General features: G+C 28.5%; 67 protein-coding genes, 2 tRNA genes and 2 rRNA genes (1 of these 71 running past the window's edge). 49 read left to right on the forward strand and 22 right to left on the reverse strand.

Going from position 1 to position 57,671, the window contains the following annotated elements:
- The 15 genes from K0040_RS10505 to dnaA form a co-directional block, all read right to left on the reverse strand.
- Positions 1-130, reverse strand: a 16S ribosomal RNA gene (locus tag K0040_RS10505); the annotation flags it as partial.
- Positions 131-253: 123 nt separating this feature from the next.
- Positions 254-330, reverse strand: a tRNA-Ile gene (locus tag K0040_RS10510).
- 8 nt (positions 331-338) lie between these two features.
- Positions 339-428 (reverse strand) — tRNA-Leu (locus tag K0040_RS10515).
- 9 nt (positions 429-437) lie between these two features.
- A 5S ribosomal RNA gene (rrf, locus tag K0040_RS10520) occupies positions 438-554 on the reverse strand.
- A 192-nt stretch (positions 555-746) separates the two neighbouring features.
- Positions 747-1,517, reverse strand: coding sequence for a SigB/SigF/SigG family RNA polymerase sigma factor (locus K0040_RS10525; RefSeq protein ID WP_228108774.1), 771 nt, complete (start codon positions 1,515-1,517; stop codon positions 747-749).
- Complete coding sequence (locus K0040_RS10530; protein ID WP_228108775.1) at positions 1,517-1,924, reverse strand: ATP-binding protein; 408 nt, start codon at positions 1,922-1,924, stop codon at positions 1,517-1,519. The genes K0040_RS10525 and K0040_RS10530 overlap by 1 nt, the downstream gene beginning before the upstream one ends.
- 2 nt (positions 1,925-1,926) lie before the next feature.
- Entirely contained in the window at positions 1,927-2,244 is a 318-nt protein-coding gene (locus tag K0040_RS10535; protein ID WP_228108776.1) for an STAS domain-containing protein, read from the reverse strand.
- A gap of 23 nt (positions 2,245-2,267) precedes the next feature.
- Positions 2,268-2,525 (reverse strand): DUF948 domain-containing protein, encoded by a 258-nt coding sequence (locus K0040_RS10540; protein ID WP_018590067.1) that lies wholly within the window; start codon positions 2,523-2,525, stop codon positions 2,268-2,270.
- The gene (locus K0040_RS10545) at positions 2,525-2,803 is read right to left on the reverse strand and encodes a YtxH domain-containing protein (RefSeq protein ID WP_228108777.1); all 279 of its coding nucleotides are present in this window, start codon (positions 2,801-2,803) and stop codon (positions 2,525-2,527) included. Before K0040_RS10545 ends, K0040_RS10540 begins: the two co-directional genes overlap by 1 nt.
- A gap of 71 nt (positions 2,804-2,874) precedes the next feature.
- Entirely contained in the window at positions 2,875-5,304 is a 2,430-nt protein-coding gene (gene gyrA, locus K0040_RS10550) for a DNA gyrase subunit A (protein WP_228108778.1), read from the reverse strand.
- An 18-nt stretch (positions 5,305-5,322) separates the two neighbouring features.
- The gene (gene gyrB, locus K0040_RS10555; RefSeq protein WP_228108779.1) at positions 5,323-7,227 is read right to left on the reverse strand and encodes a DNA topoisomerase (ATP-hydrolyzing) subunit B; all 1,905 of its coding nucleotides are present in this window, start codon (positions 7,225-7,227) and stop codon (positions 5,323-5,325) included.
- On the reverse strand, positions 7,228-8,343 hold the full coding sequence (gene recF / locus K0040_RS10560) for a DNA replication/repair protein RecF (RefSeq protein WP_228108780.1): 1,116 nt from the start codon (positions 8,341-8,343) through the stop codon (positions 7,228-7,230). It lies immediately after the preceding gene.
- Between the two features lie 15 nt (positions 8,344-8,358).
- Complete coding sequence (gene yaaA / locus K0040_RS10565) at positions 8,359-8,565, reverse strand: S4 domain-containing protein YaaA (RefSeq protein ID WP_018590072.1); 207 nt, start codon at positions 8,563-8,565, stop codon at positions 8,359-8,361.
- 88 nt (positions 8,566-8,653) lie between these two features.
- Positions 8,654-9,760: a DNA polymerase III subunit beta gene (dnaN, locus tag K0040_RS10570; protein WP_074920216.1), complete on the reverse strand. Its 1,107-nt coding sequence runs from the start codon at positions 9,758-9,760 to the stop codon at positions 8,654-8,656.
- Positions 9,761-10,001: 241 nt separating this feature from the next.
- Positions 10,002-11,321: a chromosomal replication initiator protein DnaA gene (dnaA, locus tag K0040_RS10575; RefSeq protein ID WP_228108781.1), complete on the reverse strand. Its 1,320-nt coding sequence runs from the start codon at positions 11,319-11,321 to the stop codon at positions 10,002-10,004.
- Positions 11,322-11,954: 633 nt separating this feature from the next.
- On the opposite strand from dnaA, the gene rpmH reads away from it, so the two are divergent.
- From rpmH to K0040_RS10695, 24 genes are all read left to right on the forward strand, one after another.
- On the forward strand, positions 11,955-12,089 hold the full coding sequence (gene rpmH / locus K0040_RS10580) for a 50S ribosomal protein L34 (protein WP_007285206.1): 135 nt from the start codon (positions 11,955-11,957) through the stop codon (positions 12,087-12,089).
- Positions 12,090-12,164: 75 nt separating this feature from the next.
- Positions 12,165-12,506 carry a ribonuclease P protein component gene (gene rnpA, locus K0040_RS10585; RefSeq protein ID WP_074920218.1) on the forward strand — a complete coding sequence of 114 codons (342 nt, stop codon included), beginning with the start codon at positions 12,165-12,167 and terminating at the stop codon, positions 12,504-12,506.
- 45 nt (positions 12,507-12,551) lie between these two features.
- A complete protein-coding gene (gene yidD, locus K0040_RS10590) occupies positions 12,552-12,803 on the forward strand; it encodes a membrane protein insertion efficiency factor YidD (protein WP_074920219.1) in 252 nt (83 codons plus the stop codon).
- Positions 12,804-12,826: 23 nt separating this feature from the next.
- Positions 12,827-13,576: a YidC/Oxa1 family membrane protein insertase gene (locus K0040_RS10595; protein WP_228108782.1), complete on the forward strand. Its 750-nt coding sequence runs from the start codon at positions 12,827-12,829 to the stop codon at positions 13,574-13,576.
- Positions 13,512-14,177, forward strand: a complete 666-nt coding sequence (gene jag / locus K0040_RS10600; protein ID WP_330490298.1) for an RNA-binding cell elongation regulator Jag/EloR — start codon at positions 13,512-13,514, stop codon at positions 14,175-14,177. Before K0040_RS10595 ends, jag begins: the two co-directional genes overlap by 65 nt.
- 127 nt (positions 14,178-14,304) lie before the next feature.
- On the forward strand, positions 14,305-15,684 hold the full coding sequence (mnmE, locus tag K0040_RS10605) for a tRNA uridine-5-carboxymethylaminomethyl(34) synthesis GTPase MnmE (protein WP_228108783.1): 1,380 nt from the start codon (positions 14,305-14,307) through the stop codon (positions 15,682-15,684).
- A 93-nt stretch (positions 15,685-15,777) separates the two neighbouring features.
- A complete protein-coding gene (gene mnmG / locus K0040_RS10610; protein ID WP_228108784.1) occupies positions 15,778-17,673 on the forward strand; it encodes a tRNA uridine-5-carboxymethylaminomethyl(34) synthesis enzyme MnmG in 1,896 nt (631 codons plus the stop codon).
- Positions 17,666-18,385 (forward strand): 16S rRNA (guanine(527)-N(7))-methyltransferase RsmG, encoded by a 720-nt coding sequence (gene rsmG, locus K0040_RS10615; RefSeq protein WP_228108785.1) that lies wholly within the window; start codon positions 17,666-17,668, stop codon positions 18,383-18,385. The genes mnmG and rsmG overlap by 8 nt, the downstream gene beginning before the upstream one ends.
- A 148-nt stretch (positions 18,386-18,533) precedes the next feature.
- Positions 18,534-19,319: a nucleoid occlusion protein gene (gene noc / locus K0040_RS10620; protein ID WP_228108786.1), complete on the forward strand. Its 786-nt coding sequence runs from the start codon at positions 18,534-18,536 to the stop codon at positions 19,317-19,319.
- Between the two features lie 57 nt (positions 19,320-19,376).
- Positions 19,377-20,150, forward strand: coding sequence for a ParA family protein (locus tag K0040_RS10625; RefSeq protein ID WP_074920225.1), 774 nt, complete (start codon positions 19,377-19,379; stop codon positions 20,148-20,150).
- 1 nt (position 20,151) lies between these two features.
- Positions 20,152-21,021, forward strand: a complete 870-nt coding sequence (locus K0040_RS10630) for a ParB/RepB/Spo0J family partition protein (protein ID WP_228108787.1) — start codon at positions 20,152-20,154, stop codon at positions 21,019-21,021.
- Between the two features lie 221 nt (positions 21,022-21,242).
- Positions 21,243-22,535, forward strand: a complete 1,293-nt coding sequence (locus K0040_RS10635; RefSeq protein ID WP_074920227.1) for a tetratricopeptide repeat protein — start codon at positions 21,243-21,245, stop codon at positions 22,533-22,535.
- A 455-nt stretch (positions 22,536-22,990) separates the two neighbouring features.
- On the forward strand, positions 22,991-23,176 hold the full coding sequence (locus tag K0040_RS10640) for a DUF951 domain-containing protein (protein WP_074920228.1): 186 nt from the start codon (positions 22,991-22,993) through the stop codon (positions 23,174-23,176).
- Positions 23,177-23,255: 79 nt separating this feature from the next.
- Entirely contained in the window at positions 23,256-24,476 is a 1,221-nt protein-coding gene (locus K0040_RS10645) for an aminotransferase-like domain-containing protein (protein WP_228108788.1), read from the forward strand.
- A 382-nt stretch (positions 24,477-24,858) separates the two neighbouring features.
- Positions 24,859-25,137 (forward strand): 30S ribosomal protein S6, encoded by a 279-nt coding sequence (gene rpsF / locus K0040_RS10650; RefSeq protein WP_074920230.1) that lies wholly within the window; start codon positions 24,859-24,861, stop codon positions 25,135-25,137.
- Between the two features lie 42 nt (positions 25,138-25,179).
- Entirely contained in the window at positions 25,180-25,632 is a 453-nt protein-coding gene (gene ssb, locus K0040_RS10655) for a single-stranded DNA-binding protein (protein WP_018590089.1), read from the forward strand.
- A gap of 18 nt (positions 25,633-25,650) precedes the next feature.
- Complete coding sequence (rpsR, locus tag K0040_RS10660) at positions 25,651-25,878, forward strand: 30S ribosomal protein S18 (protein ID WP_018590090.1); 228 nt, start codon at positions 25,651-25,653, stop codon at positions 25,876-25,878.
- A gap of 244 nt (positions 25,879-26,122) precedes the next feature.
- Positions 26,123-26,443 carry a MazG-like family protein gene (locus tag K0040_RS10665; RefSeq protein WP_228108789.1) on the forward strand — a complete coding sequence of 107 codons (321 nt, stop codon included), beginning with the start codon at positions 26,123-26,125 and terminating at the stop codon, positions 26,441-26,443.
- Between the two features lie 6 nt (positions 26,444-26,449).
- Positions 26,450-27,400: a DUF2232 domain-containing protein gene (locus K0040_RS10670; protein WP_228108790.1), complete on the forward strand. Its 951-nt coding sequence runs from the start codon at positions 26,450-26,452 to the stop codon at positions 27,398-27,400.
- A gap of 10 nt (positions 27,401-27,410) precedes the next feature.
- Positions 27,411-29,405 (forward strand): DHH family phosphoesterase, encoded by a 1,995-nt coding sequence (locus tag K0040_RS10675; RefSeq protein WP_228108791.1) that lies wholly within the window; start codon positions 27,411-27,413, stop codon positions 29,403-29,405.
- A complete protein-coding gene (rplI, locus tag K0040_RS10680) occupies positions 29,406-29,855 on the forward strand; it encodes a 50S ribosomal protein L9 (RefSeq protein WP_228108792.1) in 450 nt (149 codons plus the stop codon).
- 22 nt (positions 29,856-29,877) lie between these two features.
- Positions 29,878-31,206: a replicative DNA helicase gene (gene dnaB / locus K0040_RS10685; RefSeq protein WP_074920235.1), complete on the forward strand. Its 1,329-nt coding sequence runs from the start codon at positions 29,878-29,880 to the stop codon at positions 31,204-31,206.
- A 244-nt stretch (positions 31,207-31,450) separates the two neighbouring features.
- Complete coding sequence (locus K0040_RS10690) at positions 31,451-31,756, forward strand: hypothetical protein (RefSeq protein ID WP_228108793.1); 306 nt, start codon at positions 31,451-31,453, stop codon at positions 31,754-31,756.
- A gap of 123 nt (positions 31,757-31,879) precedes the next feature.
- Entirely contained in the window at positions 31,880-33,169 is a 1,290-nt protein-coding gene (locus K0040_RS10695; RefSeq protein ID WP_074920237.1) for an adenylosuccinate synthase, read from the forward strand.
- A gap of 48 nt (positions 33,170-33,217) precedes the next feature.
- Here K0040_RS10695 and K0040_RS10700 read toward each other — a convergent pair whose 3' ends face one another.
- On the reverse strand, positions 33,218-34,222 hold the full coding sequence (locus K0040_RS10700) for an ATP-binding protein (protein ID WP_228108794.1): 1,005 nt from the start codon (positions 34,220-34,222) through the stop codon (positions 33,218-33,220).
- A gap of 15 nt (positions 34,223-34,237) precedes the next feature.
- Positions 34,238-35,296: a DnaD domain protein gene (locus K0040_RS10705; RefSeq protein WP_228108795.1), complete on the reverse strand. Its 1,059-nt coding sequence runs from the start codon at positions 35,294-35,296 to the stop codon at positions 34,238-34,240.
- A gap of 93 nt (positions 35,297-35,389) precedes the next feature.
- On the opposite strand from K0040_RS10705, the gene K0040_RS10710 reads away from it, so the two are divergent.
- The 5 genes from K0040_RS10710 (at position 35,390) to K0040_RS10730 (ending at position 39,723) form a co-directional block, all read left to right on the forward strand.
- Positions 35,390-36,859, forward strand: a complete 1,470-nt coding sequence (locus K0040_RS10710) for a M1 family metallopeptidase (RefSeq protein ID WP_228108796.1) — start codon at positions 35,390-35,392, stop codon at positions 36,857-36,859.
- 87 nt (positions 36,860-36,946) lie between these two features.
- On the forward strand, positions 36,947-37,738 hold the full coding sequence (locus tag K0040_RS10715; protein WP_228108797.1) for an MBL fold metallo-hydrolase: 792 nt from the start codon (positions 36,947-36,949) through the stop codon (positions 37,736-37,738).
- 118 nt (positions 37,739-37,856) lie between these two features.
- The gene (rlmH, locus tag K0040_RS10720; protein ID WP_228108798.1) at positions 37,857-38,336 is read left to right on the forward strand and encodes a 23S rRNA (pseudouridine(1915)-N(3))-methyltransferase RlmH; all 480 of its coding nucleotides are present in this window, start codon (positions 37,857-37,859) and stop codon (positions 38,334-38,336) included.
- Between the two features lie 246 nt (positions 38,337-38,582).
- Positions 38,583-39,404, forward strand: coding sequence for a hypothetical protein (locus tag K0040_RS10725; RefSeq protein ID WP_228108799.1), 822 nt, complete (start codon positions 38,583-38,585; stop codon positions 39,402-39,404).
- A gap of 136 nt (positions 39,405-39,540) precedes the next feature.
- Positions 39,541-39,723 (forward strand): hypothetical protein, encoded by a 183-nt coding sequence (locus K0040_RS10730; protein ID WP_228108800.1) that lies wholly within the window; start codon positions 39,541-39,543, stop codon positions 39,721-39,723.
- 111 nt (positions 39,724-39,834) lie between these two features.
- Here the strand turns inward: K0040_RS10730 and K0040_RS10735 are convergent, their stop codons facing one another.
- Positions 39,835-40,446 carry an acetate uptake transporter gene (locus K0040_RS10735; protein WP_228108801.1) on the reverse strand — a complete coding sequence of 204 codons (612 nt, stop codon included), beginning with the start codon at positions 40,444-40,446 and terminating at the stop codon, positions 39,835-39,837.
- 338 nt (positions 40,447-40,784) lie between these two features.
- Between K0040_RS10735 and K0040_RS10740 the strand changes: the two genes are divergently transcribed.
- The gene (locus tag K0040_RS10740) at positions 40,785-40,970 is read left to right on the forward strand and encodes a hypothetical protein (RefSeq protein WP_265588864.1); all 186 of its coding nucleotides are present in this window, start codon (positions 40,785-40,787) and stop codon (positions 40,968-40,970) included.
- 129 nt (positions 40,971-41,099) lie between these two features.
- Here K0040_RS10740 and K0040_RS10745 read toward each other — a convergent pair whose 3' ends face one another.
- Positions 41,100-41,819 carry a tRNA 2-thiocytidine biosynthesis TtcA family protein gene (locus tag K0040_RS10745; RefSeq protein WP_228108802.1) on the reverse strand — a complete coding sequence of 240 codons (720 nt, stop codon included), beginning with the start codon at positions 41,817-41,819 and terminating at the stop codon, positions 41,100-41,102.
- A gap of 103 nt (positions 41,820-41,922) precedes the next feature.
- Between K0040_RS10745 and K0040_RS10750 the strand changes: the two genes are divergently transcribed.
- The 3 genes from K0040_RS10750 (at position 41,923) to K0040_RS10760 (ending at position 43,406) form a co-directional block, all read left to right on the forward strand.
- On the forward strand, positions 41,923-42,114 hold the full coding sequence (locus K0040_RS10750; protein WP_228108803.1) for a PadR family transcriptional regulator: 192 nt from the start codon (positions 41,923-41,925) through the stop codon (positions 42,112-42,114).
- 115 nt (positions 42,115-42,229) lie between these two features.
- Positions 42,230-42,406, forward strand: coding sequence for an ATP-binding cassette domain-containing protein (locus tag K0040_RS10755; protein WP_228108804.1), 177 nt, complete (start codon positions 42,230-42,232; stop codon positions 42,404-42,406).
- A 256-nt stretch (positions 42,407-42,662) separates the two neighbouring features.
- The gene (locus tag K0040_RS10760; protein WP_228108805.1) at positions 42,663-43,406 is read left to right on the forward strand and encodes a hypothetical protein; all 744 of its coding nucleotides are present in this window, start codon (positions 42,663-42,665) and stop codon (positions 43,404-43,406) included.
- Here K0040_RS10760 and K0040_RS10765 read toward each other — a convergent pair.
- Together K0040_RS10765 and K0040_RS10770 are read right to left on the reverse strand one after the other, a co-directional pair.
- The gene (locus tag K0040_RS10765; protein WP_228108806.1) at positions 43,403-43,855 is read right to left on the reverse strand and encodes a DMT family transporter; all 453 of its coding nucleotides are present in this window, start codon (positions 43,853-43,855) and stop codon (positions 43,403-43,405) included. The two genes, K0040_RS10760 and K0040_RS10765, sit on opposite strands and share 4 nt — an antisense overlap.
- Before the next feature lie 11 nt (positions 43,856-43,866).
- Complete coding sequence (locus tag K0040_RS10770) at positions 43,867-44,289, reverse strand: DMT family transporter (protein ID WP_074920250.1); 423 nt, start codon at positions 44,287-44,289, stop codon at positions 43,867-43,869.
- A gap of 120 nt (positions 44,290-44,409) precedes the next feature.
- Here K0040_RS10770 and yeiL point away from each other — a divergent pair, with 120 nt between their 5' ends.
- From yeiL to K0040_RS10815, 9 genes are all read left to right on the forward strand, one after another.
- Complete coding sequence (gene yeiL, locus K0040_RS10775) at positions 44,410-45,111, forward strand: transcriptional regulator YeiL (RefSeq protein WP_228108807.1); 702 nt, start codon at positions 44,410-44,412, stop codon at positions 45,109-45,111.
- Between the two features lie 215 nt (positions 45,112-45,326).
- Positions 45,327-47,240, forward strand: a complete 1,914-nt coding sequence (locus tag K0040_RS10780) for a BglG family transcription antiterminator (protein ID WP_228108808.1) — start codon at positions 45,327-45,329, stop codon at positions 47,238-47,240.
- Positions 47,241-47,257: 17 nt separating this feature from the next.
- Positions 47,258-47,659, forward strand: coding sequence for a PTS sugar transporter subunit IIA (locus K0040_RS10785; RefSeq protein WP_228108809.1), 402 nt, complete (start codon positions 47,258-47,260; stop codon positions 47,657-47,659).
- 1 nt (position 47,660) lies between these two features.
- Positions 47,661-47,936, forward strand: coding sequence for a PTS sugar transporter subunit IIB (locus K0040_RS10790; RefSeq protein WP_074920254.1), 276 nt, complete (start codon positions 47,661-47,663; stop codon positions 47,934-47,936).
- Positions 47,937-48,022: 86 nt separating this feature from the next.
- On the forward strand, positions 48,023-49,393 hold the full coding sequence (gene ulaA / locus K0040_RS10795) for a PTS ascorbate transporter subunit IIC (protein WP_228108810.1): 1,371 nt from the start codon (positions 48,023-48,025) through the stop codon (positions 49,391-49,393).
- 77 nt (positions 49,394-49,470) lie between these two features.
- Positions 49,471-50,283: a transketolase gene (locus K0040_RS10800; protein WP_228108811.1), complete on the forward strand. Its 813-nt coding sequence runs from the start codon at positions 49,471-49,473 to the stop codon at positions 50,281-50,283.
- A gap of 11 nt (positions 50,284-50,294) precedes the next feature.
- Positions 50,295-51,221, forward strand: coding sequence for a transketolase family protein (locus K0040_RS10805; protein ID WP_228108812.1), 927 nt, complete (start codon positions 50,295-50,297; stop codon positions 51,219-51,221).
- A 15-nt stretch (positions 51,222-51,236) separates the two neighbouring features.
- Positions 51,237-51,884, forward strand: a complete 648-nt coding sequence (fsa, locus tag K0040_RS10810; protein ID WP_228108813.1) for a fructose-6-phosphate aldolase — start codon at positions 51,237-51,239, stop codon at positions 51,882-51,884.
- 209 nt (positions 51,885-52,093) lie between these two features.
- Positions 52,094-52,435, forward strand: coding sequence for a zinc ribbon domain-containing protein YjdM (locus tag K0040_RS10815; protein WP_228108814.1), 342 nt, complete (start codon positions 52,094-52,096; stop codon positions 52,433-52,435).
- 50 nt (positions 52,436-52,485) lie between these two features.
- On the opposite strand, the gene K0040_RS10820 is transcribed toward K0040_RS10815, so the two are convergent.
- On the reverse strand, positions 52,486-52,854 hold the full coding sequence (locus K0040_RS10820) for a zinc ribbon domain-containing protein (RefSeq protein ID WP_228108815.1): 369 nt from the start codon (positions 52,852-52,854) through the stop codon (positions 52,486-52,488).
- Between the two features lie 49 nt (positions 52,855-52,903).
- Here K0040_RS10820 and K0040_RS10825 point away from each other — a divergent pair, with 49 nt between their 5' ends.
- The 7 genes from K0040_RS10825 to K0040_RS10855 all read left to right on the forward strand — a co-directional run.
- On the forward strand, positions 52,904-53,044 hold the full coding sequence (locus tag K0040_RS10825) for a hypothetical protein (RefSeq protein WP_228108816.1): 141 nt from the start codon (positions 52,904-52,906) through the stop codon (positions 53,042-53,044).
- 144 nt (positions 53,045-53,188) lie between these two features.
- Complete coding sequence (locus K0040_RS20700) at positions 53,189-53,365, forward strand: FAD-dependent oxidoreductase (RefSeq protein WP_265588865.1); 177 nt, start codon at positions 53,189-53,191, stop codon at positions 53,363-53,365.
- A 32-nt stretch (positions 53,366-53,397) separates the two neighbouring features.
- Positions 53,398-54,615 (forward strand): NAD(P)/FAD-dependent oxidoreductase, encoded by a 1,218-nt coding sequence (locus tag K0040_RS10830; protein WP_334302504.1) that lies wholly within the window; start codon positions 53,398-53,400, stop codon positions 54,613-54,615.
- Positions 54,616-54,618: 3 nt separating this feature from the next.
- On the forward strand, positions 54,619-55,512 hold the full coding sequence (locus tag K0040_RS10840; protein WP_228108817.1) for an FAD-dependent oxidoreductase: 894 nt from the start codon (positions 54,619-54,621) through the stop codon (positions 55,510-55,512).
- 215 nt (positions 55,513-55,727) lie between these two features.
- Entirely contained in the window at positions 55,728-56,588 is an 861-nt protein-coding gene (locus K0040_RS10845; protein ID WP_228108818.1) for an NAD-dependent epimerase/dehydratase family protein, read from the forward strand.
- 157 nt (positions 56,589-56,745) lie between these two features.
- A complete protein-coding gene (locus K0040_RS10850; RefSeq protein WP_228108819.1) occupies positions 56,746-57,201 on the forward strand; it encodes an S-ribosylhomocysteine lyase in 456 nt (151 codons plus the stop codon).
- Positions 57,191-57,671: the 5' portion of a vitamin B12 dependent-methionine synthase activation domain-containing protein gene (locus K0040_RS10855; RefSeq protein WP_228108820.1), read on the forward strand. 239 nt of this gene lie beyond the right edge of the window; only the first 481 of its 720 coding nucleotides appear in the window; its start codon is at positions 57,191-57,193; its stop codon lies beyond the right edge, outside the window. Before K0040_RS10850 ends, K0040_RS10855 begins: the two co-directional genes overlap by 11 nt.

Genomic DNA, 57,671 nt, shown 5'->3' on the forward strand with positions numbered 1-57,671 from the left:
TGTGTATGAGGCAGGTTACCCACGCGTTACTCACCCGTCCGCCGCTCTTTACCGAAGTAAATCGCTCGACTTGCATGTGTTAGGCACGCCGCCAGCGTTCATCCTGAGCCAGGATCAAACTCTCATAAAAAAGTTGTCCATCGCTCAGACTAATCATTATCTGAATATCTGGCTTGGTTTGTTTGTTGTTTCAGTTTAATTCTTAAAGAATTAATTTATTGTTAACCTACTGTTTAATTTTCAAAGTTCTTTTTGGTGGACCATCAGGGACTCGAACCCCAGACCTACCGGTTATGAGCCGGGCGCTCTAACCAACTGAGCTAATGGTCCACTATATTTGGTGCCGAAGACCGGAATCGAACCGGTACGAAAGTATAAGTTTCGCAGGATTTTAAGTCCTGTGCGTCTGCCAGTTCCGCCACTTCGGCATGCACCAAATTTGGCTACGTCCTACTCTCCCAGGAGGTCGCCCTCCAAGTACCATCAGCGCTCAAGAGCTTAACTTCTGTGTTCGGAATGGGAACAGGTGTATCCTCTTTGCTATAATAACCAAATTTTGTTTTGTTTTTTTAGTACAAGTATTATATTAACATTTTTCAAAACTTTTGTCAAATGTTTTTTTACTCTTTTTAATTTTTATTATTTAAGAAAAATTAACCTATCACCTAAGTGATACTTTTCTTTTGCTCCATTTCTCTAGCGCAATAAATAATATACACTATATTAAGCAATAGGTCAATAGTTTTTTATATATTTTTTTCATATTCTTTTTTTAGCTTTTCTATTATCTTTCTTTCAAGTCTAGAAATAGTCATTTGAGATATATTCAATTCTTTTGCTAGAGCTGATTGTGTTTTTTCTAAATAGAACCTGCCTTTAAAAATCTGAACCTCTAATTCATTCAATGTTTCTATAAATTTTTCCAAGAAATCCTTATATTCTATATCATTAAAACTTTCTTCTTTATCTGCTATTTTATCCATTAAGGATATATTTTCTTCTGAATCACTATTAGTAGTTGCATCTAATGATACTGGTTGATACCCATAAGATGCCTCCATAGATTCTAACACTTCTTCTTCTGTACACCCTAAATATTCAGCAATTTCTTTTACTTTAGGATGTCTTTTATTTTGTTGCTCTAACACAACTTTAGCTTCACTTACCTTTTTACTTAGTTCCTGAACCCTTCTGGGAACTCTTAGGGTCCACACTTTGTCTCTAAAGTACTTTTTTATTTCACCCACTATTGTAGGTGTAGCAAAACTTGAAAATTCAAATCCTTTTTCTATGTCATATCTGTCTATAGCATATATTAACGCCAAAGAAGCGACTTGATATATATCATCAAATTCTACCCCTTTATTAATATATTTTTTTGCTAATATATTAACTAAATATAGATGTCTTTCAATTAGTATATCTCTTACTTCTATATTTTTTTCTTTGCTATAAAGTTTAAAAAGTTCTTTAGTTTCCATATTTAGGTAATCTGTAGCATTAGCTACCCTCTTCATTACATATCAACTCCTAAATACTTTGTCATTTTTATACTAGTTCCCTTTCCTTCTTGTGATTCAACAATTACCTCATCCATAAGGGATTCTATTATAAATAGTCCCATTCCACTCTCTTTAAGATTATCTATATCTGGCTCACTTACAGTGCTTCTATCATATCCTTTGCCATTATCTATTATTTCTATAGTTAATCCATTTTCTATCATTGAGTATATAATTGTAAATCGATCATCTAAGCTGTGTTTTATAGCATTTGTACAAGCTTCAGATATAGCTACTTTTAAATCCTCTATATCATCAATGCAAAAACCTACTTTATTTGCAATACCAGAAGTAGTTAATCTTATTATACTTACATATTCTGGATTTGCTGTAATCTCCATTTTTATTGTTTCGCAAGCCAAAACTATCCCTCCAATTTAAAAATCTTATCTAAACCTGTTATATTGAATATTTTCCTTACGTTATTCTTAGGTTTTTCTATATACACTTCTTTATTCTCTATCTTTAATCTTTTTAGAATTCCTATCATTACACCAAGTCCAGTTGAATCTATGTATTCTAAATCCTCAAGATCTAATCTCATGTCTATATTCTTCTCGTCAACTAATTTATGCAAGCATTTTTTTAATTCCTCTGCTGTAGATACATCTAGTTCTCCTTCAAGGGAAACTTTCCAAAAATCATTTGTTGTATCCATTATTGAGTTTATTTTTATCGACATTATTATACCTCCTGTTTAATGTGCTATTTTTTGAAAAACTTGAATACTCTAAATAAGCTACTAATCTTAGTTACTATATCCATAATTTCTCTAACACTTTTTGTTATATGTGCAGCATTGTCTATTATATCTGTTATATGTCTTTCATTAACGTCTATTAATCTATTTGTTCTTTCAACAACTTTATTGGCACTATTTAATACCTTTGCTAAATATATAGCAACTATAAAAAAGCTAGCACCAAATAAAACTGCCCCTATTTGCCAGCCTAATGCATTCATTACTTATCTCCCTCTTCAAAGCTCTTACTTATTAATATATCTTCTTCTGATATTTCTATATTATTATCTTCTACTATTTCATCTTTTATAGATATAATTTTTTCTTTAACACTGTCAAATGTTTCATGTAGAACATCTTTTGGATTTTCTTTTACTTCTATTAATTTTTCTTTAGCTTCTTTTCTTATTTCAGAACCTTCTTTAGGTGCTAAACATAATCCTGTAACAAATCCAGCTACTGCTCCTAGTACTAAGTATAATCCCTTTTTTGAACTCATAGTAATTTCTCCTTTTTATATTTATTAATTATATATTAAATATTTATATGGAAAAAGAATAGGATAAAATCCTATTCTTCATCTATATTTATTTTTGCAATGGAAACTACATTTACTTCGTCTTGTGTCTTCATTAATTTAACTCCACTTGTTACTCTGCCATAAATTGAAATTCCTTCAACTTCCAGTCTTATAAGTATTCCATTAGAGTTAATTATCATTATTTGATCTATCTCTGAAACCATTTCAGCTCCAACAATTTTTCCTGTCTTTTCAAATATATTATATGTTTTTATTCCTTTTCCAGCTCTACTTTGAACTCTATATTCATCAATATCTGTTCTTTTACCGAATCCTTTTTCACTTACTACTAATAATTCCTGACCTTCATCTGTTAAATTCATAGAAACTACTCTATCATCTCCTGATAAAGTTATACCTTTTACACCCATGGCTGTTCTACCCATAGGTCTTATATCTGTTTCATTAAATCTTATAGACATTCCATTTTCAGTAACTAGAAGTACATCTTTTTCACCGTTTGTAATTTTAACATCTATTAACTCATCATCGCTTCTAAGTCCAATTGCTATTAATCCTGATTTGTTAATATTTTTAAATTCTTCACGTTTAGTTTTCTTTACGATACCTTTTTTAGTAGCTAGTAGTAAGTATAACTCATCATTATTTGAATTATCTACTGGAATTAGAGTAGTTATTTTTTCATTTGGTGCTAATTGTAATAAGTTTACTATAGCAGTTCCTTTTGCTTTTCTCTTTCCTTCTGGAATTTCAAAAGCATCCATTCTAAATACTCTACCTTTATTTGTAAAGAATAGTAATCTACTATGTGTAGTTGTTGTAACTAAATGTTTTACAAAGTCTTCTTCTCTAGTAGACATTGCTGATATTCCTTTGCCACCTCTATTTTGACTCTTATATGTATCTAAAGGTACTCTCTTTATATAACCAAAATGAGTAAGAGTAATTGCTATTTCCTCATCATCAATTAAATCTCTCATATTGATTTCGCCTTCAGCATGTCTTATTTCTGTTCTTCTCTCATCTGCATATTTTTCTCTTATAGCTATAATTTCTTCTTTTATAACACCTAGAAGTAATTGTTCGTCTGCTAATATAGATCTTAAATATTCTATTTTTTTCATTAACTCACTGTATTCATCTTCTATCTTTTCTCTCTCTAATCCAGTAAGTCTTTGTAATCTCATATCTAAGATAGCTTGAGCTTGTACATCTGTTAAACCGAATTTTTCTATTAGCCCATTTTTAGCTTCTTGAGTTGTCTTAGAAGCCCTTATTAAACTTATTACAGCATCTATATTATCTAGAGCTATTCTTAATCCTTCTAATATATGTGCTCTTGCTTCTGCTTTATTCAATTCAAATTTCGTTCTACGTGTAACAACATCTTTTTGATGTTCAACGTAGTAGTATAACATTTCTTTTAAATTTAATACTTTAGGTACACCGTTAACAAGTGCAAGCATTATTATACTGAAGGTATCTTCCATTTGAGAATGTTTATACAGATTGTTAAGAACTATGTTAGCATTAGCATCTCTTTTTAACTCTATAACAATTCTCATACCATTTCTGTTACTTTCATCTCTTAAGTCAGAAATGCCTTCTAATTTTTTATCTTTAACTAGTTCAGCTATTCTTTCGACTAATCTAGCTTTATTTACTTGATAAGGAATTTCTGTAACAACGATTTGTTGTCTTCCTTTTGGTAATTCTTCTATTATAGCTCTAGATCTAACTTTTACTTTACCTCTACCAGTCCTATAAGCTTCTGCTATATTTTCTTTTCCCATTATTATTGCTGATGTTGGGAAGTCTGGTCCTTGTACGTATTTCATTAATTCTTCTATGCTACAATCTGGGTTATCAATTAAATGTACTGCTGCATCAATTGTTTCACCTAAGTTATGTGGCGGTATAGATGTAGCCATACCAACAGCGATACCATTAGATCCATTTACTAATAAGTTTGGATATCTTGACGGTAGAACTGATGGCTCCTTTAGAGACTCATCAAAGTTTGGGACAAAATCTACTGTTTCTTTGTCTATATCTCTAAGTAGTTCTAATGCTAACCTACTCATTTTTGCTTCTGTATAACGCATTGCTGCTGGTGAATCACCATCTACAGAACCAAAGTTACCATGACCATCAACTAAAAGTGCTCTAGTTGAGAAGTCTTGAGCCATTCTTACCATTGCAAAGTATACTGCTGTATCTCCATGTGGATGATACTTCCCTAGAACGTCCCCAACAATACGTGCAGATTTTCTATAAGGTTTATCTGGCGTTAAATTTAACTCATTCATAGAGTAAAGTATTCTTCTATGAACGGGCTTTAATCCGTCTCTTACATCTGGTAATGCACGGCCAACTATAACACTCATGGCATAATCAATATAAGATTTCTTCATTTCACTTGCTATTTCTATAGGGAGTATCTTGTTATTTTCTTCCATCTTTACTCATCCCCTTTCTTATATATCTAAGTTTGTAACATATGTTGCATTTTCTTCTATAAATTCTTTTCTTGGTCCAACTTTATCTCCCATTAACATAGAGAATACTTGATCTGCCATTACAGCATCTTCAATTGTAACTTGTAATAATGTTCTTGTTTCTGGATTCATTGTTGTATCCCATAATTGCTCAGCGTTCATCTCTCCAAGACCTTTGTATCTTTGAAGTTCAATACCAGTTCTTCCTATTTCTTCTAATAAAACTTCTAATTCTTTATCTGAATAAACATAGTATTCTTTCTTTTGTTTTTTAACCTTATATAGAGGTGGTCGTGCTGCATAAACATATCCATTTTCTATAAGAGGTCTCATATATCTAAAGAAAAACGTTAATAATAGTGTTCTAATGTGAGCACCATCCACATCGGCATCGGTCATGATTATGATTTTGTGATATCTAGCTTTTTCTAAATCAAAATCATTTCCTACACCACAACCGTAAGCAGTTATCATGTTTTTTATTTCATCAGAAGATAATATTTTATCTAATCTTGATTTTTCTACGTTTAATATTTTACCTCTAAGTGGTAGTATTGCTTGTGTGTGTCTATCTCTACCTTGTTTTGCAGATCCTCCGGCAGAATCCCCTTCGACTAAGAATATTTCACTTTTTGAAGGATCTTTCTCTGCACAGTCTGCTAATTTCCCAGGTAATGATGTACTTTCAAGAACACTTTTTCTTCTTGTTAATTCTCTAGCCCTTTTTGCAGCCTCTCTAGCTCTTTGAGCTCTTAAACCTTTATCAACTATAATTCTAGCTGTTGTTGGGTTTTCTTCTAAGAATGCTCCTAGTTCTTCTACTGTTACGCTATCTACACTACCTCTCATATATGTATTACCTAATTTAGTCTTTGTTTGACCTTCAAATTGAGGTTCTGGTAGTTTAACTGATATAACAGCTGTAAGACCTTCTCTTATATCTTCACCTGTTAAATTTCCCTCATTTTCTTTTATTAACTTATTACGCTTGGCATAGTCATTTACAGTTTTAGTTAATGCTGTTTTAAATCCTGCTAAATGAGTTCCACCTTCGTGTGTGTCAATATTATTTGCAAATGAGAATATATTTTCTGTATATCCATCAGTATATTGCATTGCTATTTCAACGATAGAATCGCCTATTTTTTTATCTATGTGAACTATATCTTCATGTATACCTGTTTTTGTTTTGTTTAAGTATTTAACAAACTCTACTAGACCACCATCGTAATGGAATTCTTTTTTACGCTCGCTGTCTACTCTCTTATCTTCAAATACAATTCTTACTCCCTTATTTAAGAAAGCAAGCTCTCTAAGTCTGTGTTCTAATGTTTCATATTTGAATTCAACTTCATCGAATATAGTTTCATCTGGCATGAAGCTTATTATCATTCCTGTATGGTGAGACTCTCCAACTACTTCTAATGCTGAAGTTGCCATACCCTTTTCATAACTTTGTCTATATATCTTTCCATTCCTATATACATCTGCAACTAACCATTTTGATAATGCATTAACTACAGATACACCAACTCCGTGAAGTCCACCAGATACCTTGTAGCCTCCTCCACCAAATTTACCACCAGCGTGTAAAACTGTTAAAACTGTTTCTAAAGTAGATTTACCAGTTTTAGGATGAATTTCAACAGGTATTCCTCTACCATCATCTTTTATAGTTACACTACCATCATCATTTAGGCTAACATATATTCTGTCGCAATAACCTTGTAATGCTTCATCTATACTATTATCAACAACTTCATAAACTAGATGGTGTAATCCTCTTGGTCCAGTAGATCCAATATACATACCAGGTCTTTTCCTAACTGCTTCTAGACCTTCTAGTACTTGAATCTGACTTGCGCCATACTCTTGTTGTTTCATTTAGTTACCTCCATTCTGTATACTAATTACTTTACCTTTTTCTATATTAAAAATAGTAGTATTATCTTTATTAAATATACTTTTATGCGCTATTTCTGCTGTAGTTATAAACATTTGTACATCTTCTAAATTTTCTACTAGTAGTTTTTGTCTCGTTTCGTCTAATTCACTAAATACATCATCTAATATTAATATAGGGTTTTCTCCAACCTCATTTTTAATTAGCTCTATTTCTGATAATTTCAATGAAATAGAAGCTGTCCTTTGTTGCCCTTGTGAACCATATAATCTTACATCTAATTTATTAACAAATATATTTAAGTCATCCTTATGAATTCCGTATCTTGTAGTTCTCACTTCCATATCATGATCTCTACTTTCAATTAACTTATTATAAAATCTTTCCTTTACTTCTATAACAGTATCTTCATCACTTATATTCATTTGATTCTTATAAGTAATTTGTAAGTCTTCTATATTATTAGTTAATCTAGTATGCATAGAATTTGCTATATTTGAAATTTTCTTGATAAAATCTCTTCTAATAATATATATATAGCTACCATATTGAGACAAACTTTCATCATAAACATCTAATAAGTTCGTATCTATATTTCTATTTTTAAGAACTCTATTTTTTTGACTTAATATTTTATTGTAATTTATTAAATAATTATAATATTTGGGCATTATTTGACTTATTTCTTTATCTATAAATGATCTGCGTTCTCTTGGGCCATCTTTGACTAACCTTAAATCTTCTGGAGAAAAAATTACTACATTTAAATTTCCAAGTAATTCTTGAATTTTTTGGATGTGTATCTTATTTACTTTAATTCCCTTTTTATTTTTTCCAATTGCAACTTCTATTAAACCATTTGTATCGTATTTAGTGTAATTTCCTCCAACATACAAACTTTCCGTATCAAATTTAATAATTTCTTTATCTTTACTTGTCCTGAAAGATTTGCCAAAAGATAGCATATAAATAGATTCCACTATATTTGTTTTTCCCTGTCCATTTTTACCAACTAAGAGATTAACATTTTTATTAAAATCTATATATAGATTGTCATAATTTCTAAAATTCATTAATTTTAAGCTATTAAGCTGCATTAAAGGGACTCCTTTTTACACTACCATTATTGAGTTTCCTTCAACTTCAATAAGATCTCCTGGTCTGATTTTTTTTCCTCTTCTTGTTTCAACTTCGCCATTAACCTTTACTACGCCTTCTTGTATTAAAAATTTAGCATGTCCGCCAGTTGAAGCAATATCAGCAAGTTTTAAGAATTGATCTAACTTAATATACTCTGAATCTATAGCTATTTCTATCATATTGACTCCTCCTATTTCTTATTAGTTAAGTATTTATTATACCATAAAAATAATAAAAACCCAACTAAATGCAGTTGGGTTCCAAGTCTTATATATTTGAAGCTATCCTTACAGGAAGTAATAAATATATATATTTAATACCATCAACTGGCTTAATTATACATGGATTAACATTAGTAGTAAATTCGATGAATATTTCTTCACTTTCTATATTTTTTAATCCTTCTAATAAATATCTTGAATTAAAAGCAATATCTAAATAGTCTCCCTCTAATTCCAAATCAACTTCTTCATAAACATTACCTTTTTCAGTATTAGATGTTATTGCCAGTGTATTATCTCTTATTGATAATTTTATTAGATTATTTCTTTCTGATTGTGATAATAAAGATGCTCTTTCTATACTATTAAGCAAGCTTCTCCTATTTAATTTAATCCTAGTATTATGTTCTCTTGGAAGTAATTTTTTATACTCAATAAATTCACCATCTAATAATCTCGTTATTATTTTTGTTTCATTTATCATGAAAATGGCATTTTTATCGTCAAATCCAATTTGAACTTGTTCTTCTGTGGATAAAAGACTATTTACATCATTTAAAGTTTTTCCTGGTATTATAACTTTTGCATTTGCATTTAAGTTTTCCACAGAACAACTTCTTACTGCTAGTCTATAACCATCGATAGCCACTAAACTAACTTCTCCATTAACTATCTCTAATAACTCTCCCATTAAAACTGGTTTTGTTTGATCTTGAGATATGGCAAATACAGTTTGTTTAATCATATTTTTTAGGATGTCTTGTGGGACGTTATATAAGTTATCTTTACTTACGTTAGGTAACACAGGATACTCCTCAGGGCTATCTCCCTTAATTTTGAATTTTGAGTTTAAACAATTTATATAAACGTTGTTATCATCATCTGTTTCAATCTCAACAAATGAATCTGGTAGTTTCCTTATTATGTCTCCGAAAAGTCTAGCATCTATAACGATGCTTCCTTCCTCAGATATTTCTGCTTGTGCATAAGTTTCTATGCCGATTTCTAAATCATATCCAGTTAAAACTATTTGATCTCCTTTAGCTACTATTAAAATTCCTTTTAATAAATCAAAATTTGTTTTTCCATTAATAGCTTTTTGTACAATACTTATTTTATGAGCTAATAGTTTTTGATTACAAATTATCTTCAATGTGGATAACCTCCTTGTAGCATTTTAATAAAAATATATATAAAAACAATAGTAGTTGTAGTAGTAGGTGCTGTGGATAAAGTGGATAAGCCTATCAATCCAAATAAAGCAAAAGATATTAACCTGTATACAAAATGTTAATATCTTATAAAAAACCTCTTAATTACATTGTGAACAAAATCTTAACAAAAAATTTATTAACATTACACCAATAGTTATTAACAGACAAAATGTGAATAATTTATCCCTTTAAATCTGAGATTATTTTATCTATTTTGTCCTTTATTTGTTGATTCTCTTCGATATCTCTAGTGATTTTATCATGAGCATGAATTACTGTTGTATGGTCTCTTCCACCAAATTCACTTCCTATCTTAGGTAATGACAAATCAGTAAGTTCACGGCAAATATACATTGCTATTTGTCTAGGATATGCTATTGTTCTTGTTCTTTTTTTAGAATTAAAGTCGTCCATTTTTATGCTAAAAGTTTCTGAAACTTTTTCTTTTATTCTGTTTACTGTTATTTCTTCACTTTTTGGATTTGATATTATATCCTTTAAAGCTTCAGTTGCAAGCTCAAGTGAAATATTTTTATTTGTAAGAGACGAATATGCAACAACTCTAGTTAGAGCGCCTTCTAATTCTCTTATATTTGATTTAATATACTTAGCTATGTAAGTCATTACTTCATTTGGAACATTTATGTTTTCTAATTGTGCTTTTTTTCTAAGTATGGCGATTCTCGTTTCGAAATCCGGTGGTTGAATATCAGTTATAAGACCCATTTCGAATCTTGATCTTAATCTGTCTTCTAATGTAGGGATTTCTTTTGGTGGTCTATCACTAGATATGATTATTTGTTTATTTGCTTCATGTAATGCATTAAATGTATGGAAAAACTCCTCTTGAGTTCCTTCTTTTCCAGCAATAAACTGTATATCATCTATTAATAGAACGTCAACGTTTCTATATTTATTTCTGAATTCTTCATTTTTATCATTTTTTATTGAGTTTATAAGCTCATTTGTAAATTTTTCTGAAGAAACATAAACAACTTTAGGGTCTTCTTGTTGACACATTATATGATGTCCGATAGCATGCATTAAATGAGTTTTTCCAAGACCAACTCCTCCGTACAAAAACAAAGGATTATATGCTTTAGCTGGAGATTCAGCTACTGCTACACAAGCTGCATGGGCAAATCTATTACTATTACCTATTACAAAGGTATCAAAAGTGTATTTAGGATTTAAATTAGGATAACTTTTTTTGATAGTAGTAGATTTATCTTCTTCATTAGTGTCTTGTATTTCTTTTTCGTCTAAAATAAATTTGATCTGATATTTTTTTAGGGATAATTGGCTTATACAACTTTCAATTAAGTTTAAGTATCTATTTTCAAGTATGTTTTGTATAAATTCGTTTGGAGCCAAAAAAATAAGCTCATTAGATATTTGTTTTAAAGGTTTTATTTCCTTAAAAAAAGCATTAAAGCTGGCTGTAGATACCTCTCCTTTTATTAGTTGCAAAGTTTTTTCCCATAAAGAAACTATATCCATAAGTAAACCTCCGAACTAAAAATTAACATTTTCCACAAAGTTATTAACAAAAATTGACGAAAGATAAGTTAATAAAAAATATAAACTCTAACTTTGGGATAAAATGTGGATAACATTTTAATAAATAAAATTATTAAAAAGAATTTAAAAAATATAAACAGGGTGTATATAAACTTATAAATAGTAAAATATATAGTAAAAACTCTTCATTTACTCAATTATTGTCTAAGATATGAAAACTTATTCACAATTTAATCCACAGATTGTGCATAAGTTTAATATGTTATTATTTATTATTAACATTATCAACAAGTATATTTATAATATCAGAATATATGTCAAACTTCAATACGTTCTGAATAAATTATCCACAATTATGTCGTGCTGTGAATAATTTAATCAACAATGAAAAAAATAAACAAATTACACTAACATATAGTAATAATATATATTTTTTTGGAAAATATGAGGTTTAAGATTAAATAATAAAGAATAAAAACTAAGATTTAATGGCTATAAAACACGTTGACAACCAATATAAAAGGATTTATAATAATATGTGTTATGTTTACTTTGACAGTAAAGTTATTATTTTTATAAACGGAAAAAAATTGTGAAAGGCGGTGCAATAGAATGAAAAGAACTTATCAGCCAAAAAAGAGACAAAGAAAAAAAGAGCATGGATTCAGAAAAAGAATGAAAACTTCTAATGGAAGAAATGTTTTAAAAAGAAGAAGAGCTAAAGGAAGAAATAGATTAACTCATTAATAATTAAAAAGGCCGCTTTAATAGTGGCCTTTTTATGTAATTTATTACATAGCTGTGTTTACGGAGGATATTAATATGAACTTTAAAGAAACACAAGGCTTAAAAAAAGATTCAGATTTTAGGAACGTTTATAAATATGGAAAATCTATAGCAAATAGATTATTAGTTATGTATACGCTTCCAAATAAGTCGGATAATAATCGTGTTGGTATATCCGTTTCAAAAAAAGTAGGTAAAGCCAATGTACGAAATAAAGCTAGAAGAAGAATAAAAGAATCGTATAGGTTAAATATAGATGGTAATATAAAATCTGGTTACGACATTGTATTTATAGCTAGAGTTGCCATAAAGGATGCTGAATACACTGAGGTTGAAAAAGCAATGAAGCATTTGATTAAAAGGGCAAATTTATTTTAAAACTATACATATTTAATAACACCTATTTTATGGAGGTTAAAATTGTTGAATAAAATAGTATATATATGGAAGGAAATAAATACTTGCTTATCGAAATTATGTATTTACTTGATAAGATTTTACCAAAAATATATATCTCCTTTAAAGGGACCAACATGTAGGTTTTATCCTACTTGTTCTCAATACGCAATAGAAGCTTTCAAAAAATATGGATTGTTTAAAGGTATGTATTTGTCAATAAAAAGGGTTTTAAAGTGTCATCCATTCCATCCAGGAGGATATGATCCTCTAAAATAAGCGTACTAATAGGAGGTATACAATTGAGTATTATAAGTAATGTATTAGGTCATATACTCAGAGTTATTTTTGAGTTTGTGAATAATTATGGATTGTCTATAGTTGTATTTACGCTATTTGTAAGATTATTATTAGTCCCTTTAATGGTAAAGCAAATAAGATCTCAAAAAGCAATGCAAGACATCCAACCTAAAATAAAGGAAATTCAAGAAAAATATAAAAATAAGCCAGAAAAACAGCAAGAAGAGCTAATGAAGATTTATAAAGAAGCAAAGATTAATCCACTAGCTGGTTGTTTGCCATTATTAATACAAATGCCTATATTAATAGGATTATTTAATGTATTAAGACAACCTGTACTTTATGGTGTATTTCCAAATGCAGATGTGGCAGCACAAGCAGCGCAAGCAGGTTTCTTATGGATAAAAAATATTTCTGCAACAGGAAGTATCAGCTTAGCATTACTTTCAGGTATAAGTGCTTACTTCATGCAAAAAATGATGTCTACTGGGGATGCGCAAACTGAAAATATGATGAAAAGTATGACTTATGTAATGTCAGCAATGTCATTATTCTGGGGATATACTTTCCAAGCAGGTCTTGCAATATATTGGATAACAAGTAACTTGTTCTCTATAGCTCAATATCAATTAATAACAAGTCCTTTAAAAGCTAAACTGGCTGATTCTAAGGAGGCAGTAGTTGAAGATGAAAAATCAGGAAAACCTAACAGCAATGCAAAGTCAAACAAAAAAGATAGAAATAACAAGTAAGACGAAAGAAGAAGCGATTCAATCAGCATTACTGGAATTAGGCGTTGAAGAAAAAGACATTGAAGTAAATGTTATTCAAAATCCTTCTAAGGGGTTTCTAGGATTCCTAGGGGCTAAAGATGGAATATATGAAGTGAAAGTAATAAAAAAAGAAGAAATAGAAATTGCTAAGGAATTTATAGAAAGTATTCTATTAAAATCTAAGATAAATGCTAAAGTTAATGCCACTCAAGAGGAGAACTTAATTAAAATTAGCATTGAAGGAAAGGAAGCTACTTGTTTAATTGGAAGAAGAGGAGAAACTCTTGATGCAGTACAATTTTTAACTGGACTAGCTTTAAATAAAATCAATAAAGATTCTCGTATGAGAGTATTAGTTGATATAGAAAATTATAGAAATAAAAGAGAAGAATCATTAGTTAGATATGCTAGAAAAGTTGCTCGTGAAGTAGCAAAAACTAGAAGAACTAAAAAACTGGACTATATGAATCCTTATGAAAGAAGAATAGTTCATTCAGCTTTACAAAACGATAAGTATGTAATTACTTATAGTGAAGGAACAGATCCATATAGAAGACTAGTGATTGAATATAAAAGATAAAATTCAAACCTCCTAACTATTTAGGGGGTTTAATTTTTGTAATTTATTTAATATAATGATAAAATTAAGGTTATAATTTTAAATAATAGTTAAGAATTTAAAATAGATTAAATATAGAGGTGATATCATGTTTATAGATGATACTATAGCAGCAATTGCAACAGCGCCAGGAGAAGGTGGAATAGGCATAATAAGAATTAGTGGAAGTAGATCACTTCCAGTAGCTGAGGAGATATTTAAATCTGTTTCAGGGAAAAATATAACAGATTATAAAACTCGTACTCTAATATATGGCCATATATTTGATGGTGATAAAAAAATAGATGAAGTGTTACTTGCTTTTATGAAAGGACCTAATTCTTATACAGCAGAAGATGTAATAGAAATAAATTGTCACGGTGGATTTATTTCAGTAAAAAAAATATTAGAACTAATATTAAGTAAAGACGTAAGACTTGCTGATGAAGGTGAATTTACAAAAAGAGCATTTTTGAATGGAAGAATAGATTTATCTCAAGCAGAAGCTGTAATTGATGTAATTAAAGCAAAAACAGATAAGGCTCAAGAGGTAGCTCAAAGTCATTTAAGTGGTGCCTTAGCTAATAAAATAAAAGAGTTAAGGTTTAAGGTAACAGAAATTTTAGCACATTTAACAGTTTCAATAGATTTTAGTGAAGAAGATGTTGAGGAAATAACTTATGCAATGCTTATTGAGAGTGCGCAAGGATTAAGAAGTGAAATAAAATCATTGTATGACTCAGCTGAAAGCGGAAAAGTTTTAAGAGACGGCCTAAAAACAGTTATAGTTGGTAAACCAAATGTAGGAAAATCATCGTTACTAAACTATATTTTAGGAGAGAACAGAGCCATAGTTACTGAAATTGCTGGAACAACAAGAGATGTAATAGAAGAGTTCGTTAATATAAAGGGAATTCCTTTAAAAATTGTTGATACAGCAGGCATAAGAGAAACAGAAGATATAGTTGAAAAAATAGGTGTAGAAAAATCTAGAGAATCATTTAACTCAGCAGACTTAGTAATAATCGTAATAGATGGTTCAAAAGAACTGTCACAAGAAGATAAAGACATATTAGAACAAGCAGTGGATAAAAAGACTATTGTTTTGTTAAACAAAAATGATCTTAATCAAGTTGTATCAGAGGAAGAAATAGCTAAATATGTTGACAAAGATAGTATAATAAAAATATCAGCATTAAAGAATGAAGGTATTGAACAGGTTCATAATAAAATAGAATCGATGGTATTTAAAGGAGATATAAAAAATAACTCAAGTGTAGTTGTTACAAATTCTAGACACAAGGATGCCTTACTAAAAGCATATAATGCTATAAATGATGCTATAGATGGAATAGATCAAAGACTACCTTATGATTTCATAGAAGTTGACTTTAAGAATATATGGGATTATTTAGGGTATATAAATGGAGATACTGTACAGGAAGATTTACTAGATACTATATTTGCAAACTTCTGTATTGGGAAATAAATAAAATAAACTTAAATAAGGTTACTTTATAAATGAAACGATTAATAAGATATTAACGTTTAACGTGAAACATTATTTAAGAAAGGAGAAAACATGCAAACATATAATGCAGGAAATTATGATGTAATTGTTGTTGGAGCAGGACATGCTGGATGTGAAGCAGCATTAGCTACAGCGCGAATGGGTCATAAAACCCTAATAATAACACTAACACTAGATTCAATTGGAATGATGCCATGTAACCCATCTATAGGTGGAACTGGTAAAGGACAATTAGTTAGAGAAATAGATGCTCTTGGTGGAGAAATGGGTATAAATGTAGATAAGACATTTATACAAAGTAGAATGCTAAATACGGCAAAAGGACCAGCTGTACATTCTTTAAGAGCACAAGCAGATAAGTTTAAATATCACACAGAAATGAAAAAAACACTTGAAAACGAGACAAATTTAGATATAGCTATGGATGAAGTTGTAGATATACTTCATGATGGAAAAGTTGTGACAGGTGTAGTAACTAAATTAGGATGTTCTTATAATGCTAAGGCAGTTATACTTGCAACTGGAGTTTACTTAAATTCATTAATTTATATAGGTGAGGGAACGTTTAAAGAAGGGCCTAATGGGTTAGGATATGCAGCTTCTTTAACGGATAAATTAGTTGATTTAGGTTTAAATATGAGAAGATTCAAAACAGGTACTCCTGCTAGAATTCATAAAGATAGTATAGATTTCTCTCAAATGGAAATCCAAGAGGGAGATGAAAGAATAACTCCATTCTCATTTATGAGTGAAAATTTAAAGATAGATCAAGTTCCTTGTTATTTGGCAAGGACAAATTCGGATACACATAAAGTTATTATGGATAACATTGAAAGATCTGCTATGTATGGTGGAAAAGTTAATGCTACAGGAGCGAGATATTGTCCATCAATAGAAGATAAGGTTGTAAGATTCAATGATAAAGAATCACATCAAACATTTATTGAGCCAGAAGGACTAGATACAAAAGAAATGTATATTCAAGGTATATCAACAAGCTTACCTTTTGAAGTTCAAGTTCAAATATATAAATCTATGAAAGGTCTTGAAAATGCTAAAATAATGAGACCAGCTTATGCAATTGAATATGACTGCATAGATCCAACACAATTAAAAGCTACTTTGGAAATAAAAGTAACTGAAAATTTATACAGTGCAGGACAATTTAATGGTACTTCAGGATATGAAGAAGCAGCGGCTCAAGGTCTTATAGCAGGTATAAATGCTGCTCTAAAAATAGATGGGAAAGAACCTTTTATACTAGATAGATCAGAGGGATATATAGGAGTTCTTATAGATGACTTAGTTACTAAAGGAACTAATGAACCTTATAGAATGATGACTTCTAGAGCAGAATATAGACTATACTTAAGACAAGATAATGCAGATATGAGACTTACAGAAAAAGGTCATCACATAGGTCTCGTTAAAGAAGATAGATATGAAAGATATATTGCTAAAAAAGCAGAGGTTGAAAAAGAATTAAAAAGACTAAAAATAGAAAGAGTAACACCAAAAGAGGTTAACCATATATTGGCTGAAGTTGGTGGTTCAGAAATAAAAGTTGGTTTATCATTATATGAATTTCTAAAGCGTCCAGAAGTTACTTATAGCATCTTAGAACAAATAGGAAAAGGTGCTGGAGAAGAGGTATCTAATGATGTTAAAGAACAATGTGTAATTATGTCTAAATATGAAGGATATATAGATAAACAATTAAAGCAAATAGATCAATTTAAAAAATTAGAAAATAGAAAGCTTCCTGAAGATATGAATTATTCTTCAATAGATGGTTTAAGACTAGAAGCTAGACAAAAGCTAGATGCTATAAAGCCAGTATCTATAGGTCAAGCATCTCGTATTTCGGGGGTTTCTCCTGCAGATATATCAGTTTTACTTATTTATTTAGAGCAAATAAGAAAAACTAGAGGAGGAAGCAATGAATAACTTAGAAGTATTAAAAGTAGGAATAGAAGGCTTTGGTCTAGAAGCTACTGATGAAAAGCTTCAAAATTTTAAAAAATACAGAGAAATATTAGTTGAATGGAACAAAGTAATGAACTTAACAGGTATAGAGGAAGAAAAAGAAGTATATATTAAGCATTTTTTGGACTCTATATCAGCTGTAACTAATAATTATATAACTGATGATATATCATTAATAGATGTGGGTACTGGGGCAGGTTTTCCTGGTATGCCACTAAAAATTTGTTTAGAAAATTTAAATCTAACTTTATTAGATTCTCTAAATAAAAGAATAAACTTTTTACAAGAGGTGGCTAGTGAATTAAATTTAAAAGGGATAGAATTTATTCATGGGCGAGCTGAAGATTTTGGTAAAATCGAAGAGTACAGAGAACAGTATGATGTAGCTACAGCAAGGGCTGTTGCCGGATTACCAATATTAATGGAGTTTTGTGTTCCATTTGTAAAAGTTGGGGGATATTTTATATGTCTTAAAGGACCAAATGCTAACTTAGAGCTAGAAGAGTCAAAAGCAGCTATGGAAACTTTGGGAATAGAATTTGTTGAAAAAATAGATATTAAGTTATCTGATTTAGAATTAAATCACAATATATTAGTATTTAAAAAAATAAAGAGTACCCCATCAAAATATCCAAGAAAAGCAGGTAAACCATCTAAAAATCCTATAAAATAAATAATATAGAGAAATATAGAAGGAAAATAATATTAAATGAAGAAATAAATACTCATAAAGGGAAGTAGTTTCCCTTTGTGAGTAAAAAATCAAAATAAATTTACATAAATTGCAGTAAAAATATATTTATCAATAAGAGAGGGATGTTATGGAAGAAAAAATAGTTAAAGAGATACCAGTTGATAAAATAATTCCTAATCCATATCAACCAAGAAAAGTATTTTCAATCAATGCATTAGAAGAATTAAGTAAATCTATAAAAGAGTACGGAATACTTCAACCAATTACTGTTAGACAAAAAGAAGATGGATACGAGTTAGTTGCAGGGGAAAGAAGATTAAGAGCAGCAAAATTAGCTGAGCTAAAAACTATACCAGCAATAATAAATAATATGTCAGATCAATATTCTGCAGTTCTAGCTTTATTAGAAAATTTACAAAGAGAAGATTTGAACTTTATAGAGGAATCTTTAGGATATGAGAACTTAATAAAAGAACATAATTTTACCCAACAACAGTTGGCTGAAAAATTAGGTAAAAATCAATCAACTATAGCTAATAAACTTAGAATATTAAAACTTCCTAATAGTGTAAAGCAATATCTTGTTGAAAATAGTTTGACTGAAAGACATGCAAGAGCATTGCTTAAGTTGCCTAGCGAAGAACTAATGATGGAAATTATTCAAAAAGTAGTTAAACAAGAGCTTACAGTTAAGAAAACGGAAAAATTAATTAATGATACATTAGAGGCTTTAAGAGCAGAGAGCGAACCTGAAAAGAAACAAAATATAAAATGTTCAGTAGGTATTAGAATATACCTTAATACATTAAAACAAGCATATGATGCCATAAAGAATACAGGAATTGAAGCAAAGTATAATGAAATAGATAAAGGAGATTACATGGAAGTTGTAGTCAAAATTCCTAAAAAATAAGGGATTACTGCTTAGCAGTAATCTTTTTTTAAAAGAAGAAAAAAGGGGGAAATCTTTATGGGAAAATCTGTAGCAATTTTTAACCAAAAAGGTGGAGTAGGAAAGACAACAACTAATGTTAATCTAAGTGCGAGTTTAGGACAATTAGGCAAAAAAGTATTAGTTTTAGACATGGATCCCCAAGGGAATACTACTAGTGGTTATGGAATTGATAAAAATACTGTAGAAAATACTATATATGAAGTTATAATAGATGGTTTAGATATAAGAGAAGCTATTATTGAAACAGAGTTTGATAACATACAGATTGTAGCAGCAGCTAGTGAGTTAGCTGGCGCAGAAATAGAGTTGGCAAATGAAAGTGATAGAGAGTATAAACTAAGAGATAGTATAGACAAAATAAAAGATAAATATGACTATATTTTTATAGACTGTCCTCCTTCTTTAGGTATGCTTACTATAAACTCATTGACTGCGGTTGATAGTGTCTTAATACCTATACAATGTGAATATTATGCATTAGAAGGTGTGAGCCAGTTAATGTCAACATATAAACTAGTAAAAAAAAGACTAAATCCTAAGATTGAAATACAAGGTGTAGTTCTTAGTATGTTTGATGGAAGAGCAAATTTATCTATTCAAGTTGTTGAAGAAGTAAAAAAATACTTCAAAGGGAGTGTATACACTACATTAATTCCTAGAAATGTAAGACTTGCTGAGGCACCAAGCTATGGAAAACCGGTGATTTATTATGATTCAAAATGTAGGGGAACATTAGCATATAAAGAACTAGCAGAAGAATTTATTGAATTAGAGGAGGATGTAATATAGTATGGATAATACACCTAGAAGAAGTAAAAGATTAGGAAAAGGTCTTAGCGCTTTAATCCCTGAAATAAATGATGAGGTTGATAAAAAAGAGATTGTACAAATAAAGTTGAGCGATATACGACCTAACAAAAACCAACCAAGAAAAGAATTTGATGAAGATAAAATAAAAGTTTTATCTGATTCTATAAAAAATGTAGGAGTGCTACAACCAATAGTTTTAAAGCCTACAGGTGAGGCTAATTATATTATTATAGCGGGTGAAAGAAGATATAGAGCATCTATTATGGCGGGGAAAGAAGAAATACCTGCTGTAATTAAGGATATACCAGTTAAAGATATAATGGAAATTGCTCTTATAGAAAACTTGCAAAGGGAAGATTTAAATGCAATAGAAGAAGCTTTAGCCTATAAAAGCTTAATAGATAACTATAAGGTTACTCAAGAAGAGCTATCAGAGGCAGTGGGAAAAAGCAGACCTCATATTACAAATACTTTAAGACTACTAAATTTGCAGAAAAAAGTAATTAAAATGATTGAAAATGGAGAAATAACACCTGGTCATGGAAAAGCATTACTTAGAATAGAAAATCATGATCAGCAATTAGAAGTAGCTAACAAAATAGTTAAAGATGATTTATCTGTTAGAGTAGTAGAAGAAATGGCAAAAAAAATTATTTGTAACAAACAAGTTAAGAAATCGGAAAATAAGCAAAAAGATATTTATATAATTGATGCGGAAGAAAGACTTTCTAATATATTTGGTACACAGGTAAATATATCAAAGGGTAAGAAAAAAGGTAAAATAGAAATAGTTTACAATAATCAAGACGAATTGAATGACATCTTATCCATGATGATGGATGAAGATTAATGAAAAAAAGAAGGTATTAATTTGATTAATACCTTCTTTTTATATATAAAAAATTTATAATTTAAACTGAATCTTTAATGTATTTTTTTATAATATTAAATATTTATACACAAAAAATATAATTAGAAAAAGGAATATTTTAGTGATGTTTTTAATGTAAATATAAGTTATAATTATATTATAAAATAATAACAACTTAAAAAGGGGGGGAGCAAATATTAATGAATATATTAAGTTTAGGGGAAAAAATAAAAAGGCTTAGAAAAGAGCAAAATATGACATTGAAGGAATTAGCTGGAGATAGAATTACAGCAGCTCAAATAAGTCATATTGAAAGAGACAAATCACATACAAGCTATGAGCTGTTGGAATATTTGTCGAATAAATTAGGGGTAAGTGTAGACTATTTACTAGAAACAAAAGAGATGCAATCTAAAAAAATAACAGATAATCTTATACTAAAAAGTGAAATTTATATTAAATGTGATGAATTGGAAAAAGCAGAAGAACAAATAAAAGAAATTATAGATATATGTAAAGAGTACAAATTAAATGAAAATTACGGGAAATGTAATAATCTATTAGCTGAGATTAATTGCAAAAAAGGAGATTATACTTGTGCTGTATATTATTACGAAAAAGCACTATATTACTTTATAAAAAATGAAGATAAAGACGATATATACAATTGCTATGTTAATATAGGAAATATATATATGATAGATGAATTCTACAAGGGGGCTTTAACTCATTTTATGTTTGCAAAAGAGGTACTAGACGAAAGTAACATAGAAGATGCAGACATATACAAAGAGTTATACAGTAAAATTTCTGAGTGTTACATGAAATTAAATCAACCTCAGAAGTCATTAGAGTTTATGGAAAAAATAGACAAAATAGATAATGAAGATTGTATAAAAGAAGAGGTTAATATTTTAGTACTAAAAGCTAAAAATCTACTAAACATTGGGAAATTTGCTGAATCTAAAGAATGCTTTAATAAAGCATTAGAAATAATAGAAAAAGAAGAAAACAAAAATAGATTGGCTAAAGTATATTTGTCTATGAGTAAAATTTACTCAGAAATGGGAGATATAGATAAACACTTAGAATACTCTCAAAAAGTATATGATATTACAAAGAGAGATGAAAACCAATATATGATGGAAAGTTTGTTTAATATGATTGATTCTTATGTAAAAAGAGGCGAATATGAGATGGCTCAAAGATATTGTAAATTAGCCCTAGTGTCATCTATTAAAAATAAAGATAAGTACTATGAGTATAAGTCACTAAAATTCTATTCTGATATGTATAATAATAAGGATGAAGTAGAAACATCAATCGATTATTTAAACAAGTGCATAGATATTGCAAAAGGATTAGAAAGTAAGAAAATATTAGCTAGTTTATACATTGAATTAGGTAAGTTATATTCGAGTATATCAAAAGAAAGAGAATTAGAATATTACCAAAAAGGTGTTATTATGTATAAAGAGTTAAATATTATATAATATTTGACATATTAAATATTACTATGGAAAAGCTTTTTATTGCTGTGATTATTTAAAAAATATGATAATAACAAATTTACATTTGTATACTCAATTGGTATAATTATGGTATTGAAGCAATTTCTCATTATAATTATATATAAATAGAATAAATAAAAGATTTTTTATTTAAAGACTGAAGCAATAAAGTTAAATAATTTTATTAAAGTAAATAGTATTATCAGTCTTAATTCATTTCTATCGACTAAAGATAATTAAGACAAAGCAATTATTAAGGTTCATATTAATACTACTTCTTAAAATATTTATTATAAAAAGTGGTGTTGTATTTATTGATTTTCAACTGAAAACATAAAACAATGAAATGGTGTTTAATGTTTTGGGAGAACTATTAAATGTCATAAAAACTAATGCAACAAAAGCAAAATCTAAATTAGTAAGGAGGTTGATTGTTTATGCCAATGGATCTTAATTTAGGTGATATAGTAGAACTAAAAAAACAACATGCTTGTGGATGTAAACAATTTGAAATAGTTAGAGTAGGCATGGATATAAAGATTAAATGCACTAACTGTAAGAGATTGATTATGTTAGATAGACAAACTTTGGAAAAAAGAATAAAGAAAGTTGTAAGTAAATAGGAAGGCTTTAGTTAAACAGTTGTAGTAACCTAATAAAATTTATATAGATCATTAGGTAATATATAGGGGGTGCTTTAACATGGCAGTTAGATTTGCAGACAGAATGAGTAAAATTGAAGGATCAGCGATACGTGAGTTGTTAAAACTTACAGCTAGACCAGAGGTAATATCTTTCGCAGGTGGGATGCCTGCTCCAGAATTATTTCCAGTGGAGGAAATGAAGAAGGTATCAGTGGCAGTATTAGAAGAGCAAGGAAGAACAGCATTACAGTACACATCAACTGAAGGATATCTTCCATTAAGACAAAAAATTTCAGCAAGAATGAACAACACGCTAAAAACTAATGTAGGTCCAGATGATATATTAATAACTAGTGGATCTCAACAAGGTCTTGATTTTTCTGGAAAGACATTTATAGACAAAGGTGATGTGATTTTATGTGAAAGTCCATCTTATATGGGAGCATTAAATGCAATGAAAGCATATGAGCCAGAGTTTATCGAAATTGACACTGACAATGATGGTATGATAATGGAAGACTTAGAAAAGGTTTTAGCTTCAAATGACAAAGTTAAAATGATATATGTAATACCAGATTTCCAAAATCCTTCAGGTAGAACATGGCCATTAGAAAGACGTCTTAAATTTATGGAAATAGTAAATAAATATGAAATACCTGTAATAGAAGACAATCCATATGGGGAATTAAGATTTGATGGAGAGAGTTTACCATCTCTAAAATCATTAGATACTAAGGGGTTAGTAATATATCTTGGAACTTTCTCAAAAATATTCTGTCCAGGATATAGATTAGGATGGACTTGTGCTGCTCCAAAAATATTAGCTAAATTTAATATTTGTAAGCAAGGAGCTGACTTACAAGCATCTACAATAAGTCAAATGGAAGTAAGTAAATTTATGGATATTTATGACTTAGATGAGCATGTTGAAAAAATAAAAGCATGTTATGTTAAACGTAGAGATGTAATGTTACAAACTATGAAAGAAGAATTCCCAGCTTGTGTTGAGTTTACACATCCACAAGGAGGGCTATTTACTTGGGTCACATTCCCTAAAGGAATTAATGCTGGTGAAATGGCTAAAAAATGCCTAGAGAAGAATGTAGCTTATGTTCCAGGTGAGTCTTTCTATCCAAACGGAGGAGTATACAATACTTGTAGACTTAACTATTCAAACATGCCTGAAGAAAAAATAATAGAAGGTATAAAGAGAATGGGAGAAGTTTTAAGAGAAGAATTAGCTAAGAACGAAGAAAAAGAGTTAGCTACAAATAAATAATTTGTATAAAACTTGTAAGATAGGTTAATACTAAAAATCGGGCAAAGGTTTTCTTTGTCCGTTTTTAATTTAATTTAAAATGGATAGCTATTAAGCTATCCATTTGGGAGATTGGGATGAAATATATTTAAGTTATGGGGGCTATATATACTTGTATTATTTATCAGAAGCAATAAAAATATACATAAATTGAATAAAATAAATAAAATTTTTAAACACTAAATAAATATAAAACTATTATTAAATTATACAAAGTAAAATTAGGTATAAATAGTTTGACAGAGCTTATTATAAGTGATAAAATACATAAGTATGAGAATTTATTCTCATTTCTCTGCTCTGCAAAAGTGGAGCCGTTAAGTCCAAAGGGAGGTGAAATTTAATGAAAAATTATGAATTAGTTTACGTTGTAAGACCAAACGCTGAAGACGAAGTTAAAGAAGCAGTAATGAACAAAGTTCAAGAAGTAATCTCAGCTAATGGCGAAGTTGAAAAAGTTGACACATGGGGAAATAAGAAATTAGCTTACCCAATAGCTAAGTTCACAGAAGGTTTCTACGTGTTAGTAAACTTCAAAGCTTCTGCTGATCTTCCAAAAGAATTAGACAGAAACTTAAAAATAAACGAAAACGTAATAAGACATATGATAGTTTGCGCTTAATTAGCGTTTAACCAGTTTTATTATGAATAGGATGGTGCTTTTATGAACCATGTAGTATTAGTTGGTAGATTAACTAAGGATCCAGAATTAAGATATATACCTGGAAGTGGAACACCTGTTGCTAACTTTACAATAGCTATAGATAGAAACTATACTAAAAAAGATGGAACTAAAGAAACAGACTTTATTCCTGTCGAAGTGATGGGAAAAGCAGCTGACTTTTGTGCAAATTATATCTCAAAAGGTAGATTAGTTGCAGTTCAAGGAACTTTAAGAGTTGATAGATATCAAACACAATCTGGAGAAAATAGAACTTTTACTAAAGTAAGTGCTAATTCAGTACAAGCTTTAGAGAGCAATAAAAATAGATCTGAAAACCCATACGGAGAAGGTCATCAAGGTTCGCAACCGACTTTCGAACCTAACTTCGAGGCACCACAAGGATTAGATCCAAATGGTTTCCAAGCAATAGACGATGACGAAATACCATTTTAGAAAAGGAGGGGACTCTAAATGATAAACAAAAAAAGACGTAAGAAAAGAAAAGTTTGTCAATTCTGTGCTTCTAAAGACGCTAGAATAGACTACAAAAACACTCAAAGATTACAAAAATATGTAACTGAAAGAGGTAAAATATTACCAAGAAGAATATCAGGAACATGTGCTAAACATCAAAGAGAATTAACAGTAGCAATAAAGAGAGCTAGAAATATAGCGCTTTTACCATATACATTAGACTAATAAATATGCCTTCCATTGATTTATCAATGGTGGGCTTTTTTATTAGTTTTAGATAAATAAGAAAGATAGTTTTTGAGATTTTGGGTAAATTATGCAAGTGAAATATTAAATTATTACTTGGAAAATTATAAATATGGATAATTTGATAATATTATTATAAGGAAGGCACAAGCCCTCCCTTTTTCATTGTATGTTACCTTGTAAATTATGATATAATGTTTATATATTGAGGAGGGGGAAGATTGTGCGAATAGAAAAAGGTTCTGATATTACAAAAAATGTAAAAATAATAGAATGGATAAAAAATGAAATACTAATAAGTATAAGTAATTTGTTTAATCTAATATTTAAGGGCGTAAAACCTATTGACGATGGACTTCAAAATGCAATAGCTAATTTAATTATGTTGTCATATCTTTTAGGAAAAAGATTAGGCATTAGTTTTGATGAAATAGATCATAAAATAAAGGAAAAAGCAAAAGAAGGGATAAAGGAAGAGCACAGTATAGAAACCTGGTTTGGGGATTTGTCAGAATTGGAAAAACACATGGACAATAGGGAGTGATATAAATTGAATAAAGATTTAAGGCTATCAAAGGTATTACAGATAGTCATTTTAGCTATAATATTAATATTGATAAGCTTAAATGTTCCTCAATTAAGTTTAATATTATTATTAATACCAATACCTTTTGCATTAATCGGAACATTATCAAATATTAAAAATAATATAATATCACTAATAATTCCACTCTTTGCTTTAATATTTTTAAGTAAACCTATATATGCAGTTGATATATTTATAAACAGCATTGTTCCTGGAACAGTTATAGGTATTATAGTTAAAAAAGTTTTAAGTAAAGAAGATAGCAATAAATATGAACCGATTTTTGCAGGTTCTATAGTGTTTATGCTTTCTATAGTAGTACATTATATTATATCGAAATATGCTTTCGGAGTTGATATCTTAAATGAGATGATTCAAGTATTCAATGAAAGTATAGAAGCACAAAAAAGCCTGTTACAATCTATAAGTAACAATGAATTATTAAGTACAACAAATATTATAGATACATTTAAAAATATAATACCGACTATATTATTTTTTAGAGGAATGATTTCATCAATAATTATATATTTTGTTGAAATATATGCTCTTAAAAGAATGAAATATGGAAGTTTTGATGAAATAAAATTCAGGAATTTTTATTTACCGGGAAATGCTATCGTTATTTCGTTCGTATTATATTTGTTAATGTTTGGTTTGTCTTATATAAAAACGCCATTGTATACAGATGCAATATTCTTAAATCTACAAATGGTATTTAATTTTATGTTTATAGTACAAGGCATAGCCGTATCTATTTATTTTATAAAAAAATGGTTAAAAAATGGAATAAATAAAAAAGTATTTATAGGTGCAATGTGCGTAGGGATATTTGGAATGACAGGAATTTCTTTTATAGGTATGATAGACAGTATATTAGACTTTAGAAATGTGAGAGCTTATAAATCTATATAGGAGGATAGGAATGAGGAATAAACCAAGTTTTAAAATAAATATGCCAGAAATAAATATATATATATTAATTATTGGAATAACAAGTTTAATCCTGCTTTTCTATAATTTGTATATAGGATGTTTGTTTTTCTTTGGATTTATTTATATAGTATTTCACAATTGGAGAATTGCTAATTTTAGAAAAAAAGAGTGGAATAGGTACATCGAGAATCTGTCTTTAGATATAGATGAAACAACAAAAAAGGCTATAATGAATCTACCTATACCTCTTTGTATTCTCGAATTTGATGGAAATATATCATGGTATAATAAGAAGTTTTATGACATTACACAGTCACCAGATTTGCTTGGCGAAAATATTGACAATATAGTTAAAAATCTTAATTTAAGAAAAGTATTAAATGAAAATAAAGAAATGTATACTGAGGTAAGCTACAAAGATAGAGAGTATACAGTTGTTTATAATGTTATAAAAAATGAACAAGAGGATCAAGTGAAATATTTAATGATGCTTTACTGGATAGATAAAACACAATATTTAGATCTTTCTCAAAGATATGAGGAAGAAAAAAATATCATAATGCTAATTCAGGTAGATGGATACGATGAAGTATTAAAGAGCGCTGATGAGGAAAAAAGATCTTTAATTTCTGTAGAATTAGAGAGAATACTATCTAGCTTAGAAACATCTTTACAAGCGGCAGTAAAAAGAACATCAAAGGATAAATACATAGTGATAACTAATCAAAAAGGTTTATCTAAACTTCAAGAAAATAAATTTGCCATATTGGACACAATAAGAGGTATTGATTATGGAAATACACTTCCTGTAACAATAAGTATAGGCGTTGGCAGAAGTGGAGACTCAATTTATGAAAATATTAAACTTGCTACTGGAGCTTTGGATTTAGCTCTAGGTAGAGGTGGAGACCAAGCTATTGTAAAAACCAAAGATAAGTTTGAGTTTTATGGTGGAAAGTCTAAGGCAGTTGAAAAGACAACAAAGGTTAAATCTAGGTTAATAGGTCATGCATTAAAAGAGATAGTATCTCAAAGTCAAATTATTTATATAATGGGTCATAAATATCCTGATTTAGACGCTATGGGAGCAGCAGTAGGTATATATGATATATGTAAATCTTTGAAAAAAGAAACATATATAGTATTGGACTCTGTTAACGAGTCTATAGATGAGTTTGTAAGCAGGTTGAACAAATGTGAACACTATAAGGATTTATTTATAAGTAAAGAAGATGCAATAAAAAATTGTACTAGAGATACATTAGTCGTTGTAGTTGATACTCATAGGCCTAGTTATACGGAATGCGAAGAGTTGCTAGGGATAAGCAAAAAAGTAGCTGTAATAGACCACCATAGAAAAGGTGTAGAATCTATTCAAGATACTGTTTTATCATTCCATGAAATATATGTATCATCTACTTGTGAAATGGTAACAGAAGTTGTCCAATATTTAGAGGATGATGTTAAAATAAATAAACTTACAGCAGAAGGGCTTCTTGCAGGTATAAGTTTAGATACAAAATTCTTTGCATTTAAAACAGGAGTAAGGACTTTTGAGGCAGCTTCTTATTTAAAGAAGGTAGGAGCAGATACTACAGAAGTTAAGAAACTATTTAGATCAAATGTGGAAGATTTTAAAACCAAGGCAGAAATTATAAGTAATACTCGTATTATTGATAATAAAATTTGTATATCTTATTCAAAAATACAGTCTGAAAATATTAACGTGGTTATTGCTCAGGCTGCAGATGAATTATTGACAGTAAAAAAGATAGAGGCATCATTTGTGCTTGGTGAAAAAGATGAAACTGTATTCATAAGTGCAAGGTCATTAGGAAAAATAAATGTACATGTTTTAATGGAAAAGCTAGGTGGAGGTGGACATATGGATATAGCCGGTGCCCAGCTGGAGGGAGTATCTATTAAAGAAGCCTATATGAAAGTACATGAAATAATTGAACAATACTTAAGGGAGGAAGACTAAATGAAAGTAATATTATTAAAAGATGTTAAAGGAACTGGTAAAAAGGGAGAAGTTAAAGAAGTAAGTGATGGATACGCAAAAAATTTTTTATTACCTAAAAAAATGGCAGTAGTCGCTGATAATACAAATGTAAAAGAATTAAATGAAAAGAATAAATCAAAAGAATTAAAAGCTCAAAAAGAATATGAAGAAGCTGTTGAATTAGGAAAAAAAATAGAAGACATGGCTGTAACTATATATTCTAAAGCGGGTGATGCTGGAAGATTATTTGGATCAATAACTTCTAAAGATATAGCAGAACAATTAAAGAAACAGCATAATATAGAAGTAGATAAAAGAAAAATTTCACTTGATGAGCCAATTAGAGTATTAGGTTCAAGATTTGTTGAAATAAAAATACATCAAAAAGTTACTACTAAGATAAGGGTAGATGTTAAAGAAAAACAATAAGCACTAGGTTGAGGTGATAATAATGGAGGATATAAGTAGAATTCCTCCACATAGTGTGGAATCAGAGCAATCAATATTAGGTTCTATTATCCTTGATAAAGACGCAATTATAACTGTGGCAGAAACCATAAATCCTAGTGATTTTTATAAAGAAGCTCACAAAATAATATATGAGTCTATGTTAAAGTTAAATAGTAATAATGAACCAATAGATTTGATAACATTAATAGAGGAATTAAGAAAAGAAGGTCATTTAGATAATGTTGGAGGTATTAGCTATCTAACAAGCCTTTCAACAATAGTTCCAACGACATCAAATGTAAAGTATTACGCCAACATAGTGAAAGAAAAATCTGTTATGAGACAGCTTATAAAGGCGTCTAATGAGATTATAAACTTAGGATATGATGCTTCTACAGATGTTCAGGAAATATTAGATCAGGCAGAAAAAAATATATTTGATATATCTCAAGAAAAATCTGGTGATGATATCCAACCAATAAACTTAGTTCTACAAGATACCTTTGATATGATAGAAAGGTTGTGTACGCAAAAAAGTGATGTTACAGGAATAACTACTGGATTTACAGATTTAAATAAAAAAATAAATGGACTTCAAAGAACAGACTTAATTCTGCTAGCGGCAAGACCTGCCATGGGAAAAACAGCATTTTCACTAAACCTTGTTCAAAATGCAGCATTAAAAGGTGATGCATCTGTGGCAGTATTTAGTTTAGAGATGTCTAAAGAACAGCTAGTTCAACGTATGTTATCTGCACAATCTAATGTGGAGTTGAGTAAAATAAAAACTGGTTCTCTTGGAGAATCAGATTGGCCAAGAATAATAGATGCTATGGCAGTATTATCAGAAGCTAATATTTTCATAGATGATACTCCTGGTATAAAAATATCAGAGATAAGATCAAAATGTAGAAGATTAAAAATAGAAAAAGGACTAGATTTAATCCTAATAGATTACCTTCAATTAATGGAGGGAGAGGGTAAGAATGAAAACAGGCAACAAGAAATAGCTAAAATTTCTAGATCTTTAAAAATATTAGCTAAAGAGCTAGATTGTCCTGTGGTTGCTCTTTCACAGCTATCTCGTTCTCCAGAACTTAGAAAAGACCATAGACCTATATTGTCAGATTTAAGGGAGTCTGGGTCTATAGAGCAGGATGCAGATATAGTTATGTTCCTATACAGAGATGAATATTATCATGATGATTCTGAAAAGAAAAATATAGGTGAAGTTATAATTGCAAAAAATAGACATGGCGAAACTGGTAATGTAGAATTAGTATGGTTTGGTCAAGTACAAAAATTTGCCGACAAAGTTAGAGAAATATAAACATATATCCACAGAACAACCTTTCTATATTTAAGAAAAATGTGGATAATTATGAAAAAATAGTATTAAATGCAGACTATACAATGAAATGTTATACACAGTATCCACAAATAGTATGTGGATAAATGTGTATAACTGAATAAATATGTGTAAAACTTAATGAAAGAGTTGTTTACAAGATAGTAATATCTTTTAAACAACTCATATTTATGCCCCAAAATAAGTTAATATGGAGAATAATAAAATGAAAATACAAATGTTTTTTGTATATCCAGATATGGGAATTATTAATAAAGAAAGTAACTTGTTTAGGATTGTTGATAATGAATTAAAAGAAACATTAGTAATTTATTTAATGGAAGAGAAGAATCAATATAATATATACATGATAAATACAATGACAGGATCTATAGAAAAAGTCTTTACGGGTAAGGATTTAGATGAAGTTGAGAAATTTAATGATATATTTATTAAAAAAAGGGATAATATTATTAATGGAAAAAGCTTAGAAGAAATAGAAAGATACATATTAAAAGTAATTAGAAATTAAAAAAGTTGAAACTAAAACGAATATTTGTTAAAATATATAACGTAAGTGTTCGATAAAAAGTTGAAAATAAATTATATATTAGATTGTATGAAATTTAATATATAGATAATAGAGGTGAAATAAATGAAAACAGTAGCAGTTGTTGGTTCTCAATGGGGCGACGAGGGAAAAGGAAAAGTTATTGATTTTCTTGCTACTCAAGCTGACGTAGTAATAAGAGGACAAGGTGGAAATAATGCAGGTCATACATTAGTAGTAGATGGAAAGAAATTTGCATTAAGATTAATACCATCAGGAATATTAAACCCAAATACAATAAACGTAATAGGAAATGGTATAGTATTTGATCCAAAAGGTTTCTTTGAAGAAATAGAAATGCTTGAAAGTAATGGAATAAGTACTAAGAATATAAAAATAAGTGATAGAGCTCACATAGTGTTCCCTTATCATAAAGAATTAGATGGATTAGCAGAAGAAGCAAGAGGAGATAACAAAATAGGAACAACTAAAAAAGGTATCGGTCCTTGCTATATGGATAAAACAGAAAGATCAGGAATAAGAGTTTGTGACTTAATGGATAAAGAAGTTTTTGCTAAAAAATTAAAACTTCAAATAGAAGCAAAGAACAAAATAGTTACAGGTGTATATGAGAAAGAGGCTATGTTTGATTTTGATGAAGTATACAATGAATTTATTGTATATGCAGAAAAAATGAGACCATTTGTTGATGATACAACTGTAATAGTTTATGATGCAATAAAAGCTAATAAAAAAGTATTATTTGAAGGTGCTCAAGGTACATTACTTGATTTAGATCTTGGAACATATCCATTTGTAACATCTTCACATCCTATATCAGGAGGATTTGCAGTAGGTGCAGGTGTTGGTCCAAACATGATAAAAGATGTTGTTGGTATAGTAAAAGCTTATACAACAAGAGTTGGAGAAGGTCCTTTTGTAACTGAATTACATGATGAGACTGGAGATAAAATAAGAACTCAAGGTCATGAATTTGGAACAGTTACAGGAAGAGCTAGAAGATGTGGTTGGTTCGATGCTGTTATAGTAAAATATGCAGCTAGAGTAAACGGATTAACTAGTATATCATTCATGTTATTAGACGTATTAACAGGATTTGATAAAATTAAAATATGTACTGCTTATAAAATGGGAGATGAAATAATAAATAATTTCCCAGCTTCATTAGAAGACTTAGCAAAATGTGAGCCAGTATACGAAGAATTAGATGGATGGCATGAAGATATAACAAAGGTTGAAAACTTTGATGATCTTCCAGAGAATGCTAAGAAGTATGTAGCTAGAATAGAAGAATTAATAGATGTTAATATAGATTTAGTATCTGTTGGTCCAAACAGAACTCAAACAATAATAAGAAAAAATATATTTGCATAGAGTTTCACATGAAACAAAAAGGAGAAAACTGTCATAAGTTTTCTCCTTTTATTTATTTAAATTAGATATTTTATTTTGCCATCTTAAATCAGCACCAACGAATTTAATCATTTTGAATTTATCAAAAATACGTGAAAAAATTCTTTGAGAATAAAGTTCTCCAAGCTGTGCAGGATTAAGGTTAGTAGAAATAATAGTTTTTTTGCCATTTAATAAACGAGTATTTAGAATTATAAATAATTCACTAATAGTAAATGAATTAGTAAGCTCTGTACCTAAATCGTCTATTATTAAAAGATCACATTCAAATAAATTTTCGTAATCATCTCTTGATAAATGATGATCAGAATTTCTAAATTTATATTCTTCTATGATTTCAAACATCTTAAAGGCAGTTTGGTATATTACTAAATATCCTTTATCAAGAAGTTCCTTGGCAATATAGCTAGACATAAATGTTTTGCCAAGTCCTGTATCTCCATAAAACAATAAATTTTTATCATTATCTTTATCAAAGTCGTAAATAAATTCATCACAGTCAGATAAAATTAGTTGCATATTTTGTCTAGGAGAAACACCAGTGCTTGGATCGATTTCTTCTGAAAAAATACTGTCGTCATATGTACACTGATTTTGTTTATCTAACATTCTAGACAAATTAGACATTTTATAAGATTCATTAATAATTGCTTGTTTTAAACAGTTACATTTTTTGCCGTTTGGAAGAAAACCTCTATCCTTACACATACTACATTCATATTGAATATCAAGGTAACCATTAGGAACATTCCAACTATCTAATAGAACTTGTTTTTCACTAGTTAAGGCTTGTATTTTTTCTTTGGCCTTTAATGTAAGAGCTTCCTTATTTGATGGATTTTTAAGAACAAGTTTCATCATCTCTAATCCAACTTTGCTAATTTCATCTTCTACTTCTTTTACTCTAGGAATTTGTTTATAAACATCATTTTTCCTCTGTTCTAGTAGTCGATCTGCTTTATCTCTTTTTCTCTCGTAACTAGTAAGAATATCTCTTAATTTTGATTCCTGCATTAAATCACCTACCTACTAAAATTTACCCTTTTGGCTTTCTTTTAGAAGTTTCTCTAATTCCTCAGGGCTGTAGTTTCTAAATGTTTCGTTGATATTATGGAATCTTGTTTTAACTTTAGGAATAGAGTTATTATTTGAAGTTGTATTCTTTCTATGTTGTTTTTTTTGATTAAATTCTTCTTCTAATTTTTCTATATCATCTAAAGTCTTAACATTATTCTTTTTATATCTTTCAATTATACCATTTATATAAGATATAGAAGGATTAGATGTATTTTTGGACTTGCTACAAGCTTCTAATATAACCTCTATATCCATATTGTACTTATCAATCCATGTATCCATAATTCGTTTTTCTTCTGACCCAGGATTTCTATTAAATCCAAGAGACTTAAAAATAAGCTTATGAATGTCATAGCGCTTTTTATCTTCAATTACATTATTTTCAATATCTTCAATAGTATAAAGTCCTAAGTCGTACCAGTTTCTAAGTATACCTTCAATATAATTAAGATTTTTAGGCGTGCCATTATTATTATGCTTTGAAGTTTCATAAGCATAAACAATAACATCAGGATTAACATTAAATTTTTCTCTAATGTCTAGTATTCTTAGTTTTTCTGAAGGATCAAGAAATCTTCCTATTATGCGATTTATACTATTAAACATTTTAGTTATGCTTGGATTGTGTCCAGCAGAAACTATTCTATCACTATTAGATTTAATAGAAGGTGTATTAATTTGCAGATTTTCAACATAGAGCCTTTTTAAATCTAAAAATTCAATTGAATAATCAAAAGCATCTGGACTATCGTTTTTGTGCATTTTAACTATGTTTTGCTTCTCCCAGAATTTCCATGCATTAATAACATCCGACAAGGGAACTTCTAGAATTCTAGCAATAGAACTGTTATCAAATTTAGGATCTGGGATAGAAGAACACACTTGCCTATATGCTAAAAGATATACCTTTGTGTATAATCCATCACCCATAGGCATATATATATCTATGAAGATATTTGGGATGGTTGTTTCCCCAAAATCTATATCATTTTCTTCTTTATAAAAAAACATATAATCACCTCAGCTTCAATTATAACATAAAAGCTATTACAAATTTATATTGTAAGTTTTAAAAAAAAATATTCACTAAAAAGGAGGTATAAATTGGTTATTAAATTCGATAAAAAGAGAAGAAGATTATTTGTTATAATCTTAGCTCTTCTAATCATTATAGGGGGAAGTATACGCACATTTATACTAACTAATCAAAGAGAAACTTTTACACTTAAAGATGAAAAAAACAAAAACGAATATACAATAGATGTAATATATGATGATGAAACTAATCGTATTTTATGCAACGAAAGCTTAGTTTATATTAATAATACGAAAACTACACTAGATAAAATTTACCTACATATTTATCCAAATGCTTTTTGCAAAGAAAAATCGGTTCCGTTTGAAGACTCAGAAATGAGCAGGGCTTATCCAAACGGTTTTAACGAAGGATATATAGATCTTAAAAATGTATTAAGTGATAAGGAAAAATTAAAGTATGGAGTAACAGGAGATAAAAATGACATTCTACAGATTAAATTGGACAAATTATTAAAAGCGGGTGAAGTAGTAAAAATAGATTTAAAATATAATGTTAAATTACCTAACTGTCTTGGAAGATTTGGTTATGGTGACAATACAGTTAATGTAACAAATTGGTTTCCTATAGCTTGTGTTTATGATGATAAGGGATGGAATTTAAAAAGTTATGAAACTGTAGGAGATCCATTTTATAGCGATACTAGCAACTTTAGTGTGAAGATATTAGCACCATCAAAATATAAGTTAGCAACTACAGGAAAAGTAACAAAGAAAAAAACTGACAATGAGAAAATACTATACACCATAGATGGTAAGATGGTTAGAGATTTTGCTTTTATTTTAAGTGACAAATTTATAGTAAATAAGGATAATTATAAAGATATTGTGATAAATACATATAATTTAAATGAGGATATGAGCAAGGACGCTTTGGATATATCTAAGTCATCCATCGAAATTTTTAGTAATTTATTTGGTGACTATCCATATGATACATATTCAGTAGTAGCCAGTGACTTTTTTATTGGAGGAATGGAATATCCTATGTTATCTATGATAGATGAAAGTCTATATAATAGAGAAAATAAATTTTTATTGGAGTATGTAATAGCTCATGAAACAGCCCATCAATGGTGGTACAGTGTTATAGGAAATGATGAAATTAATGAACCTTGGTTAGATGAAGCTTTAACGGAATACTCGACTATACTTTATTTTGAACAAAAGTATGGAAAAGAAACTGGAGATAAATTAATAAAAACTATGGAAGTCCAAACAAGAAACTATAGAACAACTGATATATTTAAGGCTACAACAGAGTATAAAGATTCCTCAGAATATAGTTTAAGTGTTTATACAAAAGGGGCAGTAGTTTTCAATGAAATAAGAAAAGAAGTGGGAGATGAAGTATTTTTTAATACTTTAAAAGAATACTATAGTACATATAAATTTAAAAATGTAAACGGACCTCAATTTGTTGATCTTTGGAAAAGTAAGGGCGTGGATATTGAAAAAATTATAAAAGAATATAAATAAAATTTTGCCAGAGCATTGAAAAATAATTTAATGCTCTGTTTTTTTGGTATAATATAATTTATGAGAAAAAGAGAAAGGAGGTGCACTATGTTGGAATATTGTTCTATAGGAAGTGGAAGTAGCGGAAATTGTCACTTTGTTAGTTATAAGAATACTAATATATTAATAGATGCAGGCCTTAGTGGTAAAAGAATAATGACAGGTTTAGGTGAGATAGATGCTGATATAGAAAAAATAAAGGGCATATTTATAACACATGAGCATTCGGACCATATAAAAGGTGCAGGAATATTATCGAGAAAATTGGACATACCTATTTTTGCAAATGTAAAAACATGGTGTGCAATGAAAGATAAATTAGGAAATATAAAAGAAGGAAATATGAAAGTATTTGAAAATGATAAAACATATAGCATAGGAGATTTAGGAATTAAGCCTTTTTCCATACCACACGATTCAAGTGATGCTGTAGGGTATAATTTATTTTCAGAGCAAGAAAAAATGTCAATTGCTACGGATATAGGATGTGTAACTGATAATATTAGACAGAATTTATATGACTCAAAACTTGTAGTATTAGAGTCTAATTATGACCCAAACATGTTAATGATGGGAAGTTATACTTATAGTTTAAAAAGAAGGGTAATGTCTGACTGTGGACATTTATCAAACGAAGAAGCAGCTAAGTTTTGTGTGGATTTAATTAATAATAATACACAATCTATACTATTAGCTCATTTAAGCAAGGAAAATAATTTTCCAGACCTGGCTTTCGCTACATCAAAGAATGTACTAGCTAATAATGACATGATAATAGGACAAGACCTAAATCTAGAAGTTTTATCAAGAGATAAAGTTTCAAAGGTTTTTGAACTGTAAAATTCTCTTGGTCCATATGGGCAACCATAGATTTTTGAACCATGTGTTGGAGAATTTTTTGCTGTTGTTTCATATACATTTGTTGCTCAAAAGATAAAGTTAATAAGAGGAGAAAAATATGCGTATCAGTATAGTTTGTGTAGGAAAAATAAAAGAAAAGTATTTAAAATTAGGAATAGATGAATTTTCAAAAAGATTATCTAAATATTGCAAGCTAGAAGTAATAGAATTAGATGATGAAAAAGCTCCTGAAAATTTAAGCGATAAAGAAATGCTTATGATTAAGGATAAAGAAGGAAAGAAGATATTAAGTAAAATCAAAGATAACGCTTATGTTATAGCTCTTGCTATAGATGGAAAGAATTTATCATCTGAAGAATTGGCAGATACAATTGGTAATTTAGGTGTTAGAGGAACAAGTCATATAGTGTTCGTTATAGGCGGATCTTTAGGGCTTTCTGATGAGGTATTAAGAATATCTAATTATAAGTTGTCTTTTTCTAAGATGACCTTTCCCCATCAACTTATGCGACTAATATTATTAGAACAAATTTATAGAGCTTATAGAATAAATAACGGAGAACCGTACCATAAGTAAGAAATAATAATTTAATAAACTATATTAATACTCCATAACATTTTTAATTAAGGAGTATTTTTTGTTAAAAATAACATTAAAATTAAAAAAAATATAAAAGGTATGCAATATATAGTTAATTTGGCTATAAATGAATAAAAATCACCTTAAGTTTTTAGATTTATTTGCTTAATTGTACTTACTTAAAAAGTATAATATAATAAGTAAATAGTTGTTAAATTTAATAATATGTAAGGATGTGTTGAAATGAATATGCAAAAATATGATAAAGATAATCCAAAACTAGTTAACTCTATGGTATGTGCTATAGATATATTAGGCTTTTCACAAATGATATCAGATTCTTGTAGAGATGGATATGGAGATCAGTTATTAAAAGATATCAACTACCTTATAAATAAGAATAAGCAATGTGTAGTTCCTAATAAATATAGTCAAGGAAATATAAAGATATATACGGATAATATGATTATTGGATATCCTATAAAGGATGATGGAGAAGCTGAATTAAATGAAATACTAGATAATGTATCAGAATATCAATTTAATCTATCACTAGAAGGCCTTTTTGTTAGAGGTGGTGTAAGTGTAGGTGATTTTTATATAAATGAGGACATTGTATTTGGACCAGCTCTTTTAGATGCTCATAATACAGAAAGTAAACTAGCATGCTATCCAAGAATTATACTAGATGATAAAACTGTAAAAAGGTTAAAAAAATACATAAATTATTATGATGTAGCACCACAATATAATAAAATACTTATAGACAGCGATGGACAATGGTTTTTAAATTATTTAAATACTATATTTAAATATTATAGAGAGTGTAACAATGAATATGAATTTGAAAGAATACAACTAGAATTACTACTTAGACATAAGGTTGAAATTGAAGAAATGCTAGAGATTAACAAAAATAATATAAGAGTATGGGATAAATATGTTTGGACAGCTAATTACCACAATTATTTTTGCGATTTAAATTTCCCAAATGATAAACAGTTAAAAATATCAAGAAAAAGTCTACTTTCATGGCCAAGCCAAGTTTTAAATGATGATCTGTAAAATTTAGTAAGAAACATTAAAATAGTACCACAAATTATTGCCAATAATTTGTGGTACTATTTTATTAGCAAAAGGTATTATTCAGTTAATTGAAGGTATTGCAAGTAAAAATTATTGAAGTTTTGAAAAAACAAAGATGGAACAGTTTTTTATAGCTATAGGTTTAGTAGTATTAATTAAAAGAAGTGACGCCTTATTTATTGTGAGTATAATTTGGGGATTAAGTGGATTGGTGAAATATGATGGTTATTTGAATGTGGCATTGTATAAATTGTTCAATAGAGATAAATGGATATTAATTTTAGTTAAAGTAATATGAAAATTATTTTAAAGAATAAATAATTAAATTTTAATAAATAACATAAAAAATGAAAAGCATTTAGACTATTGAACATATACAGTCTAAATGCTTTTTCATTTTTTAAAGTTATTATTTTTTGAATATACCGAATGGTTTACCAACTGGTAAGAAAGTTCTTCCAAAATGAGTGTTTAAAACAGCGGCACCACAACCATAGAATGATACTATTGCTATTGATAATTCAGAATAAGCAGCTAACATATGAGTAGTATGTTCCATTATTCCGAATGAGCTTAAAGATAATCCTATAAATAAGAAATCTATAAGAACAAATATAGTAAATAATACTTTATGAGTTTCCATAGCTCCTATAGTCATAAACAATGTAAATACTAAATATCCTAAGTAAGCAAATCCTAATTGTTTTGTATCACAAGCAGCTGCTAATTCAGCACCAAATACTCCGTTTTGTATTAACCAAGTAAACCCAACTGCATACCAGAAAAATGCGTAAGCACCAAATGCGGTAGCACCAAATGTATTGTTATGTTTGAAATCATTTATACATGCAAATAATTGAGCTGTAGCTCCTAAAAATATAGCCCATGGTAAAACTAAAGATACTCCTGAAGTTAATCCTAGTTTTTGAGATGAAGCTACTAATGTTATTATTGCTAACCCAAAAAGTCCTAATGCCGATGGATCAGCAGTTACAACTTTAACTTTTGTTTCATTTGTCATTGTGAAACCTCCTAATAAAAAATCATATTAATGCATTTTGTATACACATACTAATCTATAATACCAAAAATTTTGACCTAGGTATATAAAAAAATTTAAATAGTTAATAATTGGCGCAACTTAGATATATCAATGCTTAGGATATCGTATTCACAGCATAAAAATGAAAAAATATTAAAAAATGTTTAAGATAAAAAAGAAAGGGAATATACAATAATATATAAGAAAATGATAATTATTATCTATTTGATTGTGGTTTTTCTAATAAATAAAAATATTAGGGTAATACAAATCCAAAGTTAATAGTAGCTTATACATATACTAGATTCATAGCAGATTTGTTTGGTGGAAGAACAGTTGTATCTTTATTAGATGTTAATTATAAAGTTCCATCAGAAGGGTTAAGTTATTATAATTGTGACGGAATAAAAAATATAAGATTTTATGTTATGAATTATGCTTCAAAAGTAAATGACATGAAATTATATTTTGAATTAGAAGAAAGATTAATATTTATAATTTAGCAATATCTCAAGAATTAGAAGCTAAGTTATATATGAATTAGGTAATAGACATTTTAAAGTGTTTTTATATACACCCCCAAACCCTTAAAAAGGCTGTATCAAAAATGATATAGCCTTTTTCATTCGCAACTATTTAATTTTTTCTTTATCCCAGATAAAGAAGTTATCTGCATTATTTAGAGCACCAAAAATATTTTTTTTAGAACCAGGCATATGGTTATTTAACTTAGACACAAGCTCTTTTATATTTTGTCTATTAGTCTTTCCATCAACTGGGCAAGGATTTTCTATAATTGGATAATTATAATCCTTAGCCGCCTTTTTAGTCATATATTCTTCAATATAAATCATAGGTCTTATTATAGTCAAGTCTTGTCTATCCATATGTGTTTTAGGAGAGAAACAACTTACTCTTCCTTCGTAAAGAATAGACATTAAGAAAGTCTCTATAGCATCATCTCGGTGATGACCTAATGCAACTTTGTTGCAACCTAATTTTTTTGCAGTATCATTAAGTGCACCACGTCTTAAGTTTGCGCACAATGAGCAAGGATTTTTTTCTTTTCTAATATCAAACACAATTTCTTTTATATCTGTTTGAATTTCATGATAAGGTATTGATAAATCTTTACATAATTTATGTAAAGGAGAATTATCGACTCCTCCTGGATTTAATGTTATAGCTATCAAATCAAACTTTTCAGGTGAAAATCTTTGATAACTTTTTAATATATGAAGTAGTGCTAGACTATCTTTTCCTCCAGATAAACCAACTGCTATCTTATCATTTTCTTCTATCATGTTAAAATCTTTAATTGCTTGGCGAGTTTTGCTAAGTAATTTTTGCATATATCTATTCCTCCCAACTATATAAAATAAAAAATAATTTTTTATTAAAGTAACTTAACTATTATAACAAATATGAAAAACTGTAACAATTATAATAAATCGGATGATTGAAGAATTGAAAGAACACGGATACAATTTAAGTCCAGTAACCTTGTACCCAATATTAAAACTTATGGTAGATGAGGATTATTTAATTAAGGAAGAAAAGAATGTTAATGGTAAAATAAGAAAATACTATAGAAGTACTGATAAAGGTAGAGATTTATTAAAAGAATTGGTAGATGAAGTTTTATAAAAAGAACTAAGGCATTGAGAATGTAATACCTTAGTTCTTTTTCTTGAAAAATTAAATTAAATATATTAATATCGGGCTACGATATCAACAAGTAATAAAGAAGGAGAATGAAGTTTTGAAGATGATAAAATTGGAAAATTTGTATTATAGAGATAAAGAAAATATTATTTTGCACGAAGTCACAGTAGATATAAACAAAGGTGATTGCATATCTATTGTAGGTGAATCAGTAAGTGGAAAAAGTACTATACAGAAAATATGTGCAGACTTAAGAAAAGTTAGAATTAAATAGAGATATTATAGGTAGTATGTTAAGAACAGTAGTTCAATTATTAGCAGTTGAAGTTAAGTTTTAAATTATGGTTACATTTATGATTTTATCATCGCAATCAATAGCTACTATTATGGCAACATACTTAAGTTATAAAAAATTATTTAATAAAAGAAAACAACTAAAGTAAATAGTGGCCTAAATAGATTAGAAAATAATTGATATAATATTTAGTATGAATAATGAAATAAATTTAATTATATATTTAGGAGATAATATGAAAAAAACACTACATGATTATAAAAGAGAAATTGAAAAGCTTTCAATTAAAGATAAATATACAAAAGAAGAATTATTAACAGAAGATTTTCTAATAGATAAAGAAAATAATATAGAAATATATTATGCTCCACATAACGAGTATATAAATCCAAAGGCAAAAATACTGATAGTAGGAATAACGCCAGGATTCATACAAATGAATACAGCCATGTCTACGGCAAGAAAAGAATTGGAAAACAATAATAATATAGAAGATATTCAGTATAAATGCAAAGTATCAGGTAGATTTAGTGGGAGTTTAAGAAAAAATATTATATCAATGTTAGATGAAATAAAATTAAATGAAGCGTTAAACTTAAAAAGTTGTAGAGAGTTATTTGATAAAAAAGATTATTTAATGCACACCGTATCATTAATACCTTATCCTGTTTTTGTAAAAAAACAAAACTATACAGGACACACTCCAAAATTATTGAAAAGTGACTTTTTAATGAAATATATTTATGAGAATTTTATAAATGAAATACATGAACTAGACGACTTTGAAGACATATTAATAATACCACTAGGAAAGGCTGTTGAAGAGGTATTATGCAAATTAAAAGATGAAAAATTTATCAAAGAAGATCAAATTCTTATGGGATTTCCTCATCCATCAGGAGCCAATGTTAATAGATTAGTTCAATTGGAAGAAAATAAAAAAAGTATGATAGATTTCATAAAAAAAACCGTATCTTAAGATGATACGGTTTTGCTATTTATTTTATCAATATATAAATTATAAGTTAAACCTAATACTACTAAAACTCCACCAATTACTTGGTAAAAAGAAATTTTACCTGTAGATAAAGCATCTATAATTATTCCCGTGAAAAGTTGACCAACAAATAATAATAAAGTTAAATAAAAAGACGAAATCTTTGAAGATAAAAAAGATAGCATTGTAACTATAACAACTCCTAAAAGTCCACCGGCATAAACAAACCATGGAGCATTATAAGTTGAAGGTGTAAGTAATTTAAAAGTTTCTCCGCTAATTAATAGTATTAAAAAAGACCCAGAAAGACCAAATATATAATTGAATAATGTACTTTGATACATTCCTATCTTTTCTGATAATGCAAAGTTTACAGACCTAGATAATACGTTTGAAACACCACATAAAATTGCAAATAATATATATATCATAACTTACCTCCCTATGATAAAGTCATCACATAAATACCAGCAACAATGATGACTAATCCTAAAATTTTCTTTTTATCAAATTCAACTACAGGCATATTAAAATACCCAAAATGATCAATAACAAGGGATATCACTAATTGGCCTAACAAAGAAAGAGAAACAGTTAATGAAACGCCAAGACCTGCGAAGCTAGCATTAGTAAATAAAACCGTTAAAATACCGATAAGACCACCTGTAAACATATAAAAAGGTATACCTTTTAAATTTCCTATTTTTGATTTTGTAAAAATAAGAACAAGTATAATTCCGATTAACCCCACAAAATGAATGATAATGCTAGAAGCATAATTTCCAGCAATATTGCCTACTTGGCCATTTAAAGAAATCATTACTGAAAGTATGATACCTGTAAAAATTGAAATAAAATAATTCATTATAAAATCCCTCCCTTTTGAATAATATATAAAATAACACAAAAAAATAATAAAAATAATGACATATGTCACCTATAAATGTAGAATTTTAATTAAGTAAAAAATAAAGGTGGAGTTTAGGTGAGGAAAATAGAAGATTCATTTATAATAGAAAATTACTATAATAAGTTAAATATGCAAAAAATTTTTACAGATGATATGAAAAGTGAAATGAGATTATTAAAATTTGAGAAAAATGAATATTTGATAAGAGAAGATGAAGATTTAGAGTATTTGTTGTTTTTTATACAAGGGAAAGCAAAGGTGTTTAAAACATTGCCTAATGGTAGAAGTTTGCTTCTTGATTTTTATAAACCTTTCAGAGTAATAGGAGATATAGAAATTGTAAAAAAACAAAGTGCAACAGGTACAATTCAAGCTTTGAGTACTTGTTATTGTTTAGCAATGCCAATGGAAGAAGCAAGATTAAAATTAATTAAAGATAATAAATTTTTGAAATTTACTTGCGAAAGTTTGGCAGAAAAGTTAGCAGCTGTTAGTATGAATAGTTCTATTAATTTACTTTATCCATTAGAAAATAGATTGGCTAGTTATATTAATGAATCATTAATTTATGGAGATGATTTATATATTGATTTTGATGAAAATCTAAATAATATAGCTGAGCTTTTAGGAAGTAGTTATAGGCACTTGCTTAGAACGTTTAATACATTATGTAAGAAAGGTGTATTAAAAAGAGAAGGTGGAGGATACAAGATTATAAATAAAACTTTGTTAAAAGATTTAGCTGGGGACTTATATCAAGATGCTAAATTTTTATAAATATACTTGGAAACATAGATAGTAATAAAAATATAATTTAAAATATTAAATATTTTTGCGTAAAAAAAAGAAGATATATATAAATGTCTTCTTTTTTTGTTAATACAAAAATAGTAAATTATAAAAATTGCCACAATAAATGAAATGAATTGGTATAGTTAAAAAATATAAAACTTTATAGAATATAGTTGTAAGGTAATTCAGGAGGGGACAAATTGATAGTACTTAATAAAAGACAAATTAATATAATTGATTTTTTACAAAATAGTTCAGAATGGACAACAATTGAAAATATAGCTAAGATATTTGATGTTAGTGTAAGAACTATTAGAAATGATTTAGATTGTATAAAAACATTATTAAAAGATTGTGATGCAAAACTTGAAAGAAAACCAAAGGTTGGAGTTAAGCTAATCATCAAAAAAGGAGAAAGTATAGATCATCTTCTTAAGGGATATAAAAATAAATTATATTCACCAGAAGAGAGAGCCTTAATGATAGCGTTAATTTTAATGATAAAAGGAAATGCTACCATAGAAGAATTATCAGAGTATATAGAAGTAAGTAAGAATACTTTGGTTAACGATTTGAAATTAGCTGAAGTAAAATTAAAAAAATTTGATATTAGTATCTCAAAAAAATCTTATCATGGAACTTTTATAGAAGAAAAGAATGATGAAAAGTTGGGAGATGCCTTCTTAAAATTATATAGTAGATTATCTGAAGGCCAGGATAAAGAAATTTATAAATGGCTATATAAATACAGCAATATAAATGAGGAATATATAAAAACAATTATAGAAGCTGTAGAAGAAGAAAAAAGCATCCAATATACTGAAGAATCATTAGAAGAGTTAGAAATAATATTATTATTCACATTATCAAGAGTATTAAATAATCAAGAAATTAAACTAGATACAAATGATGATTATGGAAATAGTGAATTTAAAACATTAAAAAATATTATAGAAAAAGTAATTGATAAAAAGATCCATAATGACAAGATAGAATATTTACTAAAAATATTTAAAGGTGCAAAAATAGCAAAGGATTTTAATTTAAATAAAGAAGAAAAAATAAATAAAATAACATCAGAAGTTTTATCTGAGTTATACACAATGCTAAACATTGAAGTAGATTCAGATGCTGAATTTATTAGACAGATGCAACTTCATTTGGAAATTGCTATTTACAGAGTGGAGAATAATTTAGTAATTAATAATCCTCTATTAGAAGAAATTAAGTACAAAATGTCCTTTATATATGGAATTACTGAAGAAATATTAAGTAAAAAGAAAGATATTATAGGAGTAGAATTTCCAGAGGCAGAGATAGCTTATATGGCCATGTACTTTGGAACAATTTTCGAAAAGTACGCAAAAGGAAACTTTAGCGCAAATGTATTAGTCGTTTGTAACGGCGGCTTAGCAACATCAAGCTTATTAAAATCAAGAATGAATCTAATGATTCCTGAAATAAAAATACAATCAATTTGTAGATTAAAAGATGTGGATGATTACTTAAACAAAGAAATTGACTTTATAGTTTCAACTGTCCCTTTACAAATAGAAAACTATAAAGTTATACAGGTAAATCCTCTACTAGAATCAGGAGATTCACAAAAAATAAAATCTGAAATTTATAGTATATGGTATGAGAAAAACTGTAAATACTTAGCAGACAAAGTTAAAAATGAAAATGAAAGTGATTTAACTAAGATAATACTAGAAAAGTATGCACAGTTTGAACAATCTATAGAAGACTGGAGAGAAGCAATAGAAGTAGCAGCAAAGCCTTTAATTAAAGATAAAAAGATAGAAAAGGCTTATGTAAATGATTCCATAAGAGTTATAGAAACTTTAGGAAACTATATGATGTTTATACCAGAGATAGCATTTGTACATGCTACTCCAGAAAACGTAATAGAAAATGCTGTTAGTATATTAAATTTAAAAAGTCCAATAGATTTTGGAAGTAAAAACAAATCAACAGTAAAGACCATAGTAGTCCTTGCAAATAAAGAAGAAAATAAGAACTTAATTAATTTAACTAATATATTGATTAAGGATGATAATATAAAGAAATTTAAAAATGCTAAATCATATGAGGATCTGAAATCTATAATTTAGCTAAGGGAGAAACGGGAATGTTAGTAAAAATATTAGATAAAGTAGATAACTACATGGATGCTATAAAAATCTCATGCGATATGTTAGAAGCAGAGGGAGTAGTTGAAAATAGATACTATGATGCAATAGTAAATAAAATAGAAGAATTTGGACCATATTTTTGCATAGCAGAGGATATATGCATGCCTCATGCTAGACCAGAAGATGGAGCAATAAAAGAAGGACTTTGCATTATAAAATTAAATGAACCAGTAGATTTTATGGGGAAAACAGTTAGAGTATTCTTCACATTATCAGCAAAAGATAATGAGTCACACTTAGGACTTATGAGAAAAATTGCAGATGTATGTATGAATAAAGATAAATTTAATAATTTACTAAAGGTAGAAACAGAACAACAATTAATGGAGGTATTTTAATATGAAAAAGATAATGGCAGTTTGTGGATCAGGATTAGGATCAAGTTTTATGGTAGAAATGAATATAACAGATGTGTTAAATGAATTAGGTGTAGCTGATCAATATGAAGCTAGTCATACTTCATTAGCAGATGTAACAGCATCAGATGCAGATATATTCGTAACTGGTGCAGATTTAGCAGATAGTGCAAGTCACTTACCAGAATTAATAGTGTTAGATTCTTTATTAGATAAAGATGAATTAAAAGCTAAGATACAAGAAAAAATAGGAGCTTAATCAATGTCCCCTTTTTATAATGAAAAGGGGAAAAAATAATAGTCATAAAAACGTTTTACTAAAAATTAGAATGAGGGGAAGTTAAAATGACAGGATTTTTAAAAGTGTTAGTAGATTTTATATCGGAACCAGCAGTATTAGTAGGTATTATAGTTTTGATAGGTTTATTGCTTCAAAAGAAATCGCTAGATGTAATAATAAAATCAACTTTAAAAGCAATGGTTGGATTTGTTGTAATTAGTGCAGCAGCAGGAGTTATAGTTGGATCATTAGAACCATTTGGTGTAATGTTTGAAGCAGGATTTAATATATCAGGTGTCATACCAAATAATGAAGCAATAGTTGCAATGGCCATAGACGAATTCGGTACAGCAACAGCTTTAATAATGGCATTTGGTATGGTGGCGAACATAATAATAGCAAGATTTACAAAGTTTAAATATATATTCTTAACAGGACATCATACTTTATTTATGGCTTGTATGATAGCTGTTATATTAGCATCAGGTGGAATGAGTGGAGTACAATTAATATTCACAGGTTCACTAGCTTTAGGTTTAATAATGGTATTATCACCAGCAATGTTACAACCTTTTATGAAAAAAATAACTAAAAATGATTCAGTAGCAATGGGACATTTTTCAGGAACAGGATATGCATTATCAGCATTAATAGGAAAAGTTGTTGGTAAAAATTCTAAATCAACTGAAGAAATGAAAGTTCCAAAATCTTTAAGTTTCTTAAGAGACTCAGTGGTATCAGTTTCAATAACAATGTTAATTCTTTATGTTATAGTTGCAATAGCAGCAGGACCAGAGTTTGTTGAAACAAAATTATCAGGTGGAGACAACTTCTTAGTATTTGCATTAATACAAGCATTAACATTTGCAGCAGGATTTATATTAATACAAAATGGTGTTAGATTAGTTCTTAACGAAATAGTACCAGCATTTAAAGGTATATCTAGTAAGTTAGTTCCAAATTCAAAACCAGCTCTAGATTGTCCAATAGTATTCCCATATGCACAAAATGCAGTTTTAATAGGGTTTATATGTTCATTCTTAGGAGGAGTAGTTTCTATGGCAATCATGGGAGCTTTAGGATTAGTAATGATAATACCAGGTGTTGTACCTCATTTCTTCTGTGGAGCAACTGCAGCAGTATTTGGTAACTCAACTGGTGGTAGGAGAGGTGCAATAGTAGGATCATTTGCAAATGGTGTGTTAATATCATTTTTACCAATAGCATTATTACCTATACTTGGTAACTTAGGATTTGCAAACTCTACATTCTCAGATGCAGACTTTGGAGTTGCAGGTATATTCTTAGGTAAAATTCAAGAGTTTATAGGTGGAAATGGCTTAACAGCGGTTTTAGTAGGAATATTTGCTTTACTAGTTGTTATAAGTGCACTATCTAAAAATAAAGAAGATAAAAATACTGAAGAAGCAGCTTAATATATAAAAAAATTGAGGAATAATTAATTCCTCAATTTTTATACCCAAAATCAGAATAATTGAGGAGGAAAGGTTAAATGAACAAGGAAAATTTAGTAGAAATATCAAAAGAATTGAGACAAGATATTATTCAAATGATAAATAAAGCAGGCTCAGGACATCCAGGAGGATCTCTTTCTGTTATAGATATATTAACTTATCTTTATTTTGAAAAAATGAAAGTGGATGTGAAAAATCCAAAAGCAGTTAATAGAGATAGGTTTGTATTAAGTAAAGGACATGCAGCTCCAGCTCTTTACGCAACTCTTGCAAAAAAAGGATTTTTTGATAAAAAAGAGTTAAATAATTTAAGAGTGTTAGGTTCAATACTTCAAGGTCATCCAGATGCAAAAAAATTCCCAGGTGTAGATATATCAACAGGTTCCTTAGGACAAGGTATGTCAAATGCTTGCGGGATAGCTTTAGGATATAAAATGAATAAATCAACTGGAAGAGTATATGTAGCTCTTGGAGATGGTGAGATTCAAGAAGGAATAGTATGGGAAGCTATGATGGCTGCCAACAAATATAAATTAGATAATTTAGTAGCTATTATAGATAATAACAAAATTCAATTAGATGGTAGAATAAGTGAAATAATGCCAAACGATAACTTAAAAGAAAGAATAGTTAATTTTGGGTGGAATGTGGTTGAATGTAATGGTCATGATTTTGAAGAGTTAGAAAAAGCATTTAATAATGCAGAGTCTACAAAGAATAAACCTACTTGTATAATAGCTAATACTGTAAAAGGTAAAGGTGTTTCTTTCATGGAAGACAATATAGCTTGGCATGGTGCAGCACCAAATTCAGAACAAACTAAGCAAGCTGTAGAAGAAATTATAGGATAGGGGGATTTTAGATGAAAAGAGCAACTAGAGAATCATATGGAGCTACACTAGTAGAATTAGGAAAAGAAAGAGAAGATATAGTAGTTTTAGAAGCGGATTTATCAAAAGCTACTAAATCAGAAATGTTTGCAAAAGAATTTCCAGAAAGATTTGTTAATGTGGGAATAGCAGAACAAAATATGGTTGGTATGGCAGCGGGGCTTGCCAGCACAGGAAAAGTTACTTTTGCTACAACATTTGCAGTGTTTGCAGCCGGAAGAGCTTTTGAAGTAATAAGAAACTCAGTATGCTATCCAAAAGCTAATGTAAAAATAGCAGCAACTCATGCAGGAATAACTGTAGGACCTGATGGAGGATCTCATCAAGCAATAGAAGATATAGCGCTAATGTGCTCACTGCCTAATATGGTTGTATTATCTCCAGCGGATGATATAGAAGCTTGTAAATGTGTAAAAGCAGCAGCTGAAATAGATGCACCAGTTTATTTAAGACTTGGAAGAATAGCTTTAGATGATATATATACTGATGAATATGATTTTAAGATAGGTAAAGGTAATGAACTTTTTTCAGGTAATGATGTAACTATAATTTCAACGGGTATAATGGTTCACAAATCATTAAAAGCGGCTAAGGAACTAAAAGAAGAAGGCATAAATGCAAGAGTTATTAATATGGCTACAATCAAACCTATAGATGAAGAAATAATAATAAAGGCAGCAAAAGAAACAAAAGGAATAGTTACAGTTGAGGAGCATTCAGTTATAGGTGGTTTAGGAGATAGAGTATCAGCTGTAGTTTGTGAAAATGCACCAATAATAGTTAAAAAAATCGGTGTAAAGGATGTATTTGGAGAATCAGGAAGTCCAGAGGCTTTATTAGAAAAACACGGATTAACAGTAGAAAATATAAAAGAAGCAGTAAAAAATATAGTAAGATAATTTAAGGAGATAAAAATGAAATTATTTATAGATACAGCTAATATAGACGAAATAAGAGAAATAGCAGAATTAGGAGTTATATGTGGGGTTACAACTAATCCTTCATTAATTGCAAAAGAAGGTAGAGATATAGTTTCTGCAATGAAAGAAATAACAGAAATAGTTGATGGACCAATAAGTGCAGAAGTAATTGCTCTGCAATGTGATGAGATGGTTAGAGAAGCAGAGGAATTAGTTAAAATACATGAAAATATAGTAATAAAATTACCAATGTGTAAAGAAGGATTAAAAGCAGTAAAAATATTATCTCAAAAGGGAATAAAAACTAATGTAACATTAATATTCTCAGCAGTTCAAGCTTTAATGGCTGCAAGAGCTGGTGCAACTTATGTAAGTCCATTTGTAGGAAGATTAGATGACATAGGAACAGTAGGAATAAATTTAATTTCACAGATAAGTGAAATATTCCAAATACACAATATACAAACAGAAATAATATCAGCGAGTATAAGACATCCAATGCATGTACATGAAAGTGCTTTAGCTGGTGCTCATATAGCAACAATACCATATAAATTATATAATCAAATGTTTAATCATCCATTAACTACAAGCGGAATAGAAAAATTCGTTAAAGATTATGAAGCAGCATTTGGGAAATAAAGTTAAGATAGAAAGAGAGGGCAACAGTTCCTCTCTTTTATATTTAATGTAGAATATTATATAAAAAACTATAAAATAGATAAACTAATTGTATATAGGGATATTGTTAAGTCATAAAAATATGATACAATATGAAAGGCTACAAAGCTGTTATATAATGAAAAATTCTATTTTAAGAATTAGACATAAGAAAGAGAGGAAATAATATCATGGAAAATTATCCAAATTGCCCTAAATGTAATTCAGAATATACTTATGAAGATGGAACTTTATATGTTTGCCCAGAATGTGCTCATGAATGGTCACAAACAGAAGAATCTACAGAAGAAAATGTAATAAAAGATGCAAACGGAAATATATTAAATGATGGAGATGCTGTAACAGTAATAAAAGATCTTAAAGTAAAAGGATCTTCATCTTCTATAAAAATAGGAACAAAAGTTAAAAGTATACGTTTAGTTCCTGATGCTACTGATGGACATGATATAGAATGTAAAATAGATGGTTTCGGAGCTATGAAACTAAAATCAAGTGTTGTGAAAAAAGCATAGTATAAAATAAGAACTAGATTTTAATCTAGTTCTTATTTTATTTCTTAAAATTATAGTTTCTTTCCACACTTAGGACAATATTGAAAATCTTCATTGCTTATGTATCCACAATTGGAGCATCTATTTATAGTAGGCTGAATATAATTTGCTAATTGTAAATCATTTTCTGAAATTAGTATGTTTTCTCCCCTACTTATTTTTATTCCTAAATCATTATTTAAAATATAAATACTATTACAACAAGTACTTTTTATATAGTATTTTTTATTCCATTTAAAAAGGGGAATAAAGAAAAGACTGAAGCACATATAAGTCATATAAACTTCCATTCTTCCAAATGATCCACACATAGGACAAACCATAGTTTGAACATAATCTAGTTTCTTCTCTCCATTGGAAATACCACCAATAAAAAACATAATATCAACTCCCATATTAATTATATCATAATATTTTGTAATAGATTTTATGGGAAAGGCAAAGCATTCTTATGAATTAATAAATAATTTAGCATTGGCAGTTATATTAGGCACTTTAATAATAGCAAACTTAGATGTTATTGTATGTGAAACATTAACGTTTGGATTAGACAAAGGAATTTATTCTTAATTAGATGTAAAAATGAAAAGATTAGTAGTGAATATTTTTAATAATGAAATATATGGAAAATAAATCTTAAGAGGATTATAATATTGATGAATTTGAATGATTTAGTAAATATTAAATTTGATAATAATTTAAGGAGGAGCAGTTTTGAAAGATATTGCAATCATAGGTGCTGGTATAGTAGGTTGTTCCATAGCCAGAGAATTATCTAAATATAATTTAGAGGTGATAGTAATAGATAAGAATCAAGATATATCAGAAGGAATATCCAAGGCTAATAGCGGAATTATTCACGGTGGATATAATGAAAAAAAGGAACATTAAAAGCTAAATTAAATTTAGAGGCAAATAAAATAATAGAATCTTTATCTGAAGAGTTAGAGTTTTCTTTCAAAAGAAACGGATCCTTAGTACTAGCTTTCAACGAAGATGAGTTTAAAAAATTAAAACAATTAAGATCAAATGGAGAAGAATTAGGAATAAATGGATTAGAAATATTAGGTAAAAATGAGGTTTTAAATTTAGAAGAAAATATAAATGATGATGTAGTAGGAGCTTTACATGTGAAAAATTCCGGTATAGTAAATCCTTATGAAATGACATTAGCATTTGCTGAAAATGCTTGTGAAAATGGTGTGGATTTTTTATTAGGACATGAAGTAATTGATATAAAAAAATGTGAAGAATCTTATACACTTATTATAAAAGATCAAAAATCTATAGAAGCTAAAATAATTATAAATGCGGCTGGTTTAGCTGGTGCATTTTTAAATAATTTAGTAAGTGAAACTAAATATGAGATAGAAGGCGTAAAGGGAGAGTATTGTTTGCTTGATAAAATAGCAGGTGAGCTTTGTAAAAAAACTTTATTTCAAGTACCAAGTGACTTAAGTAAAGGGATTTTAGTTACTCCAACAGTAGACGAAAATTTATTAATTGGACCAAATGCTATTTCTAGTGAAACTGAGGATGTAAAAACTACAAGAAAAGGAATAGATGAAGTAATAGAAAAAAGCAAAAAAACTATGGGAAAAATACCTTTTGATAGAGTTCTAAATACTTTTAGTGGAATAAGACCTAAAGTTAAAACTAAAGATTTCATTATTGAAGAAGCAAAAGATTCTAAAAACTTTATTAATGTAATAGGAATAGATTCTCCTGGTTTAACTTGCGCTCCAGCCATAGGGAATTATGTAATAGATTTAATAAAAGACAAAATTAAACTAGAAGATAAAGCAAATTTTAAATCTCATAGAACAAAAATGATAAGAATGAACGAACTTAGTATAGAAGAAAAAAACAAATTAATAGAAGAAAATCCTGCTTATGGCCAAATGATATGTAAATGTGAGTTTGTTACAGAAGGTGAAATAATAGACTCTATAAAAAGGCCTTTAGGGGCAAGAACTTTAGATGGGGTAAAAAGAAGAACGAGAGCTATGATGGGAGGATGCCAAGGAATTGGATGTATGATACCTATAAGCGATATCTTAAGTAAGGAATTAGATATAGACATAAGTGAAATTAATAAAAATATTGAAAGTTCTTCAGTAGTAGGATTTAAGGAGGATTAATCCATGGAAGCATATGAGCTAATAATTGTAGGTGGTGGTGCAGCAGGTATGCTTTGTGCCATAGAAGCAAAAAAGTCAGGCATAAAAAATGTATTATTAATAGAAAAAGATAATATACTTGGAGGAGCCTTGTGCTTAGGAAATTATAATATAAGTAATGAATTAAAGATAACAGGTAAATTTTATAGAACTTATTTAATCGAAGAATATGAAAGATATAACATTGAGACAAAACTAAATACAATGGTATTAAAAATTGAAGAAAATAATGAAGTATTATGTACAAGTTCAGCTAATGGTATTGAGAAAATAAAATGTAAAAAAATTATATTAGCTAATGGAGCGAAAGAAGGATCTAGAAAAGCTGTAACCATGGTAGGAAGTAGATGTTCAGGCATATACACTGTAGGAATGGCAAAAAAAGTTTTTGCTATGGATATGGTACCAGGCAGAAAAATTCCTATAGATGGTTGGAATACATTATATATGATTGAAAAAGAACTAAAAAGAAGTAATGTTGAAGTAGTAGGAATTATTTCTGATAAGGAAGAGATAAATACTTATGGATTAACAGAAAATATATACTACGATTATGAAATATCAAATATAGAGGGAACAGGTCGTGTAGAAAAAGCAATTTTAAGTAATGATGAAGAAGAAATTGAAGTAGAATGTGATTCAATATTATTTGCTAAACAACAACTTTCTGATGGACTAGTTGCAATGAGAAGCGGAATAAAATTAAATCCAGACACTACTGGACCAGAGGTAAACGATGAATATATGACATCAAAGGAAAAAGTGTATGCTTGTGGAAATGGAATTTATATTCATGATTATATAGAAGAAATAGAAAGAGAAAGCGAATTATTAATAGAAGAAATTATTAATAATTAATAACATAGGAGATGAAATGTAATTACCTTGCAGTTCATCTCTTTTTTATATACAGAGATTATTTAGCTCTTAACTTATTCAAAATTTACAAATAAAAGAAGTTGAAAAAGTATAAAAATAAGAGTATAAATTAAAAAAATAACAAAGCCATAAAATATGGAAAGTTGTGATACTATATATAAGGGATTATTATATAAAAGGAGGATGTATTATAAATGTGTTCGATTTTAATTATGGGAGGTAGTGATTTTATTAGTTCATCGCTAGCCAAGCACTTAATTAAAAGTAAATATAAGGTGGACATAATGGCAAAAGACATTAAAAATATTAACTTTAATGGAATAAACAAGCATTTAATTTGTGACAGAAACAATGCACGTGAAGTAAAAGACATTTTAAAAGATAAGAAGTATGACTATGTTTATGATATAAGTATAAAAAATAAAGAAGAAGCAGAAATACTTATTGGTAATTTAAACAATGAATCATTAAAAAAATATATAGTAATATCATCTCAGGAAAATCATATTAAAGAGGAAGTATTGAATATTGAAAAGTTTATTCAAAACACATCAATTCCTTATATTATAATTAGACCATCTCATATATATGGTGATAAAAGCAAGATATCTAAAGAAACATATTTTTTTCATAAAATAGAAAAATCAATTGAAATAGTAATCCCTAAAAATAATAATTTAAAAGGTCAATTTATTTATATAGATGATTTTGTAAAAGTATTATTAAGCTTATTAAAAACTAATCATGTTAGAGAAATATATAATGTTACAAATCCTCAGGTAATATCATTGGAGGAATATATAAAAATATATAGTGAGATTATAGGGAGAGAAGTTAATATTAAATATACTGATTCAAATATTGTTGATACAGAGATAAAAGAAATATTTGGAGGAAATTATTTAGATATAGATAAAATAATACAACATGGATTATATATTCCAAATGTACTATTAAATAATGGAATAGAAATTTTATATAGTTGGTACAAACAAACTTACCAAGAGAAGATAAGCATAAAAAATAAAATAGAAAAAGTATTACAAATAGGATAAGATAAAGAAATTACTAGCCTTTACCATGTGAAAATGGTAAAGGTTTTTTTGTCTAAAAATTAGAAATATTTGTGAAAAAAGTAAAAAATAATACTATAATAATATTAACGTTATTTTAGGATAATATATTAACAATTTGATATAAGGAGTTTAAAATATGGAAGAAGTAGAAAGTTTTAAGTTAGATCATAATAAAGTAAAAGCACCTTATGTAAGAAAATGTTGTGTTTTAGAAGGGAAAATGGGAGATAAGGTTAGCAAATTTGATTTGAGATTTTTACAACCTAATATAGAAGCCTTTGGAACAGCGGCTATACATGGTTTAGAACATTTATTAGCTACATATTTGAGAGAAGAATTAGAGGACATAATAGATTTATCACCAATGGGTTGTAGAATTGGTTTTTATTTAATAATGTGGGGTGATGTAGATCCTAGTTTAGTGAAATTAGGGCTAGAAAAGGCTTTACAAAAGGTAATAGACTGCAATGAGATGGTAGCAGCATCTGCAATAGAATGTGGAAATTATAGAGATTTATCTCTATTTGGGGCACAAGAATATGCAAAAAAAGCATTAGAAGAAGAGTTCTCTTTGAACATTTATGGAAAATAATATGATAGATAATATTAAAAACTTAATTGAAATAGATGAGAAAGAGGTTTTAAGATATTTACAATATAAAGATCAAGACATAGATGATAATCTGTCAGATAAGATTAAACAGTGCATTAAGAAAACAAGAAAAATTATAAATCCAAGATTTATATTTAGAGAATATAAAATAAAAAAATTACAAATATATGACTCAAAGAGTGAGGTTTATTTAGAAGGGGCTAATCTGACCTTAAAAAGTGATGACATATATAATTTGTTGTTAGAATGTGATGAGTGTATATTAATGAGTGCTACTTTAGGGTTAGAAATAGAAAGAGAAATTAGAAAATTAACATATACAGACTTAACAAAAGGAATAATTATAGATGCTTGTGCTACAACAGCTATAGAGGAAGTTTGTGATATAGTTCAAGATAATATAGCAAAAAAATTATTAAAAGAAGATAAATATATAACTTATAGATATA

Source organism: Terrisporobacter petrolearius, from assembly GCF_020748185.1.
GTDB lineage: Bacteria > Bacillota > Clostridia > Peptostreptococcales > Peptostreptococcaceae > Terrisporobacter > Terrisporobacter petrolearius.

Excerpts from the sequence above, each read along its gene's own strand:
- yaaA (WP_018590072.1), bottom strand. The coding sequence starts at position 8,565 with ATGATAGAAATAGCTATAGATTCAGAGTATATTAAGTTAGATCAATTC.
- dnaA (WP_228108781.1), bottom strand. The coding sequence starts at position 11,321 with ATGGATATAGTTTCTTTATGGGAAAAAACTTTGCAACTAATAAAAGGA.
- K0040_RS10545 (WP_228108777.1), bottom strand. The coding sequence starts at position 2,803 with ATGAGTTCAAAAAAGGGATTATACTTAGTACTAGGAGCAGTAGCTGGA.
- ssb (WP_018590089.1), top strand. The coding sequence starts at position 25,180 with ATGAACCATGTAGTATTAGTTGGTAGATTAACTAAGGATCCAGAATTA.
- K0040_RS10695 (WP_074920237.1), top strand. The coding sequence starts at position 31,880 with ATGAAAACAGTAGCAGTTGTTGGTTCTCAATGGGGCGACGAGGGAAAA.
- K0040_RS10715 (WP_228108797.1), top strand. The coding sequence starts at position 36,947 with ATGTTGGAATATTGTTCTATAGGAAGTGGAAGTAGCGGAAATTGTCAC.
- rplI (WP_228108792.1), top strand. The coding sequence starts at position 29,406 with ATGAAAGTAATATTATTAAAAGATGTTAAAGGAACTGGTAAAAAGGGA.
- K0040_RS10675 (WP_228108791.1), top strand. The coding sequence starts at position 27,411 with ATGAGGAATAAACCAAGTTTTAAAATAAATATGCCAGAAATAAATATA.
- rpsF (WP_074920230.1), top strand. The coding sequence starts at position 24,859 with ATGAAAAATTATGAATTAGTTTACGTTGTAAGACCAAACGCTGAAGAC.
- K0040_RS10535 (WP_228108776.1), bottom strand. The coding sequence starts at position 2,244 with ATGTCGATAAAAATAAACTCAATAATGGATACAACAAATGATTTTTGG.
- jag (WP_330490298.1), top strand. The coding sequence starts at position 13,512 with ATGAAAAATCAGGAAAACCTAACAGCAATGCAAAGTCAAACAAAAAAG.
- K0040_RS10640 (WP_074920228.1), top strand. The coding sequence starts at position 22,991 with ATGCCAATGGATCTTAATTTAGGTGATATAGTAGAACTAAAAAAACAA.
- mnmG (WP_228108784.1), top strand. The coding sequence starts at position 15,778 with ATGCAAACATATAATGCAGGAAATTATGATGTAATTGTTGTTGGAGCA.
- mnmE (WP_228108783.1), top strand. The coding sequence starts at position 14,305 with ATGTTTATAGATGATACTATAGCAGCAATTGCAACAGCGCCAGGAGAA.
- K0040_RS10750 (WP_228108803.1), top strand. The coding sequence starts at position 41,923 with ATGATTGAAGAATTGAAAGAACACGGATACAATTTAAGTCCAGTAACC.
- K0040_RS10730 (WP_228108800.1), top strand. The coding sequence starts at position 39,541 with ATGGAACAGTTTTTTATAGCTATAGGTTTAGTAGTATTAATTAAAAGA.
- K0040_RS10800 (WP_228108811.1), top strand. The coding sequence starts at position 49,471 with ATGAACAAGGAAAATTTAGTAGAAATATCAAAAGAATTGAGACAAGAT.
- K0040_RS10735 (WP_228108801.1), bottom strand. The coding sequence starts at position 40,446 with ATGACAAATGAAACAAAAGTTAAAGTTGTAACTGCTGATCCATCGGCA.
- K0040_RS10805 (WP_228108812.1), top strand. The coding sequence starts at position 50,295 with ATGAAAAGAGCAACTAGAGAATCATATGGAGCTACACTAGTAGAATTA.
- gyrB (WP_228108779.1), bottom strand. The coding sequence starts at position 7,227 with ATGAAACAACAAGAGTATGGCGCAAGTCAGATTCAAGTACTAGAAGGT.
- rsmG (WP_228108785.1), top strand. The coding sequence starts at position 17,666 with ATGAATAACTTAGAAGTATTAAAAGTAGGAATAGAAGGCTTTGGTCTA.
- K0040_RS10765 (WP_228108806.1), bottom strand. The coding sequence starts at position 43,855 with ATGATATATATATTATTTGCAATTTTATGTGGTGTTTCAAACGTATTA.
- ulaA (WP_228108810.1), top strand. The coding sequence starts at position 48,023 with ATGACAGGATTTTTAAAAGTGTTAGTAGATTTTATATCGGAACCAGCA.
- K0040_RS10840 (WP_228108817.1), top strand. The coding sequence starts at position 54,619 with ATGGAAGCATATGAGCTAATAATTGTAGGTGGTGGTGCAGCAGGTATG.
- K0040_RS10785 (WP_228108809.1), top strand. The coding sequence starts at position 47,258 with ATGTTAGTAAAAATATTAGATAAAGTAGATAACTACATGGATGCTATA.
- rpmH (WP_007285206.1), top strand. The coding sequence starts at position 11,955 with ATGAAAAGAACTTATCAGCCAAAAAAGAGACAAAGAAAAAAAGAGCAT.
- K0040_RS10630 (WP_228108787.1), top strand. The coding sequence starts at position 20,152 with ATGGATAATACACCTAGAAGAAGTAAAAGATTAGGAAAAGGTCTTAGC.
- K0040_RS10705 (WP_228108795.1), bottom strand. The coding sequence starts at position 35,296 with ATGTTTTTTTATAAAGAAGAAAATGATATAGATTTTGGGGAAACAACC.
- K0040_RS10540 (WP_018590067.1), bottom strand. The coding sequence starts at position 2,525 with ATGAATGCATTAGGCTGGCAAATAGGGGCAGTTTTATTTGGTGCTAGC.
- K0040_RS10645 (WP_228108788.1), top strand. The coding sequence starts at position 23,256 with ATGGCAGTTAGATTTGCAGACAGAATGAGTAAAATTGAAGGATCAGCG.
- dnaB (WP_074920235.1), top strand. The coding sequence starts at position 29,878 with ATGGAGGATATAAGTAGAATTCCTCCACATAGTGTGGAATCAGAGCAA.
- K0040_RS10825 (WP_228108816.1), top strand. The coding sequence starts at position 52,904 with ATGGGAAAGGCAAAGCATTCTTATGAATTAATAAATAATTTAGCATTG.
- rpsR (WP_018590090.1), top strand. The coding sequence starts at position 25,651 with ATGATAAACAAAAAAAGACGTAAGAAAAGAAAAGTTTGTCAATTCTGT.
- gyrA (WP_228108778.1), bottom strand. The coding sequence starts at position 5,304 with ATGGAAGAAAATAACAAGATACTCCCTATAGAAATAGCAAGTGAAATG.
- fsa (WP_228108813.1), top strand. The coding sequence starts at position 51,237 with ATGAAATTATTTATAGATACAGCTAATATAGACGAAATAAGAGAAATA.
- rnpA (WP_074920218.1), top strand. The coding sequence starts at position 12,165 with ATGAACTTTAAAGAAACACAAGGCTTAAAAAAAGATTCAGATTTTAGG.
- recF (WP_228108780.1), bottom strand. The coding sequence starts at position 8,343 with ATGCAGCTTAATAGCTTAAAATTAATGAATTTTAGAAATTATGACAAT.
- K0040_RS10635 (WP_074920227.1), top strand. The coding sequence starts at position 21,243 with ATGAATATATTAAGTTTAGGGGAAAAAATAAAAAGGCTTAGAAAAGAG.
- K0040_RS10845 (WP_228108818.1), top strand. The coding sequence starts at position 55,728 with ATGTGTTCGATTTTAATTATGGGAGGTAGTGATTTTATTAGTTCATCG.
- K0040_RS10625 (WP_074920225.1), top strand. The coding sequence starts at position 19,377 with ATGGGAAAATCTGTAGCAATTTTTAACCAAAAAGGTGGAGTAGGAAAG.
- K0040_RS10770 (WP_074920250.1), bottom strand. The coding sequence starts at position 44,289 with ATGAATTATTTTATTTCAATTTTTACAGGTATCATACTTTCAGTAATG.
- K0040_RS10820 (WP_228108815.1), bottom strand. The coding sequence starts at position 52,854 with ATGTTTTTTATTGGTGGTATTTCCAATGGAGAGAAGAAACTAGATTAT.
- K0040_RS10760 (WP_228108805.1), top strand. The coding sequence starts at position 42,663 with ATGAAAAAAACACTACATGATTATAAAAGAGAAATTGAAAAGCTTTCA.
- K0040_RS10745 (WP_228108802.1), bottom strand. The coding sequence starts at position 41,819 with ATGCAAAAATTACTTAGCAAAACTCGCCAAGCAATTAAAGATTTTAAC.
- K0040_RS10815 (WP_228108814.1), top strand. The coding sequence starts at position 52,094 with ATGGAAAATTATCCAAATTGCCCTAAATGTAATTCAGAATATACTTAT.
- K0040_RS10790 (WP_074920254.1), top strand. The coding sequence starts at position 47,661 with ATGAAAAAGATAATGGCAGTTTGTGGATCAGGATTAGGATCAAGTTTT.
- noc (WP_228108786.1), top strand. The coding sequence starts at position 18,534 with ATGGAAGAAAAAATAGTTAAAGAGATACCAGTTGATAAAATAATTCCT.
- rlmH (WP_228108798.1), top strand. The coding sequence starts at position 37,857 with ATGCGTATCAGTATAGTTTGTGTAGGAAAAATAAAAGAAAAGTATTTA.
- K0040_RS10725 (WP_228108799.1), top strand. The coding sequence starts at position 38,583 with ATGAATATGCAAAAATATGATAAAGATAATCCAAAACTAGTTAACTCT.
- K0040_RS10700 (WP_228108794.1), bottom strand. The coding sequence starts at position 34,222 with ATGCAGGAATCAAAATTAAGAGATATTCTTACTAGTTACGAGAGAAAA.
- K0040_RS10525 (WP_228108774.1), bottom strand. The coding sequence starts at position 1,517 with ATGAAGAGGGTAGCTAATGCTACAGATTACCTAAATATGGAAACTAAA.
- K0040_RS10850 (WP_228108819.1), top strand. The coding sequence starts at position 56,746 with ATGGAAGAAGTAGAAAGTTTTAAGTTAGATCATAATAAAGTAAAAGCA.
- K0040_RS10690 (WP_228108793.1), top strand. The coding sequence starts at position 31,451 with ATGAAAATACAAATGTTTTTTGTATATCCAGATATGGGAATTATTAAT.